The sequence below is a fragment of the Bacteroides xylanisolvens XB1A genome (assembly GCF_000210075.1).
Lineage (GTDB): Bacteria > Bacteroidota > Bacteroidia > Bacteroidales > Bacteroidaceae > Bacteroides > Bacteroides xylanisolvens.
In genome coordinates this window covers 4,224,820-4,282,490 of the sequence record NC_021017.1, presented here as the reverse complement: position 1 = coordinate 4,282,490, position 57,671 = coordinate 4,224,820, and the positions used below count along the sequence as shown (strand labels likewise).

At 49.3% G+C, this 57,671-nt stretch carries 55 protein-coding genes and 2 pseudogenes (1 of these 57 running past the window's edge); 36 read left to right on the top strand and 21 right to left on the bottom strand.

What is annotated here, in order from left to right; all coding sequences use genetic code 11:
• Both BXY_RS16375 and BXY_RS16370 read right to left on the bottom strand, forming a co-directional pair.
• Positions 1-1,552: the 5' end (the start) of a SusC/RagA family TonB-linked outer membrane protein gene (locus tag BXY_RS16375; RefSeq protein WP_015532461.1), read on the bottom strand. It extends 1,577 nt beyond the left edge of the window; only the first 1,552 of its 3,129 coding nucleotides appear in the window; its start codon is at positions 1,550-1,552; its stop codon lies off the left edge, out of view.
• 353 nt (positions 1,553-1,905) lie between these two features.
• Entirely contained in the window at positions 1,906-2,829 is a 924-nt protein-coding gene (locus BXY_RS16370; protein WP_243442496.1) for a hypothetical protein, read from the bottom strand.
• Positions 2,830-3,354: 525 nt separating this feature from the next.
• Here BXY_RS16370 and BXY_RS16365 point away from each other — a divergent pair.
• Together BXY_RS16365 and BXY_RS16360 are read left to right on the top strand one after the other, a co-directional pair.
• Positions 3,355-4,590 (top strand): site-specific integrase, encoded by a 1,236-nt coding sequence (locus BXY_RS16365; protein WP_015532459.1) that lies wholly within the window; start codon positions 3,355-3,357, stop codon positions 4,588-4,590.
• A 12-nt stretch (positions 4,591-4,602) separates the two neighbouring features.
• Positions 4,603-4,965 carry a hypothetical protein gene (locus BXY_RS16360; RefSeq protein WP_005944300.1) on the top strand — a complete coding sequence of 121 codons (363 nt, stop codon included), beginning with the start codon at positions 4,603-4,605 and terminating at the stop codon, positions 4,963-4,965.
• Positions 4,966-5,042: 77 nt separating this feature from the next.
• Here the strand turns inward: BXY_RS16360 and BXY_RS16355 are convergent, their stop codons facing one another.
• Together BXY_RS16355 and BXY_RS16350 are read right to left on the bottom strand one after the other, a co-directional pair.
• Positions 5,043-5,348 (bottom strand): helix-turn-helix domain-containing protein, encoded by a 306-nt coding sequence (locus BXY_RS16355; RefSeq protein WP_025066921.1) that lies wholly within the window; start codon positions 5,346-5,348, stop codon positions 5,043-5,045.
• 34 nt (positions 5,349-5,382) lie between these two features.
• Positions 5,383-5,676 carry a helix-turn-helix domain-containing protein gene (locus BXY_RS16350; RefSeq protein WP_015532457.1) on the bottom strand — a complete coding sequence of 98 codons (294 nt, stop codon included), beginning with the start codon at positions 5,674-5,676 and terminating at the stop codon, positions 5,383-5,385.
• A 208-nt stretch (positions 5,677-5,884) separates the two neighbouring features.
• Between BXY_RS16350 and BXY_RS16345 the strand changes: the two genes are divergently transcribed.
• The 6 genes from BXY_RS16345 to BXY_RS16320 all read left to right on the top strand — a co-directional run bounded on the left by BXY_RS16345 (position 5,885) and on the right by BXY_RS16320 (position 16,803).
• On the top strand, positions 5,885-6,241 hold the full coding sequence (locus BXY_RS16345; protein ID WP_015532456.1) for a helix-turn-helix domain-containing protein: 357 nt from the start codon (positions 5,885-5,887) through the stop codon (positions 6,239-6,241).
• 3 nt (positions 6,242-6,244) lie between these two features.
• Positions 6,245-6,595, top strand: a complete 351-nt coding sequence (locus BXY_RS16340) for a helix-turn-helix domain-containing protein (RefSeq protein WP_009016627.1) — start codon at positions 6,245-6,247, stop codon at positions 6,593-6,595.
• A 19-nt stretch (positions 6,596-6,614) separates the two neighbouring features.
• Entirely contained in the window at positions 6,615-8,204 is a 1,590-nt protein-coding gene (locus BXY_RS16335) for a DUF4099 domain-containing protein (protein ID WP_005944293.1), read from the top strand.
• 59 nt (positions 8,205-8,263) lie between these two features.
• Complete coding sequence (locus BXY_RS16330; protein ID WP_005944290.1) at positions 8,264-10,354, top strand: type IA DNA topoisomerase; 2,091 nt, start codon at positions 8,264-8,266, stop codon at positions 10,352-10,354.
• 163 nt (positions 10,355-10,517) lie between these two features.
• A complete protein-coding gene (locus tag BXY_RS16325; RefSeq protein ID WP_005944286.1) occupies positions 10,518-10,970 on the top strand; it encodes a DUF1896 domain-containing protein in 453 nt (150 codons plus the stop codon).
• Complete coding sequence (locus BXY_RS16320; protein ID WP_015532455.1) at positions 10,960-16,803, top strand: N-6 DNA methylase; 5,844 nt, start codon at positions 10,960-10,962, stop codon at positions 16,801-16,803. The genes BXY_RS16325 and BXY_RS16320 overlap by 11 nt, the downstream gene beginning before the upstream one ends.
• 186 nt (positions 16,804-16,989) lie before the next feature.
• Here the strand turns inward: BXY_RS16320 and BXY_RS23625 are convergent.
• Positions 16,990-17,269: pseudogene (locus BXY_RS23625) on the bottom strand (DUF418 domain-containing protein); the annotation flags it as partial.
• A 118-nt stretch (positions 17,270-17,387) separates the two neighbouring features.
• On the opposite strand from BXY_RS23625, the gene BXY_RS16310 reads away from it, so the two are divergent.
• The 10 genes from BXY_RS16310 (at position 17,388) to BXY_RS16265 (ending at position 30,848) form a co-directional block, all read left to right on the top strand.
• Entirely contained in the window at positions 17,388-17,765 is a 378-nt protein-coding gene (locus BXY_RS16310; protein ID WP_005944282.1) for a nuclear transport factor 2 family protein, read from the top strand.
• Positions 17,766-17,776: 11 nt separating this feature from the next.
• Entirely contained in the window at positions 17,777-18,634 is an 858-nt protein-coding gene (locus BXY_RS16305; RefSeq protein WP_005944281.1) for a GNAT family N-acetyltransferase, read from the top strand.
• Between the two features lie 256 nt (positions 18,635-18,890).
• Complete coding sequence (gene tet, locus BXY_RS16300; RefSeq protein ID WP_015532454.1) at positions 18,891-20,816, top strand: tetracycline resistance ribosomal protection protein; 1,926 nt, start codon at positions 18,891-18,893, stop codon at positions 20,814-20,816.
• Positions 20,816-23,134 carry a hybrid sensor histidine kinase/response regulator gene (locus BXY_RS16295; RefSeq protein WP_005944277.1) on the top strand — a complete coding sequence of 773 codons (2,319 nt, stop codon included), beginning with the start codon at positions 20,816-20,818 and terminating at the stop codon, positions 23,132-23,134. The genes tet and BXY_RS16295 overlap by 1 nt, the downstream gene beginning before the upstream one ends.
• On the top strand, positions 23,127-24,449 hold the full coding sequence (locus BXY_RS16290) for a sigma-54-dependent transcriptional regulator (protein WP_005944275.1): 1,323 nt from the start codon (positions 23,127-23,129) through the stop codon (positions 24,447-24,449). Before BXY_RS16295 ends, BXY_RS16290 begins: the two co-directional genes overlap by 8 nt.
• Before the next feature lie 281 nt (positions 24,450-24,730).
• Positions 24,731-25,144, top strand: a complete 414-nt coding sequence (locus BXY_RS16285; RefSeq protein ID WP_005944197.1) for a dihydrofolate reductase family protein — start codon at positions 24,731-24,733, stop codon at positions 25,142-25,144.
• Between the two features lie 210 nt (positions 25,145-25,354).
• On the top strand, positions 25,355-25,972 hold the full coding sequence (locus BXY_RS16280; protein WP_005944195.1) for an RteC domain-containing protein: 618 nt from the start codon (positions 25,355-25,357) through the stop codon (positions 25,970-25,972).
• Positions 25,973-26,271: 299 nt separating this feature from the next.
• On the top strand, positions 26,272-27,402 hold the full coding sequence (locus BXY_RS16275; protein WP_005944193.1) for an ATP-binding protein: 1,131 nt from the start codon (positions 26,272-26,274) through the stop codon (positions 27,400-27,402).
• Positions 27,403-27,421: 19 nt separating this feature from the next.
• Entirely contained in the window at positions 27,422-29,203 is a 1,782-nt protein-coding gene (locus BXY_RS16270) for an ATP-dependent nuclease (protein ID WP_005944191.1), read from the top strand.
• Between the two features lie 4 nt (positions 29,204-29,207).
• Complete coding sequence (locus tag BXY_RS16265; protein ID WP_015532453.1) at positions 29,208-30,848, top strand: UvrD-helicase domain-containing protein; 1,641 nt, start codon at positions 29,208-29,210, stop codon at positions 30,846-30,848.
• Between the two features lie 93 nt (positions 30,849-30,941).
• On the opposite strand, the gene BXY_RS16260 is transcribed toward BXY_RS16265, so the two are convergent.
• The 4 genes from BXY_RS16260 to mobA all read right to left on the bottom strand — a co-directional run bounded on the left by BXY_RS16260 (position 30,942) and on the right by mobA (position 36,227).
• On the bottom strand, positions 30,942-32,156 hold the full coding sequence (locus BXY_RS16260) for an IS256 family transposase (RefSeq protein WP_015532452.1): 1,215 nt from the start codon (positions 32,154-32,156) through the stop codon (positions 30,942-30,944).
• A gap of 374 nt (positions 32,157-32,530) precedes the next feature.
• A complete protein-coding gene (mobC, locus tag BXY_RS16255; protein ID WP_005944186.1) occupies positions 32,531-34,540 on the bottom strand; it encodes a conjugal transfer protein MobC in 2,010 nt (669 codons plus the stop codon).
• Between the two features lie 32 nt (positions 34,541-34,572).
• Positions 34,573-35,823 carry a conjugal transfer protein MobB gene (gene mobB, locus BXY_RS16250; protein ID WP_005944183.1) on the bottom strand — a complete coding sequence of 417 codons (1,251 nt, stop codon included), beginning with the start codon at positions 35,821-35,823 and terminating at the stop codon, positions 34,573-34,575.
• Positions 35,802-36,227, bottom strand: coding sequence for a conjugal transfer protein MobA (gene mobA, locus BXY_RS16245; protein ID WP_005944180.1), 426 nt, complete (start codon positions 36,225-36,227; stop codon positions 35,802-35,804). The genes mobB and mobA overlap by 22 nt, the downstream gene beginning before the upstream one ends.
• Before the next feature lie 422 nt (positions 36,228-36,649).
• Between mobA and BXY_RS16240 the strand changes: the two genes are divergently transcribed.
• The 18 genes from BXY_RS16240 (at position 36,650) to BXY_RS16155 (ending at position 50,543) form a co-directional block, all read left to right on the top strand.
• Positions 36,650-37,699 carry a ParA family protein gene (locus BXY_RS16240; protein WP_008765477.1) on the top strand — a complete coding sequence of 350 codons (1,050 nt, stop codon included), beginning with the start codon at positions 36,650-36,652 and terminating at the stop codon, positions 37,697-37,699.
• Between the two features lie 2 nt (positions 37,700-37,701).
• Positions 37,702-38,142 (top strand): DUF3408 domain-containing protein, encoded by a 441-nt coding sequence (locus BXY_RS16235; protein ID WP_005944168.1) that lies wholly within the window; start codon positions 37,702-37,704, stop codon positions 38,140-38,142.
• 2 nt (positions 38,143-38,144) lie between these two features.
• Positions 38,145-38,492, top strand: a complete 348-nt coding sequence (locus tag BXY_RS16230; RefSeq protein ID WP_005944164.1) for a DUF3408 domain-containing protein — start codon at positions 38,145-38,147, stop codon at positions 38,490-38,492.
• Between the two features lie 21 nt (positions 38,493-38,513).
• Positions 38,514-39,242: a hypothetical protein gene (locus tag BXY_RS16225; protein ID WP_005944161.1), complete on the top strand. Its 729-nt coding sequence runs from the start codon at positions 38,514-38,516 to the stop codon at positions 39,240-39,242.
• Between the two features lie 202 nt (positions 39,243-39,444).
• Positions 39,445-39,756, top strand: coding sequence for a DUF4134 domain-containing protein (locus BXY_RS16220; RefSeq protein ID WP_005944158.1), 312 nt, complete (start codon positions 39,445-39,447; stop codon positions 39,754-39,756).
• An 11-nt stretch (positions 39,757-39,767) separates the two neighbouring features.
• Entirely contained in the window at positions 39,768-40,100 is a 333-nt protein-coding gene (locus BXY_RS16215) for a DUF4133 domain-containing protein (protein WP_005944155.1), read from the top strand.
• Positions 40,097-42,607, top strand: coding sequence for a TraG family conjugative transposon ATPase (locus BXY_RS16210; RefSeq protein WP_005944152.1), 2,511 nt, complete (start codon positions 40,097-40,099; stop codon positions 42,605-42,607). The genes BXY_RS16215 and BXY_RS16210 overlap by 4 nt, the downstream gene beginning before the upstream one ends.
• Before the next feature lie 29 nt (positions 42,608-42,636).
• Entirely contained in the window at positions 42,637-43,017 is a 381-nt protein-coding gene (locus tag BXY_RS16205; RefSeq protein ID WP_208946829.1) for a DUF3876 domain-containing protein, read from the top strand.
• 23 nt (positions 43,018-43,040) lie between these two features.
• Positions 43,041-43,670: a DUF4141 domain-containing protein gene (locus BXY_RS16200; RefSeq protein WP_005850484.1), complete on the top strand. Its 630-nt coding sequence runs from the start codon at positions 43,041-43,043 to the stop codon at positions 43,668-43,670.
• A gap of 3 nt (positions 43,671-43,673) precedes the next feature.
• A complete protein-coding gene (traJ, locus tag BXY_RS16195; protein WP_005944138.1) occupies positions 43,674-44,678 on the top strand; it encodes a conjugative transposon protein TraJ in 1,005 nt (334 codons plus the stop codon).
• A 31-nt stretch (positions 44,679-44,709) separates the two neighbouring features.
• The gene (gene traK / locus BXY_RS16190) at positions 44,710-45,333 is read left to right on the top strand and encodes a conjugative transposon protein TraK (protein WP_004308925.1); all 624 of its coding nucleotides are present in this window, start codon (positions 44,710-44,712) and stop codon (positions 45,331-45,333) included.
• Positions 45,334-45,339: 6 nt separating this feature from the next.
• Positions 45,340-45,660: a TraL conjugative transposon family protein gene (locus BXY_RS16185; RefSeq protein ID WP_005944136.1), complete on the top strand. Its 321-nt coding sequence runs from the start codon at positions 45,340-45,342 to the stop codon at positions 45,658-45,660.
• Positions 45,629-46,999, top strand: a complete 1,371-nt coding sequence (traM, locus tag BXY_RS16180) for a conjugative transposon protein TraM (RefSeq protein ID WP_005944132.1) — start codon at positions 45,629-45,631, stop codon at positions 46,997-46,999. Before BXY_RS16185 ends, traM begins: the two co-directional genes overlap by 32 nt.
• A gap of 44 nt (positions 47,000-47,043) precedes the next feature.
• Positions 47,044-48,030 (top strand): conjugative transposon protein TraN, encoded by a 987-nt coding sequence (gene traN, locus BXY_RS16175; RefSeq protein WP_005944129.1) that lies wholly within the window; start codon positions 47,044-47,046, stop codon positions 48,028-48,030.
• Between the two features lie 2 nt (positions 48,031-48,032).
• Positions 48,033-48,608 carry a conjugal transfer protein TraO gene (locus BXY_RS16170; RefSeq protein WP_005944127.1) on the top strand — a complete coding sequence of 192 codons (576 nt, stop codon included), beginning with the start codon at positions 48,033-48,035 and terminating at the stop codon, positions 48,606-48,608.
• Between the two features lie 8 nt (positions 48,609-48,616).
• On the top strand, positions 48,617-49,519 hold the full coding sequence (locus BXY_RS16165) for a toprim domain-containing protein (protein WP_025066945.1): 903 nt from the start codon (positions 48,617-48,619) through the stop codon (positions 49,517-49,519).
• Positions 49,516-50,019, top strand: a complete 504-nt coding sequence (locus BXY_RS16160) for a DUF3872 domain-containing protein (RefSeq protein ID WP_005944124.1) — start codon at positions 49,516-49,518, stop codon at positions 50,017-50,019. The genes BXY_RS16165 and BXY_RS16160 overlap by 4 nt, the downstream gene beginning before the upstream one ends.
• Positions 50,016-50,543 (top strand): glycoside hydrolase family protein, encoded by a 528-nt coding sequence (locus tag BXY_RS16155; RefSeq protein WP_015532448.1) that lies wholly within the window; start codon positions 50,016-50,018, stop codon positions 50,541-50,543. Before BXY_RS16160 ends, BXY_RS16155 begins: the two co-directional genes overlap by 4 nt.
• A gap of 63 nt (positions 50,544-50,606) precedes the next feature.
• Here the strand turns inward: BXY_RS16155 and BXY_RS16150 are convergent, their stop codons facing one another.
• The 12 genes and pseudogenes from BXY_RS16150 to BXY_RS16095 form a co-directional block, all read right to left on the bottom strand.
• A complete protein-coding gene (locus tag BXY_RS16150) occupies positions 50,607-50,828 on the bottom strand; it encodes a DUF7688 family protein (RefSeq protein ID WP_005944120.1) in 222 nt (73 codons plus the stop codon).
• A 117-nt stretch (positions 50,829-50,945) separates the two neighbouring features.
• Complete coding sequence (locus BXY_RS16145) at positions 50,946-51,254, bottom strand: hypothetical protein (RefSeq protein WP_005944119.1); 309 nt, start codon at positions 51,252-51,254, stop codon at positions 50,946-50,948.
• A gap of 45 nt (positions 51,255-51,299) precedes the next feature.
• Complete coding sequence (locus tag BXY_RS16140; RefSeq protein WP_005944117.1) at positions 51,300-51,545, bottom strand: DUF6956 domain-containing protein; 246 nt, start codon at positions 51,543-51,545, stop codon at positions 51,300-51,302.
• Entirely contained in the window at positions 51,542-51,775 is a 234-nt protein-coding gene (locus BXY_RS16135) for a DUF3873 domain-containing protein (RefSeq protein WP_005944115.1), read from the bottom strand. Before BXY_RS16135 ends, BXY_RS16140 begins: the two co-directional genes overlap by 4 nt.
• A 20-nt stretch (positions 51,776-51,795) precedes the next feature.
• Positions 51,796-52,053 (bottom strand): hypothetical protein, encoded by a 258-nt coding sequence (locus BXY_RS16130; RefSeq protein WP_005944113.1) that lies wholly within the window; start codon positions 52,051-52,053, stop codon positions 51,796-51,798.
• A gap of 24 nt (positions 52,054-52,077) precedes the next feature.
• Positions 52,078-53,367, bottom strand: coding sequence for a PcfJ domain-containing protein (locus BXY_RS16125; RefSeq protein WP_005944110.1), 1,290 nt, complete (start codon positions 53,365-53,367; stop codon positions 52,078-52,080).
• 2 nt (positions 53,368-53,369) lie between these two features.
• Positions 53,370-53,792 carry a PcfK-like family protein gene (locus BXY_RS16120; protein WP_005944107.1) on the bottom strand — a complete coding sequence of 141 codons (423 nt, stop codon included), beginning with the start codon at positions 53,790-53,792 and terminating at the stop codon, positions 53,370-53,372.
• A gap of 13 nt (positions 53,793-53,805) precedes the next feature.
• The gene (locus BXY_RS16115) at positions 53,806-54,027 is read right to left on the bottom strand and encodes a hypothetical protein (RefSeq protein ID WP_005944104.1); all 222 of its coding nucleotides are present in this window, start codon (positions 54,025-54,027) and stop codon (positions 53,806-53,808) included.
• Positions 54,028-54,038: 11 nt separating this feature from the next.
• Positions 54,039-54,253 (bottom strand): annotated as a pseudogene (locus tag BXY_RS16110) (hypothetical protein).
• A gap of 162 nt (positions 54,254-54,415) precedes the next feature.
• On the bottom strand, positions 54,416-54,868 hold the full coding sequence (locus BXY_RS16105) for a hypothetical protein (protein ID WP_015532445.1): 453 nt from the start codon (positions 54,866-54,868) through the stop codon (positions 54,416-54,418).
• Positions 54,869-55,213: 345 nt separating this feature from the next.
• Complete coding sequence (locus BXY_RS16100; protein WP_015532443.1) at positions 55,214-56,743, bottom strand: hypothetical protein; 1,530 nt, start codon at positions 56,741-56,743, stop codon at positions 55,214-55,216.
• A gap of 230 nt (positions 56,744-56,973) precedes the next feature.
• Complete coding sequence (locus BXY_RS16095) at positions 56,974-57,585, bottom strand: HU family DNA-binding protein (RefSeq protein ID WP_004316725.1); 612 nt, start codon at positions 57,583-57,585, stop codon at positions 56,974-56,976.
• Positions 57,586-57,671: the final 86 nt, after the last annotated feature.

Below are 57,671 nucleotides of genomic sequence, written 5' to 3'. Positions count from 1 at the left end.
TTTGTGCTTGCATGTCAAGCCTGCTCGCTTCGTTATTATTCACTTGTATCATAGAAGGATTATTGTATTCATTCTCTATATATTCATCCGTTTCGATAGCGTATGTATAAGTAGAAAACTTCTTTCTCAATCCTTTATGTTTATTGTGATTATAATCATAGCCTAATTGCCCTTGTATAGATAATCCCTGCACAAACGGTACTTCATATTTTAAAGTGAATGTCGATTGAAAGTTTTTATTATAATAATAATGATAACCTGTCATATCCGCATCCGCCAAAGCAATGGGATTAATTCCCATACTTTGAGTTGCCAAATAGTCCGGATTGTTATTGGCATACGCAGGCACAGTCGGCACATTCACACGGGTCTGCTTGAAGATCTCATAGAAAGAGTTCCATGGCTGGCTGGTCTTATCATATCTACCTGCCAAATTAACTCCTGCGGTCAATCCTCTAGCTATTTTTATATCAGTATTCGAACGAAAAGTAAATTTCTCATATCCCAAATCACCGGATTTCAACAACCCTTCATCAGATGCATAGCTAAAACTACCAAAGTATGAGACAATATCCGAACCTCCTTGCAAGGACAAAGTATATTGCTGTTGAATAGAACTATTCTTAATCACATGATCGTATAAATCAGTACTGGCATATCCAGAAGCACCCGTCTTCCATAATTCCAGTTCTTCTTTTGTAACCAATGGATTACCTTCTCCTAATATTGCAGCATCATTTCTAAGCTCCATATATTGAGCTGCGTTTGCCATCCTAGGAATATTAGTCGGTTTAGACCATCCCCAATTAGCCGACAAGGATATTTTCGCTTTTCCTTTATATCCTTTTTTTGTTGTTACAACAATGGCTCCATTAGCCGAATTCATACCATAAATAGCTGCAGTACCATCTTTCAGGAAAGAAATGCTTTCTATATCATCCGGATTAAGACGCTGAAACTCATTAGCCCCATCTCTGACAATCCCATCAATAATGAAAAGCGGAGTACCCAAACCACGGATATTGATATCGGAACGAAATTGTCCCGGTTCACCGTCATTCTGCCGTATCTTCAATCCCGAGACTTTCCCTTCAAGTGATTGTGCCAGACTGGTAGCTTTCGTTTTAATAATCTCATCATTTTTAATATTAGAAATAGCACCCGTCAAACTCTCTTTTTTCTGAACTCCATAACCTACCACTACCACTTCATCCAACGCCTGTGTATCTTCCAGCAATTTGATAACTAAAGACCGCATATCAGACACTTTTATTTTTTGAGTGCGGTAACCAAGAAAACTAATAGTTAATTCCGTCCCGACAGGAACCTCAATGGAAAAATCTCCATTCATATTAGAGATAGTTCCCTTCCCGACCACAGAAGATTGAATACTGGCTCCAATAATCGGTTCGCTGGCGTTGTCTATAACTTTACCCGTTATCAGGTTACTTTGGGCAAGAACAGAAACTGAGAACAGTAAGTCTCCCATCATCACAAGAAAGAACCTTAAATGCACATTCCAGTGCTTCTCTTTGCAAATGCGTGCTTTCATAAATTATAAATTAAGTTGATATATTGTTCAATCAATCATCTATTATAGATCACTATGAATCATGAACCTACTCAAGAGGTATCAGTACACTTCATAACTCGATAGATTTGCGATTAATTGGTACTGCGAAAGTATATGAGAGGCATTATCACAACATTAATTTCATATTAATAATATGATTTTTCTTATCACATTCCATATAAGTACCTGATAAACAAAGAGAAAAAAATAGAAATATTTTGCCCTCTTATGAAGAAAATAAAAGAACCCGAAAGCAATAAAGCCACTTCCGGGAAATCATTAATGCACTTTTAATGCAAAATTTATTTCATTCAAAAAATAAATTCCACCTATCAGCTCTCACAAATCACATCATCGTATGTAAATTCGGGAGAAGTATTCAATAAACGGTTATAATCAGCACAATACTTATCAAAACATTGTTTAGCAAGTCCTTTTTGTCCAGACAGAAATAACGCCCTGCACTTTATACGAATAGCATCTTCATCCGTACAGTCATGCATCAGTATAATATCCGCTATTTTCAGCAATAGTTTGTTGTCTTTCCCAATCTCTTCACGAACACTGATAGAAAGAAGTAGTTCTATAACGTTATGAGAATACTCCGATTTATATTCATCCACCCATTCCGTACTTACATTAGGCAGCAACACCCCCAAAGATGCCAACTCTACAAAGTTGACAATCATTTCTTTATTAGAAGAATTATAGAATTCAAAAGCATTTAAGATCTGGCATACCTGATGATAATCACATAGGGTATCTTCACCCATATCAATATACCAATAATCATTTTTATTAACAATCTGTACTTCCCCGACCGTCTCAAGAATTAGCCGAAGTTTACGGATATTAACCCTACGGTTGTTGGCTGCACTCGTTTTACTCATATCAAACCAAAAAGTCTCTTCCAATCTTTGTGAAGTTGTTCCCTTTCCACCTTTGATGGAGTTTAGCAATAGGAAAAGAAAAAGTAATTTAAGAGTAGGCGTAAATTCACCCGTTATATTATTCCCTTGTTTATCAAAGACCTGAAAACCACCAAGAAGTAAAATTGCAGATATTTTTCTGTTAGATGGCTTAGCAATCTCTTGTTCTCCATATTCCACTTTGGAAATAGTCATCGAAACTCCAGTTGTTTTACTTTTCTTTTTCTTGTAGACATATACAATAACGAAGAAGAAGAATACCAGACATATTAAAATGCTTCCATAGATAACCCATGTAGAAAAATGACAATCTTTGTTCTTTTCCATATAAATCTCATCTGACGATAAAGGAGGATATACTAAAGAATATACATCTAAAACTGCCTCACCCGGTATCTTCTCCTGAACAACAAAAGCATACAACATCTGGTCTTGATAGAGAAATAAATCACAATAAGACTTAATATCCAGAAAATCATATTCGATAGAATCACTTACTATTTTGGATTGTGGATTTAACTCACAAAGTTACTACAAAAAAGTGAAATGCGGAAAGAAATAGTGATAGAATTGAGTTACAAGGGTTTCAGTCGTGCTTCCGATTATTCGTGAAGCCATCGCAATCACCGCTGAAGCCAAATCAGGACGCCGCTACGTTACTTGTCCGTAACCATGCCCGAAAGGGCGACAAACGGACACGGATAGCGAAACAAGGCGTTAAGGATTAGTGAGTTACTGACAACCCACGCAACAAATCCGGTTACGGAAAAAGATTGCGCCGTTCCTCCCCGTTTTGCGTACCGACAACGGACTCTTCACCAACTAATTTTGAACCTAAAAAAATTAAGGACGATGAAGAGTACATTTTCAGTAATCTACTACCTCAAGCGTCAGGTAGTGAAAAAGGACGGGACAGTACCCGTCATGGGACGCATCACGGTGGACGGCACCCAGATGCAGTTCAGCTGCAAACTGACCGTCGATCCCAAGCTGTGGGACACCAAAGGGGGACGTGTCACGGGCAGAAGCACGGCGGCACTCGAAACGAACCGCATGCTCGACAAGATGCGTGTACGCATCAACAGACATTATCAGGAAATCATGGAGCGTGACAACTTTGTCACGGCAGAGAAGGTCAAGAACGCCTTTCTCGGACTGGAACACCGCTACCACACGCTGATGCAGGTGTTCCGCCAGCACAACGAGGACTACGAGAAACAGGTGGAGGCCGGCATGAAAGCCAAAGGTACACTCTTGAAATACAAGACCGTTTACAAGCACCTGCAAGAGTTCCTCTCCATCCGCTACCGCGTGAAGGACATCGCGCTGAAAGAGCTTACGCCCGCCTTCATCTCCGACTTCGAGATGTTCCTGCGCACGGACAAGCACTGCTGCACCAACACCGTGTGGCTGTATGTCTGCCCTTTGCGGACGATGGTGTTCATCGCTATCAACAACGAGTGGCTCACACGCGACCCGTTCCGGGAGTACGAAATCAAGAAGGAGGAAACTGTGCGCAGTTTCCTGACGAAAGAGGAAATCCGGCTGCTGATGGAGGGCAGGCTGAAAAACGCCAAGCAGGAGCTTTACCGCGACCTCTACCTGTTCTGCGCCTTCACCGGCTTGTCGTTCGCCGACATGCGCAACCTGACGGAAGAGAACATCCACACCTACTTCGACGAACACGAGTGGATAAACATCAACCGCCAGAAGACGGGCGTGGTGTCCAATATCCGCCTGCTCGACATCGCAAAGCGCATCATCGACAAATACCGGGGTCTGTGCGGGAACGGCAGGATTTTCCCCGTTCCCCACTACAACACGTGCCTTGCCGGAATCCGTTCCGTCGCCAAGCGTTGCGGCATCACCAAGCATATCACGTGGCATCAGAGCCGCCACACGGCAGCCACGACGGTGTTCCTCTCCAACGGCGTACCCATCGAAACGGTGAGTTCCATGCTGGGACACAAGAGCATAAAGACGACACAGATATACGCGAAAATCACCAAAGAGAAGCTCAACCAAGACATGGAAAACCTTGCGGCAAGGTTGAACGGCATCGAGGAATTTGCAGGTTGCACCATCTAAAACAGAGAAGCCATGAAACGTGATATAATCATCATAGAGGACAACACGATCAGCGTAAACGGTAACGAGATATGGATGACCGCCACAGAAATCGCCGGACTGTTCCACACGGGCGTCCCGGCAGTGAACGCCGCCATCAGAGCCGTCCGCAAGCCGGACGTGCTGAACGACTACGAAGTGTGCCGCTACATGCGGCTTGAAAACGGGCTGCACGCGGATGTTTACTCTCTTGAAATCATCATCCCCGTCGCCTTCCGGCTGAACACCTACCATGCGCATGTGTTCCGCACGTGGCTGGTAGAGAAAGCACTCTCGAAGGAAAAGCGGCAGGCATACGTGATGTTCATACAGAACGGAAAAGCCGGGTATTGCTGATAACGCATATAAATAAGAAAAAGGAAACGGACAGCCCCGTGAAGGAGTTGTCCGTTTCCTTTTTTCATGCAGCCGCCTTATTCCATCGGCTTGCGATAGTTCGCCTCCAACAATTCACGCAACCCCGATTCAGGGTAAAGCACCTTCCCTCCCAAAAGGATAAAGGGCAACACCCTGTTGTTGCGGTACTCCTGCAAGGTGCGGCGGCTGACACGGAGCAGTTCCGCCACCTCCCTGTCCGTCAGGTAACGCTCCCCGTCCAACGGCGGGCGGTAACTTTCCAGAAAGGCGGAGAGCCATTTCGAGCCTTTGCGCATGTTCTGCACAAGGGTGGCAAGCGGCTCGTCCTCCATCGTAAACACTTCATTGTTCTCGTTCATCATCATTTCGGATTCAGTGGGTTGTGAATAATAAAAATCATTTTCCGCCGGGATAGAGCGTGCCGACAAGCGGAATGAGCCTTTTGACCTCCTCCGGCTTGTAATAGAACCTGCGGTTAATCTGCGAGTAGCCGATAAGCCGCCTGTCGCGCAAGGTCTGCAACGTGCGCGGGCTGATCCTCAACTGCCCGCAGACCTCCTCGCCCGTGAGCCACCTTTCCATCCGCCCGCCGTCGCTCCTGCGCCTAAGGGTGGCTACCTTCTCCGCGAGGGCGTTGAAGGACACCACCATCATCTCGAAGGTCTTTTTCTCGATAGATACTATTTCCATAAGCAAAACATTTCAGAGTTTGCCGCAAAGGTAACGAAGCCGCCATGAACACGCACCGTTTCCCGCTAAAAGGCAGCTTGTTGCGCCGTCTGTCCGGGTTACGGAGCCATTATCCATAAAAATCTTACGTGAGCCACGTAGTGAGCTGTTAAAGCCCCTTTGGTTTATTGCCGAATTTTGCCGCAGAAACCAAAAGAAAAGACTGAATATGAAAGTGATAACGATGGAAAGTTCCGCCTTCACCGCATTGACGGAACAGATAGCCGAGATAGCGGCACACGTGCGTGCCGTTTCCGGCGGGAGGAAGGAAGAATCCCCCGACAGGCTGCTCACCACCCGCGAGGCGGCGCACCTGCTGAACGTGAGTTGCCGCACCCTCCAGCGCATGCGCAGCGAACAGCGCATCGCCTATGTCGTGCTGCGCGGCAAGTGCCGCTACCGGCAGTCGGAAATCGACCGCCTGCTCGAAGACAGCACCATTACGGGTGATGCCGCGACCCCGGAACAGATGAAACGCAACCACACGCTGCGCACGGGCGGCAAACCCAAAGGAAGGAGGACGTAGGACATGGAACTGCTTACCCGCAACAATTTCGAGAACTGGATGCAGAAAGTTATGGAACGGCTCGACCGTCAGGACGAGATGCTGCTCTCCATGCAGCCGTCCGGCAAAGCCCCGAACCCGATGGACGGGATCAGGCTTTTCGACAACCAAGACCTGTGCATGCTGCTCCAGATCAGCAAGCGCACCCTGCAACGCTACCGCAGCATCGGCGCATTGCCCTACAAGACGCTCGGCAAAAAGACCTATTACAGCGAGGCGGACGTGCTGACGTTCCTCTCCGAACATGTAAAGGACTTCCGCAAGGAAGATATAGCCTTCTACAAGGCTCGTATCCATAATTTCTTTCAAAAATAACCATTAAAACATTTTTCAGATGGCAAAGAAAAAAGACGAAAAGGACGTGCTGGTTGTCCGTGACGAGAAGACGGGCGAAATCAGCGTGGTAGCCGGGCTGAACGCCGACGGCTCCCCCAAGCGTATCCCCGCGAAAGCGGAGAACTCGCAGAGCTTCCTGCAATTCGACCGGCACGGCGACGTGCTGGACAACTTCTTCAAGAACTTCTTCCGCCAGTGCAAGGAACCCAGCCGCTTCGGTTTCTACCGTGTCGCGGCGGACCAAGCCGACAAACTGCTGGAGGTTATCAAGGACTTGCTGAAAGACCCCGACGGCAACAAGGAGATGCTTGCGCCCCACAAGGTGGACACCTCCGGCTACGAAAAGAAAGTACAGGAGGAGCAGTCCGCCGAAAAGCAGGAACAACCGGAACAGAAACAAGATGACGAACCTAAAAAACAGGAAGAAATGGAACAGAAAAACGAACAGAATCAGGAAAGCCCGCAACAGACGCAGGGCAACCGGGGCTACCAGCCCATCGACGAGAGCAAGATCAACTGGCAGGAGTTGGAGGAGAAATGGGGCGTGAAGCGCGACGACCTTGAAAAGTCGGGCGATCTTAACAGGATGCTCAACTACGGCAAGTCCGACTTGGTGAGGGTGTCGCCCAATTTCGGCGGAGAGGCTTTCGAACTGGACGCCCGCCTCTCCTTCAAGAAGGACGGCGAGGGCAATGTCAGCCTTGTGCCGCACTTCATCCGCAAGGAGCAGAAGCTCGACGAGTATAAGGAACACAAGTTCTCCGACGATGACCGGAAGAACCTGCGCGAAACGGGCAACCTCGGCAGGGTCGTGGACCTCGTGGACAGGGGAACGGGCGAGATCATCCCCTCGTTCGTCAGCATCGACCGCAAGACGAACGAAATCACGGATGTCCCGGCAAACAAGGTGCGCATACCGGAGCGCATCGGCAAGACGGAAATCACCAAGCAGGAGCAGGACATGCTGCGTGCCGGGCTGCCCGTGCGTGACAAGCTCATCGAGCGCAAGGACGGCAGGAAGTTCGTCACCACCCTGCAAGTGAACGTGGAGCAGCGCGGCGTGGAGTTCGTGCCGGGAACCGGCAGGTCGCCCCGTGCCGTCCAGACGCAGGAAACGAAGAACAACCCCGCACAGGGACAGGCGCAGGGTACGGAGAATGCCGCCAACACGCAGAAGGAGCAACGCCGCAACACGTGGACTAACGCCGACGGCAGCATCCGACCCATCAGCAAATGGAGCGGCGTGGACTTCACCGAGCAGCAGAAAGCCGACTACGTGGCTGGCAAAGCCGTGAAATTAGAGAACGTGACCGACAAGCAAGGCTTCCACGCCACGATGTACATCAAGTTCAATCCGGAGAAGGGACGCCCGTACCGCTACGACACCAACCCCGACAACGCTCAGAAGGTCGCCCCGTCCAACGAGAGCCGCACGCAGGTGGCGGTGAACAGCGAGGGCAAGACCAACGAGGCTACCAAGAACCTGAAAGAACCGTTGCGGAAGGGACAGACCGCCCCGAAGGACACCGCACAGCAACAGCAGCAGGAGAAGCCGCAGAAAAGAAACAATAAGGGCATGAAGATGTAATCCGGTGTCCGCCACTAAATCCGAAGTACCATTTGTAAAATTCAAAACGACAGAAGAATATGAAGACAATCATTGCAGAAAAGCCGTCTGTGGCACGTGAGATCGCCCGTATCGTGGGCGCGACAAAGAGAGAGGAAGGATATTTCGAGGGAGGCGGCTACGCCGTGACATGGGCGTTCGGACACCTCGTGCAGCTTGCCATGCCCGACGGCTACGGCATACGCGGCTTCGTCCGTGACAACCTGCCCGTCATCCCCGACACCTTCACGCTCGTCCCCCGCCAGACCAAGACGGAGAAGGGTTACAAGCCTGACAGCGGTGTGGCGGCGCAGATAAAGGTTATCGCCACCCTGTTCAACAGGAGCGAACAAATCATCGTGGCGACCGATGCAGGGCGTGAGGGTGAGCTTATCTTCCGATACCTCTACCATTATATCGGATGCACCACCCCGTTTGTGCGCCTTTGGATAAGCTCGCTTACCGACAAGGCTATCCGCGAGGGGCTGCGCAACCTCGAAGCGGGCGGCAAATACGACAATCTCTATCTTGCCGCCAAAGCGCGGAGCGAATCAGACTGGCTCGTGGGCATCAACGGCACGCAGGCACTCTCCATCGCCGCCGGACACGGCACATATTCCATCGGACGGGTGCAGACACCTACATTGGCAATGGTGTGCGCACGCTATTGGGAGAACCGCCGCTTCACACCCGAAGCCTTTTGGCAGCTCCATATCGCAACGGACGGCTGCGACGAAGGAACAGTGAAGTTTTCCTCTTCCGAAAAGTGGAAAGAGAAAGAGCCTGCGACGGAACTGTATGATAAGGTGAAGTCGGCAGGCACAGCCACCGTCACGAAAGCCGAACGCAAGGAGAAGACGGAGGAAACACCGCTCCTGTACGACCTGACGACGCTCCAGAAGGAAGCCAACGCCAAGCACGGCTTCACGGCGGAACAGACGCTTGAAATCGCGCAGAAGCTCTATGAGAAGAAGCTCATCACCTATCCGCGAACCGGAAGCCGCTACATACCCGAAGACATGTTCGCTGAAATCCCCAAGCTGCTCGCCTTCATCGGGGCTTTGCCCGAATGGAAAGGCAAGGTGCAGCCGAAAGCGCAGCCGACACGCCGCAGTGTGGACGGCGGCAAGGTGACGGACCACCACGCCCTGCTCGTCACTGGCGAGAAGCCGCTGTTCCTCTCCAAAGAGGACAGCACCATTTATCAGATGGTTGCCGGGCGCATGATTGAGGCTTTCTCCGAGAAATGCGTCAAGGACACCGCCACCGTCACGGCGGAATGTGCCGGAGTGGAGTTCACGGTGAAAGGCAGCATCATCAGGCAAGCCGGATGGCGTGCCGTCTATGGCGGGGAGGACAAGGAAGAAACCGCCATCCCCGATTGGCGGGAAGGCGACACGCTGACGCTGAAAGGCTGCTCCATCACGGAGGGCAAGACCAAACCCAAACCGCTGCATACCGAAGCGACACTGTTGTCGGCAATGGAAACGGCGGGCAAGGACATAGAGGACGACGCATTGCGTCAGGCGTTGAAGGACTGCGGCATCGGCACGCCCGCCACCCGTGCGGCGATTATCGAAACGCTCTTCAAACGCGGCTACATGGAACGCTGCAAGAAATCGCTTGTGCCGACAGAAAAAGGGCTTGCCCTCTACTCGGTCGTGAAGACGATGCGCATCGCCGACGTAGCCATGACGGGCGAATGGGAGAAGAATCTGGCACGCATCGAGCGCGGGGAACTGCCCGCTGACACCTTCCGCAGGGAGATAGAGGCGTACACACGTGAAATCACCTCCGAACTGCTCTCGTGCGACAAACTGTTCTCCCGCAGGGATTCCGGCTGCAAGTGTCCCAAGTGCGGGACGGGCAGCATGCAGTTCTACGGCAAGGTGGTACGCTGCGACAACGCGGAGTGCGGGCTGCCCGTGTTCCGCCTGAAGGCGAACCGCACCCTTTCCGACGACGAGATCAAAGAGCTGCTCACCGACGGGCATACGAAGCTGCTCAAAGGCTTCAAAAGCAAACAGGGCAAGAGCTTTGATGCCATAGTCGCCTTTGACGGGGACTATAACACGACTTTCGTGTTCCCCGAAAGGAAAACGAGCAGGAAATTTTCAGGACGGAAGAAATAGTATTACCTTTGCCACTGGTTCAGAGTAATGAATTGTTCTTCGATACCGGATTACACTCATACTTTGGATTTAGTGGTGGCACTCGGAGGGATACCGAGTGCCTTTTCTTTCTCCTTTCCAGACGATTATCCACGTCATTACCAATCCACTAAATTCCAAAGTAATGAACAACAAGAAGAAAAACGAGGGTCAGACCGACTTTTCCTATTACGGTCTGTACCTGCTGGACTACCTCCGCACGAACAGGTTTGAACAGGCTTCCGATGATGCCTTCATCCGGGAGCGTGCCGACCGTGCCGCCGAAACGTATGAGCGTGTGCGGCTCGAAGGCTATCCGCCCGAAGGGGCGCAGGAGTTGGCGATGGACACGCTCCTGCGGGGGCTTCGCTATTCCAAGTACGCCATCCTCCGCGAAGTCGTGGAAAACGAGTTTGCCAACGAAGTGCCGGAAAAGAAACGCGAAGCCTTCATCCGAAAGCTGCTGCCGCCTGTCGGTAATGTATTCTCCGCCTATGACCTTTCGGACGACAACTTCGCCCTGTCGCCCGAATACGACCTGCTCTACACGGAGCTGACGGGAGCCGCCGTCCTTTATATCGACGAGTATGGCGTTTAACCGCAAACAACGGCTGCGGGACAACATCGAGGCGATACGGACGGCATTCATCCTTGACAGGGAACGGAGGACGGCAACCGCCGAGGAACAAGCCATACTTCGGAAGTATTGCGGTTTCGGCGGATTGAAGTGCATACTGAACCCGGCAAAGGAACTGACGGATGCCGTGCATTGGGCGAAATCGGACCTCGAACTGTTTGCCCCTACGGTGGAGCTGCACAGGCTGGTGCGTGAAAACAGCAAGGACGATACGGAGTACAAGCGGTACGTGGATGCCATGAAGCAGTCCGTGCTGACCGCTTTCTACACCCCGCCGGAGATAACCGGCACTATCGCGGATGTACTGCATGAACACGGCATACGTCCCGATCGCGTATTGGAGCCGTCGGCGGGCGTGGGCGCATTCGTGGATGCCGTGCTGGAAAACAAGCCGGACGCGGATATCATGGCTTTCGAGAAAGACCTGATGACGGGCAAAATATTGGGATACCTGCATCCAGACCAAAAGGTAAGGGTGCAGGGATTCGAGAAGATAGAGAAGCCATTCACGGACTATTTCGACCTTGCTATCTCGAACATCCCGTTCGGCGACGTGGCTGTGTTCGACCCGGAGTTCACGGGCAGCCAAGACCCGGCAAGGCGTTCCGCACCGAAGGCAATACACAACTACTTCTTCCTGAAAAGCCTTGACGCGGTGCGTGAGGGCGGCATCGTGGCGTTCATCACCTCTCAAGGGGTACTGGACGCACCGTCCAACGCGCCCATACGCGAGTATATGATGCGTAATGCCAATCTGGTGGGAGTCGCACGCCTGCCGAACAACCTCTTCACGGACAACGCGGGTACGGAAGTGGGTAGCGACCTGATTATCCTGCAAAAGAACAGCGGCAAGAAACGGGAGCTGTACGATTATGAAGAGTTGTTCGTGCAGACGGAAAAGACACCGATAGGTAGTTTCCAGAACGGGTATGTCGGCAGCATCGGCATGATTCCCCACTCGGATCTGATAAGCGGCACAGACCCTTACGGGAAACCAGCCTATAAAGTCATGCACCGGGACGGCATCGAGCAAATGGCGGAGGATTTGCGGGAACATATGGATATTGAGCTGTATAAGTTGGACAAAAAGCTGTATGAAATGCACAGCCTGCATCCGGCACAGGGGAAAAGCACGGTGACAGAAACCATTTCCACACCGGTTGTCACTCCTGAGATACAGCCACGTCATGAAATGGCAGTGAAGCCCGAAGCGGCAACACCGCAGCCGGAGGAAGAAAAGTCGGAGATAGAGCCGCGCCGCCCCGATTATTCGGAGGGCGTGCAGCTCTCCCTGCTCGACCTCTGGGGCATGACGGAGGAAGTACGCAAGCAGGAAGCACCCGCCAAGAAGAAAAAGACGGCGAAAAAGGAAAGCCCGGCAAGGCGCATGCCTCCCAAACCGCAGGCGCAGGTTACGCCGAAGGTTACGACCGCACCGCCACAGCCGTCTGCCGCACCGCCGACGGAAAGCAGGGACAGCCATGAAACAAAGCCGGTGAGTGTCGCAGCCAAAGCCGATCCGGATGATATTTACGCTACTTTGGATTGGGACACCAATCCGCCCATCAACGGCTTCTATGAAATGATGATGGACCTCACGCCGGAGCGACGCAAGGAACTTCGCAGGCTGGCGGCACAGCATCAGGAGAAACGGCAGCATGTCCCGGACGTGAAAGCCGCGCCGGAGCAGGAAACACGGCAACCCGAAACACAGCCGGAAGTTGCCGCCATTCCTGTCGCTCCCGCAACGGAAGCGGCTGCAACCTCCCTTTTTCCCGAAATGGAAGCGGAAAAACCGAAAGAGGAAGCTCCCGACCTGTCGCCGCGTCCCTACCACCGCACGCCGGAAATGCACTTGCGTGAAGGCTCGTTAGTGGCTGACAGTGGGCGTCGTAACATCGGTTATCTGAAAGACATCACGCCTTACGGCGCGACATTCCAGCCGCTTGGACTGACAGGCTATCAGAAAGAGAAGGCGTTGCTGTATGTGTCGCTCCGTGACGCATACGAGCGTCTGTACCGTTATGAATCGAACAGGCGCGAGGAAAACCCGCAGTGGCGTGAGCATCTGAACACCTGCTATGACGAGTTTGTCATGCGCTACGGCAACCTCAACGCCAAGCAGAACGTGAAACTGGTGGTGATGGATGCAGGAGGACGCGACATCCTTTCGCTGGAACGTGCGGAGGACGGCAGGTTCGTCAAGGCGGACATTTTCGAGCGTCCCGTTTCCTTCTCGGTAGAGAGCCATGCCAACGTAAGCTCTCCCGAAGAGGCACTCTCCGCATCGCTCAACAAGTTCGGCACGGTCAATCTCGACTATATGCGGGAGATAACCGACAGTACGGAGGAGGGATTGCTTGACGCCCTCAAAGGACGCATCTTCTACAACCCGCTCGTAACCGGTTACGAGATAAAGGACAGGTTCATCGCCGGGAACGTGATAGAGAAGGCGGAACGCATCGAGGCATGGATGGGCGACAACCCCGAAAACGGGCGTATGCCGGAAGTGAAGCAGGCGTTGGAGGCTCTGAAAGAAGCCGAGCCGCCGCGCATCGCTTTTGAAGACCTCGACTTCAATTTCGGGGAACGCTGGATTCCGACGGGCGTATATGCCGCCTACATGAGCCGTCTTTTTGACACGGACGTGAAAATCGCCTACTCCGCAAGCATGGACGAATTTTCGGTGGCGTGCGGCTACCGCACCATGAAAATCACGGACGAGTTTTTAGTGAAGGGCTATTACCGGAACTATGACGGCATGCACCTGTTGAAACACGCCCTGCATAACACCTGCCCGGATATGATGAAGTCCATAGGAAAGGATGAACACGGAAACGACATCAAGGTACGCGACAGCGAGGGCATACAGCTCGCCAACGCCAAGATTGACGAAATCCGTAACGGGTTCTCGGAATGGCTGGAAGAGCAGTCGCCGCAGTTCAAGGAACGGCTGACGACGATGTACAACCGCAAGTTCAACTGTTTCGTGCGCCCGAAATATGACGGCTCACACCAGACCTTTCCGGACCTCAACCTCAAAGGGCTGGCAAGCAGGGGTATCAAGAGCGTCTATCCGTCGCAGATGGATTGCGTCTGGATGCTCAAACAGAACGGCGGTGGCATCTGCGACCACGAAGTCGGTACAGGCAAGACGCTGATAATGTGCATTGCAGCGCATGAGATGAAGCGTCTGAACTTGGCGCACAAACCGATGATTATCGGGCTGAAAGCCAATGTCGCGGAGATTGCCGCCACCTATCAGGCGGCATACCCGAACGCGCGGATTCTCTATGCCTCGGAGAAGGACTTTTCGACCGCCAACCGCGTGCGTTTCTTCAACAACATCAAGAACAACGACTATGATTGCGTCATCATGTCGCACGACCAGTTCGGCAAGATTCCGCAGTCGCCGGAGTTGCAGCAGCGCATCCTGCAAGCGGAGCTTGACACGGTGGAGGAAAACCTCGAAGTCTTGCGGCAGCAGGGCAAGAACGTATCGAGGGCGATGCTGAAAGGTCTGGAAAAGCGCAAGCACAACCTTGAAGCGAAGCTGGAGAAGGTGGAACACGCCATCAAGTCGCGCACGGACGACGTGGTGGACTTCAAGCAGATGGGCATCGACCATATTTTTATTGACGAATCGCATCAATTTAAGAACTTGACTTTCAACACGCGGCATGACCGTGTGGCTGGTTTGGGCAACTCGGAAGGAAGCCAGAAAGCCCTGAATATGCTTTTTGCCATCCGCACCATACAAGAGCGCACGGGTAAGGACTTGGGGGCGACGTTCCTATCCGGCACGACCATCAGCAACTCGCTGACGGAACTGTACCTGCTCTTCAAGTACCTGCGCCCGAAGGAACTGGAACGGCAGGATATCCGGTGCTTTGACGCATGGGCGGCTATCTTCGCCAAGAAGACGACCGATTTCGAGTTCAACGTGACGAACAACGTGGTGCAGAAGGAGCGTTTCCGCTACTTCATCAAAGTGCCGGAGCTTGCCGCCTTCTACAACGAGATAACCGACTACCGCACGGCAGAGGATGTGGGTGTGGATCGTCCGCACAAGAACGAGATACTGCACCATATACCGCCCACGCCGGAGCAGGAGGACTTCATTCAAAAACTGATGCAGTTCGCCAAGACGGGCGACGCCACGCTGCTCGGTAGACCGCCCCTGTCGGAAACGGAAGAGAAGGCAAAGATGCTGATCGCCACCGATTACGCACGGAAGATGGCTCTCGATATGCGCATGATAGACCCGAACTACGAAGACCACCCCGACAACAAGGCTTCCCACTGTGCCAAGACGATTGCGGAGTATTACCATAAATACGACGCGCAGAAAGGCACGCAGTTCGTGTTCTCGGATCTGGGGACGTACCAGCCGGGCGACGGGTGGAACGTGTACAGTGAGATAAAGCGGAAGCTGACGGAGGACTACGGCATACCGGCAAGCGAGGTGCGCTTCATTCAGGAGTGCAAGACCGACAAGGCGCGCAAGGCGGTGATAGACGCCATGAACGCCGGAACGGTGCGCGTGCTGTTCGGTTCCACCTCCATGCTCGGAACGGGCGTGAATGCGCAAAAAAGGTGTGTCGCCATCCATCATTTGGATACGCCTTGGCGACCGTCCGACCTGCAACAGCGTGACGGACGGGGAGTCAGGGCAGGCAACGAGATTGCCAAGCATTTTGCCGGGAACAATGTGGATGTCATCATCTACGCGGTGGAAAAGTCGCTGGACAGCTACAAGTTCAACCTGCTGCACTGCAAGCAGACGTTCATCTCGCAGCTTAAAAGCGGGGCGATGGGCGCGCGTACCATCGACGAGGGGGCGATGGACGAGAAATCGGGCATGAATTTCTCGGAGTACATGGCGTTGCTCTCCGGCAATACCGACCTTTTGGACAAGGCGAAACTGGAGAAGCGTATCGCATCGCTTGAAGGGGAACGCAAGTCGTTCAACAAGGGCAAGCGCGATTCGGAGTTCAAGCTGGAAGCCAAGACGGGGGAACTGCGTAACAACACGGCTGTCATCGAAGCCATGACGGAAGATTGGAACCGCTTTCTTTCCGTTGTGCAGACGGACAAGGAGGGCAACCGCCTGAATGCGGTCAAGGTGGACGGCGTGGATTCTACCGATGAAAAGGTTATCGGAAAGCGTTTGCAGGAGATAGCCAAGAACGCCACTACGGGCGGGCTGTACAAGCCTGTCGGGGAACTTTACGGCTTTCCGATAAAGGTGGTAAGCGAGAGGATACTCAAAGAGGGGCTGGAGTTTACCGATAACCGCTTCGTGGTGGAGGGAAACTACAAGTACACCTACAACAACGGGCATCTGGCGATGGCTGATTCGGTAGCCGCCGCACGTAATTTCCTGAACGCATTGGAGCGGATTCCGTCCATAATCGACCAGTACAAGGGAAAGAACGAGGTGCTGGAAAAGGAAGTTCCGCAGTTGCAGGAGATAGCGGGCAAGGTATGGAAAAAGGAGGACGAACTGAAACAGCTTAAGTCCGAACTTGCCGCACTTGACCGAAAGATACAGCTGGAACTTGCGCCGCCTACGCAGGAAGCCGACGAAAAAGAAAAGGATGGACAGGAGGTCAAGCCTGTTTCGGAAGGTGTACGGAGCATATCGCCACAACAAACTGATGATGCACCGCAGATACGCAGCCCGGTGAATGAGCGAAATCCAACGGGCAACATCATTGGCGACCATGTCATCATCGGACGACCGGGTTTTCAGTTAAAGAATAAAAACCGATCGAAAGGGATAAAAATTTAAAATTAGGAATTTTATATAAAATATTAATAGGGGCTATCCAAAAGGTCTAAAAGTAAATCATATCCCCTCTGCAAGTATCTGTAGGAGAGTGATTGCAAGACTTTCTTTCTTTTTGGGCAGCCTCTATTAAATTTATTTGCTCTTTCTTGATTTATGTTTATAAACATTATACCAAAAACATTCCAACTAACCTTGTTTATGTTTTGTCAGCCACCATTTGCACAACCATATTTGACTCCCAAAGAGAATGAATTCGATAAGATAACTTGCTGCATACCCACAATAAGGGGCTAAATAGAATACGAATGGGAAATAGATAACAGCACCGACAACAGATTGCGTTATGTAGTTGGTTAAACTCATTTTACCATAAAGCTGTAATGTGGAAACCGCTTTATTTGACACATTCCTTATGACACAATAATATGAACGAGAATATTTCTACAGAATCATCAGTAAAACAGAAAAAAATACTAATTTTGTTTTTGATGATCCTTCCAAAAGGAATTAGAAAAAATGTCTAATTCTAACTTATAGAGGAAAAAGCAACAATTAAATATTAAAGAATAAAAGATACGAAAAATATGACGCCAAAAGAGATACTACAAAAATGGATTGACTGCTTCAACGCCGCCGATGCAGTCGCTTTGGCAAACTTATACGCTCAGGATGCCATAAACCATCAAGTCGCAAACACCCCAGTTATAGGAAAAACAGCTATCCATGAAATGTTTGTAAATGAATTTGCAACCTCAAAAATGGTTTGTATTGTTGAGCATATATTCGAGGATGGAGAATGGGCTATCATGGAATGGAAAGATCCGCTCGGGTTGCGAGGATGCGGATTCTTTCATGTGCAAAACGATAAAATAGTTTTCCAAAGAGGTTATTGGGATAAGCTCAGCTTTCTCAAACAGCACGGTTTACCCGTAGAGAATAGTGATGAAAATCCAAACACATAACACCGTCCGATATGGGAATCATCATTCATTCTTTAGAGTCCGTTTCTTTCAAAGATTTGTATGCGGCATTCTCATCTGCATTCAAAGATTATGATTTCTCTTTGAATGCGGATGAATTGCGACGCATGCTCGACCGACGAGGATACAATCCACAACTATCTTTCGGAGTATTTTTCGAAGGACGGCTGATTTCTTTTGTGCTTAACGGAACAGGCATGTACAACAACATCTTGACTGCCTATGACACAGGGACGGGAACCGTACCTTCATTCCGGGGATTACACCTAACCCAAAAAATATTCACTTTCAGCCTCGAATTGATATGTCAACAAGGAGTTCGGCAATATGTACTGGAAGTTTTGCAACACAATCACAAAGCAATAAAAATATATCGCAAATTAGGCTTTGAAACACAGAGAAATTTCAACTACTACTCTGCCAAACTGAGCGATATTGTTCCTGTATTGCAAGTAAACCATACCGCATGTCGCATACTCCCATCGGATTTAAAAAACTGCCTTAACCAAACGGCCTGGTTCGATTTTCATCCTTCATGGCAAAATGACAGGGCTTCACTGGAACGCGGAATCGACAATTTGGACATATTGGGAGCTTATGAAAGAGAAGAACTTGTCGGATTTGTTATCTTTGAACCGGCATCTGGCGATATTTCATCCCTCGCAGTTGCAAAAGATTACCGGCGTAAAGGAATAGGCAAGTCTTTGCTTAAAAGTGCTGTCAGTCATTTTCAAAGCGATGTACTCAAATTTACTAATGTTGATTGCGATTGTGAATCAGTCACTGGTTTCTTGTCATCATTAGGACTTACCCCAAAAGGACAACAGTTTGAAATGGTCAGAAAAATTTAACCTACATTTATATGAATAGCCCTCATCATCAAATAACAAATTAATAATACCAAATAAAAATACGTATAGATTAAAAAAGTTCTTTGTGCTTTTGTCAGGGAACTTTTTTTTCGTAAATTTGCGTTCAATTATGCGGCAGTAATAATATACATATTAATACGAGTTAAGAATCCTGTAGTTTTCTACATGCTACGAGGAGGTATTAAAAGGTGCGTTTCGGCAATGCATCTATTGTAGTATATTATTGCTTAATCAAATGAACATTATAAATTTAGGAATTCTTGCTCACATTGATGCAGGAAAAACTTCCGTAACCGAAAATCTGCTATTTGCCTGCGGAGCAACGGAAAAGCGCGGCAGTGTTGATAAAGGTGACACCATAACAGACTCTATGGATATAGAAAAACGTAGAGGAATTACTATTCGGGCTTCTACGACATCTATTGTTTGGAATGGTGTGAAATGCAATATCATTGACACTCCGGGACACATGGATTTTATTGCAGAGGTGGAGCGGACATTCAAAATGCTTGATGGTGCAGTCCTCATATTATCGGCAAAGGAAGGCATACAAGCACAAACAAAGTTGCTGTTCAAGACTTTGCAAAAACTGCAAATCCCGACAATTATATTTATCAATAAGATTGATCGTGCCGGCGTAAATCTTGAGCGTTTATATCTGGACATAAAAACAAATCTGTCGCAAGACGTCTTGTTTATGCAAACGGTTGTCGATGGAGTCGTTTACCCGATTTGCACCCCAACAGATATAAGGGCAGAACACAAAGAATTTGTATGCAACCATGACGACGATATATTAGAACTATATTTGGCGGATAAAGAAATCTTACCGGCAGATTATTGGAATGCGATAATCGCTCTTGTGGCAAAAGCCAAAGCCTATCCGGTCTTGCATGGATCAGCAATGTGCAATATTGGCATCAATGAGTTGTTAGACGCCATCATTTCTTTTATATTTCCTCCGGCATCAGTCCCCAATAGACTTTCAGCTTATCTTTATAAAATAGAACATGACCCCAAAGGGCATAAAAGAAGTTTTCTAAAAATTATTGACGGAAGGCTGAGACTTCGAACCGTTATAAAAGTCAATGATTCTGAAAAATTCATCAAGATTAAAAATCTAAAAACCATTTATCAGGGCAAAGAGATAAATGTTGATGAAGTGGTTGCTAATGATATCGCAATTATAGAAGATATAGAAGAATTAAGAATCGGAGATTATTTAGGTGTTAAACCTTGTCTGATTCAAGGATTATCTCATCAGCATCCCGCCCTCAAATCTTCTGTCCGACCAGACAAGCCCGAAGAGAGAAGCAAGTTGATATCCGCTCTAAATGTATTGTTTATTGAAGACCCGTCTCTGTCCTTTTCCATAAATTCATATAGTGATGAATTGGAAATCTCGTTATATGGTTTAACCCAAAAAGAAATCATACAAACATTGCTGGAAGAACGATTCTCCGTAAAGCCCCATTTTGATGAAATCAAGACTATCTACAAAGAACGACCTAAAAAGAAGGTGAATAAGATTATCCATATCGAAGTCCCTCCCAACCCTTACTGGGCCTCCATAGGACTGACTCTTGAACCTTTACCGATAGGGTCAGGGTTGCAAATCGAAAGTGAAATCTCCTTTGGTTATCTGAACCATTCTTTTCAAAATGCCGTTTTTGAAGGAATCCGTATGTCTTGCCAATCGGGATTGCATGGATGGGAAGTGACGGATTTGAAAGTAACCTTTACTTATGCCCTTTATTATAGTCCGATAAGTACCCCTGCCGATTTTAGACAATTTTCTCCTTATGTCTTCAGGTTGGCTTTGCAACAATCAGGAGTGGATATTCTCGAACCGATGCTCTATTTTGAGTTACAGATACCACAAGTAGCAAGTTCCAAAGCTATTACAGATCTGCAAAAAATGATGTCTGAGATTAAAGGTATCAGTTGTAATAATGAGTGGTGTCTTATTGAAGGGAAAGTTCCATTAAATACAAGTAAAGACTATGCCTCAGAAGTAAGTTCATACACTAAAGGCTTAGGCACTTTTATGGTTAAGCCGTGTGGGTATCAAATAACAAAAGGCGGTTATTCTGATAATACCCGTATGGAAGAAAAGGATAAACTTTTATTCATGTTTGAAAAATCAGTATCATCAAAATAATGGAACGATCCAGGAATTTCTATAAGACAATACGGTTGGGGTATATACTTATCTCCGTTCTTATCGGATGTATAGCATATAATAGCTTCTATGAATGGCAGGAGATAGAAGCATTAGAACTTGACAATAAAAAAATAGACGAGTTCCGAAAAGAGATAAACAATATCAATATTCAAATGATAAAATTCTCTCTATTTGGTGAAACAATACTGGAATGGAACGATAAAGATATCGAACATTACCATGCACAGCGTATGGCAATGGACAGTATGCTCTGCCGTTTCAAAGCTACCTATCCGGCAGAGCGTATAGACAGCGTACGCCATCTTCTCGAAGATAAGGAACGGCAGATGTGCCAAATCGTGCAGATACTTGAACAGCAACAAGCCATCAACGATAAGATACCCCGTCAAGTACCCGTAATCGCGCAGAAAAGTGTGCAAGAACAACCCAAGAAACCTAAACGAAAAGGATTCTTGGGCATCTTCGGCAAAAAGGAAGAAGCGAAACCAACTGTGACTACCACGATGCACCGTTCCTTTAACCGGAATATGAGAACCGAACAACAGGCGCAAAGCCGTCGCTTATCGGTTCATGCCGATAGCCTTGCCGCACGAAATGCGGAACTTAACAGGCAACTGCAAGGACTGGTTGTTCAAATAGACGGGAAAGTACAAACTGACCTACAAAAGCGGGAAGCCGAGATAACAGCCATGCGGGAACGGTCGTTCATTCAGATTGGGGGCTTGACAGGGTTCGTTATACTGCTACTGGTCATATCATATATCATCATACACCGAAATGCCAACCGCATCAAGCGATATAAACAGGAAACCGCAGATTTAATTGAGCGACTGCAACAAATGGCAAAGCGAAACGAGGCACTGATAGCCTCTCGCAAGAAAGCCGTTCATACCATTACCCATGAATTACGTACACCACTGACGGCAATAACGGGTTATGCCGGACTGATGCGGAAAGACTGCAATACGGATAAAACCGGGACGTATATCCGAAACATTCAGGAATCTTCTGACCGCATGCGTGAAATGCTGAACACCCTGCTGAATTTTTTCCGGCTGGACAACGGCAAGGAACAGCCTAATTTCTCCGCATGTAGGATTTCCGCAATCACACATACGCTCGAAACGGAGTTTATGCCAATCGCCATAAACAAAGGACTGACTCTGACAATACATTGCCACAAGGATGCCTTTGTATGTACAGATAAGGAACGCATCTTGCAAATCGGGAACAACCTGCTGTCCAACGCTATCAAGTTCACGGAGAACGGCAGTGTTTCTTTGCGGGCAGATTATGATAACGGTCTGCTGAAACTTATCGTCGAAGATACGGGTACAGGTATGACCGAAGAGGAACAGCAACGGGTATTCGGGGCGTTTGAACGTCTGTCAAACGCTGCCGCAAAGGATGGCTTCGGATTAGGTCTTTCCATTGTTCAGCGTATTGTGACAATGCTCGGCGGCACAATCCGTCTGGAGAGCGATAAAGGCAAAGGTAGCCGTTTCACGGTGGAAATCCCCATGCAGACAGCCGAGGAACTACCGGAACGGATAAATCAAACACAGGTTCATCATAACCATACATTCCACGATGTGGTTGCCATCGACAATGACGAAGTGCTGCTCCTGATGCTGAAAGAAATGTATGCACAGGAAGGGATACACTGCGATACCTGCACCAATGCTGCGGAGCTGATGGAACTGATACGAAAAAAGGAATACAGCCTTCTTCTGACGGATCTGAATATGCCGGATATAAACGGTTTCGAGTTGCTGGAACTGTTGCGCACTTCCAACGTTGGCAATTCAAGGGATATCCCGGTAATCGTGACAACCGCTTCGGGCAGTTGCGGCAAAGAGGAACTTATAGAACATGGATTCACAGAATGCCTGTTCAAGCCGTTCTCCATATCTGAACTGATGGAGATTTCAAATAAATGCGCCATGAATGCGGCACAAAATGAAAAGCCGGGTTTCACCTCCCTGCTATCCTACGGCAATGAAGCCGTCATGCTGGAGAAATTGATAACGGAAACAGAAAAGGAAATGCAGTCGCTCAGGTATGCGGAACAACGGAAAGACCTTCCGGAACTGGACGCCCTAACACACCACCTGCGCAGCTCTTGGGAGATACTCCGTGCCGACAGACCGTTGAGGGAACTTTATAAACTGATTCATCACAATGGCACACCTGACGACAAAGCAATAGGCAATGCCGTAAGAGCTGTGCTGGATAAGGGTTCGGAGATAATCCGGCTGGCAAAAGAAGAAAGGAAGAAATACAACAATGGATAAGATAAAAATCATCGTGGTGGAGGACAACATCGTGTATTGCGAGTTTGTCTGTAACCTGCTGGCACGTGAGGGATTCCGTACCGTGCAGGCTTTCCACCTCTCGACAGCGAGGAAACTTCTGCAACAAGCCGCTGACGGGGACATCGTGGTTTCAGACCTGCGCCTACCTGACGGCAATGGTATCGACCTGTTGCGTTGGATGCGCAAAGAGGGTATGACGCAGCCGTTCATCATCATGACCGACTATGCCGAAGTGCATACGGCGGTTGAAAGTATGAAACTCGGCTCGCTGGACTACATACCCAAACAACTCGTGGAGGACAAACTCGTGCCTCTTCTCCGTACCATACTGAAAGAGCGGAATATCGGGCGGAGCCGTATGCCCGTGTTTGCCCGTGACGGTTCCGCCTTCCGGAAAATCATGCACCGGATAAGGCTGGTAGCACCAACCGACATGAGCGTACTGATATTCGGAGAGAACGGCACGGGCAAGGAGCATATCGCCCACCATCTGCATGATAAAAGCAAACGTTCCGGCAAGCCGTTCGTGGCTGTGGACTGCGGATCGTTAAACAAAGAGCTTGCTCCATCGGCATTTTTCGGACACGTCAAAGGCGCATTCACCGGTGCGGACAGTGCCAAGAAAGGATATTTCCATGAAGCCGAAGGCGGCACGCTGTTTTTGGACGAAGTGGGCAACCTCGCACCGGAAACCCAACAGATGCTTCTGCGTGCCATACAGGAGCGGCGATACCGCCCCGTTGGTGACAGGACGGATAGAAGTTTCAATGTCCGTATTATCGCTGCCACCAACGAGAATCTGGAAAAGGCGGTCAATGAAAAGCGTTTCCGGCAGGACTTGCTGTACCGTCTGCACGACTTCGATATAACCGTTCCGCCGCTGCGTGATTGTCAGGAAGACATCATGCCGCTGGCAGAGTTTTTCCGCGAGATTGCCAATAATGAATTGGAGTGCAAGGTTAGCGGATTCAGCTCCGAAGCACGGAAAGCGTTGCTGACCCATTCATGGCCGGGCAACGTGCGCGAGCTTCGGCAGAAAATCATGGGCGCGGTGTTGCAGGCACAGACGGGACTTGTCACGAAAGAGCATCTGGAACTTGGGATAACCGAAACAACCTCTATTACCGGCTTCTCCCTACGCAACGATGAGGAAGATAAAGAGCGGATTCTGCGTGCTTTGAAGCAGGCTGACGGGAACCGGAAGGTCGCTGCCGAATTGCTTGGAATAGGCAGGACAACACTCTATAATAAACTGGAAGAATATGGATTGAAGTATAAATTTGAGCAACCATAGCCCGCAATTCGCTGAAAATGGCTATCTTTGCATGACATATTAGAAGGTAACGGCGACTGGCAGAGCCTTTTGCCGCCTATATATAACATAAGACCGCAAGGCGTTTCGAGCGAAAATCTGGTAAATTGACACTACGGAGACGATTGCGTGATGCTTATGCTATGCCTACGCATAGCGTGCATTCACGTACTCTCCGTAAAAGGCTTTACCAGAGCCGTCGCTCGAAAGTAGTGTGATTTGCACGCTACTTTTTTGTCCTTGCCCAACGAAAGGAAACGATAATGGGTAAAGTACAGATTCTTGCCGTCCTCACGATGGACGGTTGTCAAAGCTCCGAGTTATGTTGCAAAGCGTATAAGGAACTGCGCCTTGAAGATTGCGGCATCAATAAGATAAGGGAAAACGCCCTTTATCATATCACACCGGATTATTCCATATCTATGCTTGACGAATGGCGGAAATCCACAACAGACATCTGCTATCTGGCAGAAGTCACTCCTGAAAAGGCGGACTACATCAACGGGCTGCTGCGTATGCGTGTGGTGGATGAAATCATACTTTACACGATTCCTTTCATTGCCGGAACGGGAAAGCGTTTCTTCCAGTCCGCCTTGCCACAGGGACAATGGACGCTGACCTCACAGAAGGTGTACCGCAACGGAGTGGTCCGCCATATCTATAAAGCGTGCGTTTGATGTCCGGAAAGTGGACGAATGTTCAGTAAATGAACACTTTAAGCTGAATACAATTCCTGTCGGATAAATAAATTGAGAAATTATCACACTGAAATCCAGCACCTTGCAGAGAGCGTGCCGGATTTTTTCTTTTATGTACACGCTTTTTGCCAATCATATTCATGTGCGCATACCGAAAAACAGAGTGTAAAATTTCAAAATTGACAGGACATGAATTATTTCTTATTGGCGGAAACCGAGTTCTTCCGCCGTATAAACGAAGCCGGGGACTGCAATATGGAAACGGCATACACGGCTTTCGCCACGCAAGTGATCGAACTATGCAGCGGCAATGTGGACACCAACCGCACCATCATTGCGCTGGCTTACATTGAAATCGAGTTGCAGCACCATCCCGTGCGCAATCTTCCCGAAGAAAAGAGGGAGGTTGCAGCCTACATCAGCAAGGCACTCTCTTTCGTGAGGAAGATGCAGAAGTTCCTTGCCGCTCCCCAAGTGCCACCACTAATCCCCATCCGTACATCCTCCGACAACACAACCGAAAATCCCGCCTCACCCCTGCAATGGACGGGCAACGCCATCGACCTCGTGGAACTTATCTACGGCATCAACGAGATGGGCTGCATCAACAACGGCAACATGCCGCTCAAACAGCTGGCCCCGCTTCTCTACAAGATTTTCGGGGTTGAATCAAAGGACTGCTACCGCTTCTATATAGACATCAAACGCCGGAAGAACGAAAGCCGCACCTATTTCCTTAACAGAATGCAGGAGAAACTGAACGAGAGAATGCTCCGCGACGAAGAAATGGAGCGCATGAGAAGATAAAAAATATCCATTATAAATAAAAAGACAGGATGCATGTATTCCTGTCTTTTTAGTTTATATTTGATTACATACTAATTAGTTCTATATGAAACCTTTCAATCCGATAAAGATAAACTGCAAAACATTATGTCTGGGAAATAATAGAACAATTAGTGCTATTAGCATTTATAATTACTACGAACGATGAAACAACTACTTTAAGATTGATCTATAAAAATCGCCACTTTGCAGTTTGTTTTTTGTGTAAAATTCGCCAATTAAAAAATTATGATTATCTTTGCACTATAATTCATAAAGGTATGGAAACAGTAAATAGAATACTTCAAGAGAAGATTACTGCACGAATCGCGCCCAATAAAGCAGTATTAATTTTTGGTGCCCGCCGTGTTGGTAAAACGGTAATGATGCGTAAAATTGTGGACAACTATTCAGGTAGGACTATGATGCTCAACGGTGAAGACTACGACACATTAGCACTTTTGGAGAATCGCTCAATTGCCAATTATCGACATTTGCTGGATGGTATTGATTTGCTGGCTATTGATGAGGCACAGAACATACCACAAATCGGTAGTATTCTGAAGTTGATAGTTGATGAAATACCGGGAATAAGCGTCTTGGCAAGTGGTTCTTCATCATTCGATTTACTGAATAAGACTGGTGAACCGTTGGTAGGTCGCAGTACGCAATTTTTACTTACTCCTTTTTCGCAACGGGAAATAGCACAAATAGAAACCCCTTTTGAAACTCGTCAGAATCTTGAAGCCCGTTTAATTTACGGTTCATATCCTGAAGTAGTAATGATGGAGAACTATGAACGTAAAACAGACTATTTACGCGATATTGTAGGTGCATACCTGCTTAAAGATATCTTAGCAATTGACGGCTTAAAAAATTCGAGCAAGATGCGCGATCTGCTTCGATTGATAGCTTTTCAGTTGGGCAGTGAAGTTTCTTACGATGAGTTAGGTAAACAGCTCAGCATGAGCAAAACAACAGTTGAAAAATATCTTGACCTCTTGGAGAAAGTATTCGTTATATATCGTCTTGGGGCTTACTCGCGCAATCTTCGCAAGGAGGTGACGAAAGCTGGGAAGTGGTATTTCTATGATAATGGCATTCGAAATGCTATTATAGGTGCTTTTTCACCATTGGCTATTCGGCAGGATGTTGGTGCATTGTGGGAGAACTATATCATCGGAGAGCGTCGTAAGGCGAATTTCAACGAAGGGCTGCATAAGGAGTTCTATTTTTGGCGTACTTACGATAAACAAGAGATTGATCTTATCGAAGAGAATCCTAATAATCTGACCGCATTGGAATTTAAATGGGGGAACAAGATGCCGACTGTTCCAAAAGTATTTCAAGAAGCATATCCACACGTAGAGTTTCATGTGGTGAACAGGGAAAATTATTTAGAATTTGTGTAATGTAAAAATTTATAAGAGTATGTATTTAAGCCGGTTGCATATTAGTAAGTTTAGAGTATTCGATGATATCACCTTGTATTTCAAGAATGGTATAAATATACTGATTGGAGAAAATAATTCGGGAAAAACCGCAATTATAGATGCCTTACGTATATGTCTCGGATGCGGTAAACCAGATAACTTTATTTATGTGCAAGACGGAGATTTACATGTTAATCCGGAAAATCCTTCAGAAATCAACACAGTCATACAATTTGACTTGATATTTGAATTTGGAGATGCGTCAATTGAAAGGGAATGTTTCTATGATTTCATATCACAAGATAAAGACAATCCTGACAAGCAAACGATACAGTTGCATTTGAAATTCATCCAAGAAAATAATGGGAAGAAAAAATATTTCAAACGAATAATATGGGGTGGAGACAACGAAGGGCAGCAAGTACCTTATGAATCTTTACAAGAAATCTTTTATACCTATTTAAGTCCACTAAGAGATGCCGTAAGTTGTCTGCGACCTTATTCATATGACAATAAAACATCGCAGTTATTCAACCAACTTACAAAATATGACAAAGGCAACGAAAGCATACCTCTGAATGAAGAAAAGAAAAAATCACTTGCAAAAAATCTATACCAAATCTTCGAGAATGATGCTTATGATTGGAAACATATTTTAACTACAGGAAAGAGCAAAGTTAATGAGCATCTTGAAGGTACAGGAATAACTCTAAAACATCCTGATATAGAAATGCGCTATGTAGGCCGAGAGTTCTCGGATGTTGTACGTGGTATCGAATTAAAATGTCCGGTTTATAAAACAGTCGAAGCCGGACAAGAACAGAAATACTTTACCCTATCTCAAAATGGTTTAGGTGAAAACAATCTTATTTTCACATCCGTTGTCTTAGGAGATCTTATCAACAGATGCGAAGACCATGCTTTGGAAATCTACAACGCTTTACTTGTGGAAGAGCCCGAAGCACACTTGCATCCACAGTATCAGAATACTTTCTTCGAGTATCTAAATGAATTACAAAGCAAAGGACTTCAAGTATTTGTAACATCGCACTCACCGACAATTACGGCTAAATCGGATGTCAATAATATTTCCATTTTGCAACGTAAACAAAGTATTATACAGTCATTTTCATTTGATGAATTATCGGAAGATGATTATCCGAAAGAAAGTAAACGACATTTGCGAAAATTCTTGGACACGACAAAAGCTCAATTATTTTTTGCTAACGGAGTGTTGTTGGTAGAAGGTGTCGCAGAAGCGATTATTATACCCATTCTCGCAAAGAAATTCTTGACCGAAAAAATCGACTTGTGTAAAAGTGGCATTGAATTAGTCAATATCGGAGGTGTCGCATTCAATCATTTTGGGTTATTATTTAACAATGATGATGAGAGAAAGCGACTATTGTCGAAATGTGCGATCATTACAGACAGCGATCCCAAAGACAATGGAGATATATCTGACAGAGCGCAAAAAGCAAAGGATTTAGAGAAACATAACCTGAAAGTATGTTTGGCTACACACACTCTTGAGCATGATTTATTCGAACAATCTGAGCGTAACAAAGCTATAATGCGAGATGTATATCGAAAAATACATGCTCAAACAGATGATTTAAGTGGTGATTTTAATGTCTCTACTTTAATGAAAAAACTCAAATCTAATAAAGATAAAGCGGAATTTGCATTACAACTTTGTGATAGATTAGAAACCGAAGTAGCGTTCGATGTACCTGATTATATAAAGGATGCTATTTTGTTCATAGCCCCTTCAGAATAAAAGTATGGATATTCAATTATCAGCACAACAACAAGCTGTTGTAGGTTGCAACGAGCCGAGAATTGTCGTGAAAGCCTGTCCGGGAAGTGGAAAGACTTTCTCTGTGGCTGCGCGTATGGCAAAACTTTTACGAGAGAATAATTTATCGAGACACCGAGGAATTGCAGCCATATCTTTTACCAACACTGCATGTGAGGTTATACAAAAAGAACTTAAAGAGACATTCGGTTGTCGAAATATAGGTTATCCTTCATTTATAGGGACGATTGATAGTTTTATAAATACTTACATATTTCTGCCTTATGCCCATTTAGTTATGGGATGTGATTGTCGTCCTGAAATAGTAGGAACCGCATTTAATAAATGGTTTGATTATGATCCGACCCAAACAAGATATATTAGGGGTAAGCACGGTGAACGAATAATTACATCTCGTGATACCAACTACTATTTCGATCTCATATCATTTGGGCTTAATGACCAATTATTGCGATTAGCCCCATATCAGTCATATCATTTCGGAAAAGCGGATTGGGATAATCCCAATAAGAAAGATGGTTCACCTAAAAAGATTATATCTGAATTGAAAGAGATGAAATGGAAACATTTCAATGCAGGCAAGTTCAATCAGGCAGATGCGATATATTTTACATTCAGAATATTAGATAAATATCCTTCAATAACACAAAATCTTGTCCGTAGATTTCCTATATTGATAATTGATGAAGCTCAAGACACAACAGAGTTGCAAATGGCTATAATTGATAAATTATCTCAATATGGAGCGGAATCTATTATGTTGATTGGGGATCCTGACCAAGCAATTTTTGAATGGAATACTGCCAGTCCACATTTATTTATGGAAAAATACAATAATCCAGATTGGCATTCATTGGATTTGTCGGAAAATAGACGTAGCTCCGAAAAAATATGTCAATTAGCTAATCGTTTCTCAGGAAATGAAATGTGTTCAATAGCAAGTGACAAGGATTACACAGACGAGCCATGTATTAAAGGGCATCTCGACACGCCGGAATCTGTCAATCAAATTACGAATCATTTCATCGAAAAATGCAATGAGATGGGATTGGATGAATCTGAATATGCAGTTGTATTTCGAGGACAAAAGTTTGGCGAAACAAACTTTGGATTAGTAAACAATGATAGCTCATCAAGACAGAATAGTCCGTGGATAAACGGACACTACGGCGTTAGAGATATTGTATATGGAAAATATTTGATTGATCATGGAAAATATACTGACGGACTATCTCTTATAGAAAAAGGTTGCTATAAAATAACAAAGCGAGTACGGTATGTTCCCGCAAGTACAATACGAAAAGAAATAGGGGAAGTAGGGTTTAGAAGACATAGAGCAGAAATGGTTGAGTTTATTCAAAAATTACCTTCAACGAATAATACACTGTCTAATTGGATTACGGAACTTCAACAAACGGGCATAAATCTAACTGTTGATTTGGGCAAGGCGAATGTCCGTATTGAATCGCTTTTTAGAACAGTAAATCATCTCTTTCGGCAAGAGCGACCTTACCTGAAAACAATTCATTCGGTAAAAGGCATGACATTGGAGGCTATTTTAGTATTTCTATCTAAAAAAGCTGTCAGCACGGGTAGTGTAAAATAAACTGTGTCACGCATTGATTCCTTTTAGAAAACTCATCGGTCGGGGAACGGCCAGCGCCAAGGGGCGGGACCACCCGTCCCGACGAGCGTAAAATTACAATAATTTAAATCGTTCTCCAAACTTTATGGCCAGTTGCTGTGAGATTGTAGCCCAATTGGCAAGTGGCATAGTCCACTTCTTCCGTATATTACGGTATGCAAGATAAACCAGTTTCTCAAGGGCTGTATCCGATGGGAACACGCCTTTGTTTTTTGTCACCTTACGGATCTGACGGTGATACCCTTCAACGGTATTTGTTGTATATATGAGCTTACGGATAGCCGGAGTATACTGGAAATATTCTGACAGCTTATCCCAATTCTCTTGCCAGGACCTGATAACGATAGGATACTGCTCGCCCCATTTCTCTTCCAGCTTAAGAAGCTCATTTTCTGCCGATTCTTTATTTACAGCCTGATAAACGCATCTCAAATCTTTCAGGAATTCCTTTTGATTTTTAGAACCTACATATTTGATGGAATTACGAATCTGATGTACGACACAAAGCTGTACGGCAGTATTGGGATAAACACTTTGGATGGCTTCAGGAAAACCTTTCAAGCCGTCTATACAAGCTATAAGAATGTCTTCGACTCCACGGTTCTGAAGGTCTGTCAGAACACTGAGCCAGAAGTTTGCTCCCTCATTTCTTGATATATACATTCCGAGGAGCTCCTTATGTCCTTCTCTGTCAATACCCAGCACATTATAGATTGCACGTGTAACAGCACAACCACGTTCATCCGTTACCTTATAATGGATAGCATCCATCCAGACTATAGGATAGACAGAATCAAGCATGCGTGATTTCCATGCCTTTATTTCCGGAAGTACACGGTCTGTAATGGAACTGATTGTATCTGCCGATACACGATTGCCAAGATTCTCTTCCATCCAATCACTAATCTCACGTGTGCTGTTACCAAGAGCATACAGGCCGATTATACGGTCAGCAACACCTTCTGCCAGAATGGTCTCACGCTTCTTAATAAATTGTGGATCAAAACTTGAATTACGGTCACGGGGAGTGGATACGGTGACCTCACCCAATGGCGTTTGGACCTGCTTTTGCATTTTTCCATTACGGCGGTTGCCCATCTGACGTTCTTCTTCCGTAAGATGTGCATCCATCTCACCCTCCAGAGCTGCATTCAGGATACTTTCCAATAAAGGGGCAAAAGCACCGTCTTTACCTAACAAGGGCTTACCTGCTTTCAGCTGTTCAATAGCCTTGTTCTTGATACTCTCGAAATCAAACTCTTCTTTCATAAAAAAAACTGTGTTAGCAAAGTTAATATTTTATTCTTTGATGACACAGTTTAATTTACATCCTCGTCAGCACGAACTATGCAACGATTTTGAATAATCCTGCAAAGTATTCTGTTGACAATAATGAAGAACTCCGCATTGTGTATGTTGCATGTACACGACCTAAAAAAATGTTATGGATAGCCGTTCCATCAGACGATATCGATTGTTGGAGAAATAAATTGTTCTAAGCAAAAACAGATGATGCGATATTGTTTGCCATCATCTGTTTTTTGCTTTATATTTAACTACTTGGTAATAATATGCTTATAACGGGGCAGAACAAGGTATCAAACTTGTCCCGCCCGTTTCCGTTACCGACTGCCTCCTGTCGGCTATTTCTGCTGCAACAGATGTTTCAGATTTTCGTCATTAGCGATGCGTTCCAACTCTTCCTGAACAATCTGTTTCACCTCCTCCTTGATGCGCCTGTAATTCGCCTGCACTGTTTCCTTCATGCAGTCTTTGCCATCCTCGTCCGTGAAGTCGGTAATGATGGGTATCGGCTTGTAGGCTTTCTCCTCGCGTTTCACCTTCTCGGCATCCACGACAATCTCACAGTGGAAAATCTTCTGCTCGATACGCTCGTTGAAGTTGTCGGACACCGAACCGACAAACATGCCCTGCGTCAATCCGGAAATCTTGCTCGGCGGGATAAGCGCGTCCATCTGCGTGTTGATGGATGTAGAAACGTCCTGCCGGTTGATAGAGATAGACTGCCGTTTTTGCAACACCTTTCCGAACCGCTCCGAAAGCGTCTTGGCGGTTTCGCCCACCACCTGACCGGAGAAGATATTTCCGACAGTATTCATCACGACTTTGGCTTCTTTATCGCCATAGTCACGCACCAACTGGCTGAAATCCTGAAATCCCAGACATACGGCAACCTTGTTGCTTCGTGCGGTGGCGATAAGGTTGTCCAGCCCCTTGAAATATATCGTCGGAAGCTCGTCGATGATAACTGACGACTTCAACATCCCTTTCTTGTTGATGAGCTTCACGATACGGGAATTATACAGACCGAGAGCCGCCCCGTAAATGTTCTGACGGTCCGGATTGTTGCCCACACAGAGGATTTTCGGCTCTTCGGGATTGTTGATGTCCAGCGTGAACTCGCTGTCCGACATCACCCAATAGAGCTGCGGGGAAATCATGCGTGACAGTGGAATTTTCGCCGATGCGATCTGCCCCATCAACTGCTCGGCAGCCCCTCCGAGCCATGCGTCCATGAACGGTGAGAGATAGTTCTCCAGTTCGGGATAAGAGGTCAGAATCGGGAAAATATCCTCATAGCGGCGGTTCAGGAACTCGATGGCATGGGGGAACGTGCAATACTTGCCGTTCTGAAAAATTTTAAGATACCAGATGATAGCCGCGAAAAGGATGATGGGCGATTCCACAAAGAAGTCGCCCTGCTTCTGCACCCAACTTTTATTTAAGTTGAGCATGATGGTGTACGCGCTCTCGTAAGCGTCCGTGATGTCCTCCATGAAGTCCGGGTGAATGGGATTGCAACGGTGCGAGCGTCGCGGGTCGTCGAAGTTTATCACATAAAACTTCGGCTTCACCTTGTACCCCTCCGGGTGGTTGAGCAGATGATTATAGGCAATCGTGGACAAGTCACTGAATTTGAAATCATAGACATACATCGAGAAGCCCTTCTCAATCTGCTGCTTGATGAAATTGTTTACTACCGCGTATGACTTTCCGCTGCCCGGCGTACCCAACACGATGGACGCACGAAACGGATTCACGACATTGATCCAGCCGTTGTTCCAACGTTTCCTGTAATAAAAGCGTGTGGGCAGATTGACCGAATACTCGCTTTCGATAAGCCGTGTTTCCTGCATGAAGCTCTCGTTCTCGTTGTTGAACACGTCATCCATGAGGTTATGCTTCAACAGGCGGCTCATCCACAGACCGCCCATCAGCAGGCATACATAGCCCGTGCCTACGGTCAGCACGTAAAGCCCCGTCACCGCTTCAACCGGCAGCGGCAATGCCAGTATCCACCAATTGAGGAAGAACAGCACGAACCCTGCGGCAAGTGCCGTCCAGATTCTTCCCCAAGTGATTTTCTCTCCCTTCACACCCTTTGTCCCCAGACAGGACAGGGCAAGCAGGAGAACGGCAAACAGTTTCGTGTAGAGGATGGAACGGAACAGCCCCGCCGTGCGGTCGAAGTTCATCAGGATTCTGTCCACCACGCCGATGTCCACGCCCCATAGCCGTATGGCTTCATAGCAGAACCAGTACACGTTCATGACCACTAAAATAATACTCACGGCACGCAGAAAATCCATGATTTTCGCCAATGCCCTCAAATCGTCTTCTTGTTGTGACATAGATTGAAAATTTTTGATTGTTGATACCTCGATTACATTCCCAAGCCCTTGCGCCTTTTCTTTTTCTTCTTGCGCTGCATCGCCCGGATAAAGGCTTCCTCCTCGGCATCCACTGCCGGACCTTCGGGAGTGAGCAGACCGACACCGCCCACCGTGTCCTCGTGGTCGGATGCGGTCTGTCTGCGCATATCCTCTCCTGTTTCCACCGGAACGGACAGCGGAATCGGCGGCTGTCCGGCATAAGGCAGCGTGAAGTGTTCCTGCAAGGCGTTGGCGGAAAGCTCCTTGCCCATGCGCGAGCCATTCAGCACGCAGCCCGTGCGGTGGTCGATGAACGTGGCTCCGTAGATGCGTCCTTCCTCCGTATAGCGCAGCACGGTGTCGATACCCTTCTCCCTGAGCCGCGAAACGAACTTCTCCTTGTCATACGTGCCTTCAAGCACGGAAAGGACGGCGCGTTTTGTCATGTCGGCGAGTTTCCGGTCCTTAATCTCCTGCTTGGAACGGGCAAACTTCTTCTGCACGGCTTCATAGCCGGCGGACTTCCCGAAAAGCGAGGACTTGAACGGGTTGCCCGTCTTATTCCCGGCATCATCGGTGACGGAATAGACCAGCCCGTGATACTCGCGTCCGCGCACGTTTCCCCGCGCTTCCTCCACCGTCATATTATATAAGGAAAGGAGGGCGCGGTATTCACCCATCGTCTGGAAACGGTACTGTCCGTTCAGAGCCTTGACGGTATTCCCGATCTGCCTCTTCACGTCGCCCGCCGAAGCGTCCACCTTGCGCAGCGGGTTCTCTATCCGTTGATTCTTACGTTCCGCCGGGTGCAGCCCGTACTTTTGTTCCAGTTCCCGCCGGATGCGGTCGCTGCGACGGAAAAGGAAATCCTGATTGAGCCGCCTGCCTTTCTCATCCACATTGATTGTCACGATATGCAGATGGTGGCGGTCTATGTCCTCGTGCTTGACAACAAGGTACGGCTGGTTGCCGTAGCCGAGTTTCTCCAGATACTCGCGTGCGATGTCCTGCAATTCCGTGTCGGTCAGCACGTCGTCGGGATGCGGGTTGAGAGAGATATGGAGTACCGGTTTCTCCACCCTCGTATGCTCCGGCATACAGGCAAGAAAGCCCTCCATCGCCTTGCGTATGTCCACCGTCCCCGTGCCGTCATTGTAGATGCGGTTGGTGGTGAGCAGACGCCCTTTCGCCTCGTTGATCTTTTCCCCGTTGTAGGCAAGCGCGCCGTACAACGACTTTCCTACACTGATTTTTGCGACCATTTCGCCTCCATTTCCCTTGAAAGTTCCACAATCTGACGGCTCAGTTTCACGAGTTCGACGGTCTGTTGCTCCAGCTTGTAGAGCAACGCCATCGCCTTTTTCTCGGAAAAATGCAGCCTGAGTTCCTTCACGACTTGGTTGTAGTTCGTGCCTACCGCGCGGAACTGCGCATGGAAATCGGACAGTCTGGTGTAGTAATCCACCAGCGTCCTGTCCACTTTCAGCACCCTGAACGGCTGCCCGAAGAAGTGCGCCTTGATGAAAACCGACTTGGCGTAAACGCCCGACTTCTCGAACATGGCGAGGAAACGGTTGTGTTCCTCCTCGTTGAAACGGACGGTGTAGCGGAACACCGCCGGATCAAGTTTGGGATTTCTCCCGGTCTTGTTTCTTTTCTCTTTCATATAAACTTTGGATTTAGCGGATGGACGGCATAAGCCGCCGCTTCTTGGCACAGACACCGCAGGTTTGAAAGGCTTCCCGACTTCGGAGAGGAAGCCCGCCCCCTGCAAGGGCAAGTGCTTTTCGTGGCTGCTCAAAACGTTTTGAGCGGCTGAAAAGACATCTTGCTATGTTCAGACGAACATAAAAATCCGTCGGGGACGGATTGGGGGAATACCTTTCAAACTCCGGGCTGCGCCACCTGCGGCGAACCCTGCCGTTCGGGTGCAAAGTTACGCCCTTAAAGCGGTATCGGACAGAGGCTTGCCCCGGACAATCAGTGCCAACCGGCGCAACATGCCGCCACTTGCCGGGGAAGTGGTGCGGATTCAAAAATATCCTTGTTTATTTGCAGCATGATTCAAGAAACGAACGATTTGAAGATATGAAAAATGAGGCTTTCAAATACCCGGCAAACCGCTTCGGCGGCTATTTGCCAGACCGGATACCCGAACCTTCGGATGCCCGGCTTTCCAATGACGCGGTGATTCACGGATTCAATGACTTCATGACGCAATGTCGTCATTCACCAGTTATCCGAATCCCTGCCTCACCGTTGAAGCGGATACGTGACGAACCGGACAGGCGGAGATTCGCGGACGCGGATATACATGTCACCGATTCCGTATCGGAGCAGGAAAACAATTCATCAACCATTAAAACCAACAGAACCATGAGTAATGAAACATTCGTTGCATTCGCAACACAGAAAGGGGGCATCGGCAAATCCACCGTCACGGCACTTGCCGCCAACTACCTCCACAACGTGAAAGGACACAATGTCGCCGTCATAGACTGCGACGCCCCGCAGCACAGCATACACGGGTTGCGTGAGCGTGAAACGGGACTTATCGGCGGGAGCCTCTATTTCAAGGCACTCGCGTGTGACCACTTCCGCAAGATAAGGAAGAACGCCTACCCGGTCATCGCAAGCGACGCCCTTAACGCCCTCGATGATGCCGAAAGGATGCTTGCCGAAGAAAAGGTGAAACCCGACGTCGTGTTCTTCGACATGCCGGGAACCCTGAAAAGCAACGGCGTGGTCAAGACCCTCTCGCAGATGGACTACATCTTCGCGCCCATGAGTGCCGACCGTTTTGTCGTGGAAAGCACCCTGCAATTCGCCGTGATGTTCCGCGACAACCTCATGACGACGGGACAGGCGAAAACAAAAGGGCTGTACCTCTTCTGGACGATGGTGGACGGCAGGGAGAAGAACGGGCTTTACGACCTGTATGGGGATGTGATAGCCGAGATGGGGCTGCCGGTGCTGTCCACCCGCCTGCCCGACAGCAAGAAGTTCCGGCGCGACCTCTCGGAAGAGCGCAAGAGCGTGTTCCGCTCTACCATCTTCCCGATGGATGCGTCCCTGCTGAAAGGGAGCGGCATCCGTGAGTTCTCGGAAGAGATAAGCCGTATCATCAGACCTCAATAATCATGGGCAGCAGGAAAGTGAACACCGAAGGCATTGACGAGGAACTGTTGATAGCCTCCATCGGCAGACGCAGGCAGGACGGGACCCTGTACCACGCGCAGGAGCCGCCCGCACCTGCTCCCGAAGAAGAAAGCGTCCCTGAAACGGAACCGCCGCCCGTGCAATACACGGCAAAGGAAAAACCGCAGAGGGACACCGTCCGCCGCAAACGGCAGGAGGACGACTATTCCGGGCTGTTCCTCCGCCGCAACGAGATAAAGACGCGCCAGTGCGTCTATATCAGCCGCGACGTCCACAGCAAGATTCTCAAAATCGTGAACGACATCGCCGGGCGTGAAATCTCGGTAGGCGGCTACGTGGACACCGTGCTGCGCCAACATCTGGAACAGCACAAGGAGAAAATAAACGAACTGTACAAGAAACAACGTGAAGACTTGATTTGAATATGGAAAAGAACCAGAAAAACAGAAGTCCGCAGCATGACGGCGGCGGTATGCTTGCCCAAGTGCAGGCGAGTGTGGAAATCCTGTCCCCCGTGCCGTTATGCGGCAAATGCGGTGAGAAGGACTATGAACGGCTGTTCATCCGTGAAGCCGAAGTGAAGGCACGCGAGGGAAAGATGGCGTATGTGCGCCCGGAGTACCACGACCGCATCATGCGCATCACCCGTGTGATCGGGCATGACCGGCTGTCGCTGTCCGCCTACATCGACCATGTGCTTACGCACCACTTCAACCAGTGCGAGGAGGCGATAAAAAGCCTTTACGCCCGGAATTACGACGCAGTATTTTAACCCTCAAAAAAGAGAACGTGCATGAGTGAAACAATAAGCATGACTGATATTCTGCTGACCGTATCGGTCGGCTGCAACCTGTGGTTCCTGTTCCTGCTCCTTTATGACAGGATCATGGAAACCAGACTTGTCCGCTTCCTCAGAAGCATAGCCGGAGTGTGGCGGTCGTTGGGCGGCACGGCGGCAAAGCCCGAAGCGGTAAGGGAAATACCGCCCGCAGACACCCCGGACATCATCGGCAAGAGCCGTTTCAGGATGGCATCGACCCGGACAACCGCTGCCATACCGACGCAAGAAGCCGCCACTTCGGAAAAAGGCATTGAGCTGACGGAGGAAGAGGCTACTTTTGACGACGGAAACACGGAAACCGTGTCCCGTCCCGCCCAAATCCCGGAGGATAAACTCGACGAAACCTTCACGAGCCTCACGCCTTCGGAACTGGAGTTCGGGGAGGACGAGCCGGAGGAAGAAACGCCCGACGCGCCGAGGGCATCCGGAAGCAGCTTCGACGAGATAGACGATGCGGTCAGAACCGCCAAGAACCCGGAAGCGACAACGACGGAACGGGAGCGGGCGGCAAAGGTCTTCACCGACATGGAAGGGACGGAGCTGTACGAGAAGCTGATGACCGGCTCGTCTGAAATGAGCATCCGCATCAAGGGGCTTATCGAAATCCGGCTGAAGAAACCGAAAAAGGATTTTGTCGTCCCGGACAATATTGAGGACTTCGACATCCGCAACTATGTATAACGACTAAAAAAGAATGAAAATGAAAACGTAAGACGGCATCACCCACGCGCACGGCGGTACAAGGTACAGCCGGTCCGCAACGGACACACCCAAGTCCGTAGAAACAAACGGGCAACCCACTAAACCAAAGAAAAGTAACCGAGTATCAACCGCCCGACAAAGGACCATCCACCCTTTTGACGGCACAAAACAAGAACAGTTTATGAACAAGAACAACAGACAGAAACTTATCCTCTCAGCGGCACTTCTGGTTGCCGTAACCGCCTCCGCCTTCGCGCAGGGGAACGGCATCGCGGGCATCAACGAAGCCACCTCTATGGTGAGTTCGTACTTCGACCCCGGCACGAAACTCATCTACGCCATCGGCGCGGTAGTCGGGCTTATCGGGGGCGTGAAAGTGTACGGGAAATTCTCGTCCGGCGATCCCGATACCTCCAAAACAGCGGCAAGCTGGTTCGGAGCGTGCATCTTCCTGATTGTCGCCGCCACCATCCTGCGCTCATTCTTCCTTTAATAAACCAATGTATGGCTGAATACCCGATAAACAAGGGTATCGGCCGTCCGGTAGAATTCAAGGGCTTGAAGGCTCAGTACCTCTTCATCTTCTGCGGAGGTCTGCTGGCTCTCTTCGTCCTGTTCGTCATCCTCTACATGGTCGGCATCGACCAGTGGGTATGTATCGGCTTCGGCGTGGCATCGTCTTCCGTCCTCGTGTGGCAGACCTTCGCACTGAACGCCCGGTACGGCGAACACGGACTGATGAAATTAGGGGCAACAAGGAGCCATCCCCGATACCTTATCAACCGGCGGCGGATCACCCGATTATTCAAACGGAAACGAAAGGAAGAAACGACATGAGGAATACATCCAAAATGACAACACTGGAAAACAAGTTCCCGCTATTAGCGGTGGAGCAAGGCTGCATCATCTCCAAAGACGCCGACATCACGGTGGCTTTCGAGGTGGAGCTGCCGGAGCTTTACACCGTGACGGGCGCGGAGTACGAGGCGATACACGGCTGCTGGTGCAAGGCGATCAAGGTGCTGCCGGACTTCTCCGTTGTCCACAAGCAGGACTGGTTCATCAAGGAGAAGTACAGACCGGAGTTGCAAAAGGAGGACATGAGTTTCCTCTCACGGAGCTTCGAGCGTCACTTCAACGAGCGACCGTACCTGAAGCACACGTGCTACCTCTACCTAACCAAGACGACGAAGGAGCGTAACCGGATGCAGAGCAATTTCAGCACGCTGTGCCGGGGGCATATCATCCCGAAGGAGCTGGACAAGGAAACCGCCGCGAAGTTCATGGAGGCTGCGGAACAGTTCGAGCGCATCATCAACGACAGCGGCTTTGTCAGGCTGCGCCGCCTCTCCACCGACGAGATTGTGGGGACGGAAGGCAAAACCGGACTGATAGAGCGTTATTTCTCGCTCATGCCCGAAGGCGATGCCACGTTGCAGGACATAGACCTCTCGGCACGGGAGATGCGCATCGGCGACAACCGCCTGTGCCTGCACACCCTGTCCGACGCGGAAGACCTGCCCGGCACGGTGGCTACCGACACCCGGTATGAGAAACTCTCCACCGACCGCTCGGACTGCCGCCTCTCCTTTGCATCCCCGGTGGGGCTGCTGCTCTCCTGCAACCACATCTACAACCAGTACGTGATTATCGACAACAGCGAGGAGAACCTTCAAAAATTCGAGAAGTCCGCGAGGAATATGCAGTCGTTATCCCGATACAGCCGGAGCAACAGCATCAACCGCGAGTGGATAGACCGATACTTGAACGAGGCGCACTCCTACGGTCTGACCTCGGTGCGGGCGCACTTCAACGTCATGGTGTGGAGCGACGACGCGGAAGAGCTGAAGCACATAAAGAACGACGTGGGCAGCCAGCTGGCAAGCATGGAGTGCGTGCCGCGCCACAACACCATCGACTGCCCGACACTCTATTGGGCGGCGATGCCCGGCAATGCTGCGGACTTTCCGGCGGAAGAGAGTTTCCACACCTTCATTGAACAGGCGGTGTGCCTCTTCACGGAGGAAACCAACTACCGCAGCTCGCTCTCGCCCTTCGGCATCAAGATGGTGGACAGGCTCACGGGAAAACCGCTGCACCTCGACATCAGTGACCTGCCGATGAAGCGGGGCATCACCACGAACAGGAACAAGTTCGTATTAGGTCCTTCGGGTAGCGGCAAGTCGTTCTTCATGAACCATTTGGTGCGCCAATATTACGAGCAGGGCGCGCATGTGGTATTGGTGGACACGGGAAACTCCTATCAGGGATTGTGCGAGATGATACGGCGCAAGACGGGCGGCACGGACGGCGTGTATTTCACCTACACGGAGGAGAAGCCCATCAGCTTCAACCCGTTCTACACCGACGACTACGTGTTTGACGTGGAGAAGAAGGACAGCATCAAGACGCTGCTGCTGACGCTCTGGAAGTCGGAGGACGACAAGGTGACGAAAACCGAAAGCGGGGAATTGGGCAGTGCCGTGAGTGCCTACATCGAGCGCATCAGGGCAGACCGGAGCATCGTGCCGTCGTTCAACACTTTCTACGAGTACATGCGCGACGACTACCGCAGGGAACTGGCGGAGCGTGACATCAAGGTGGAGAAGGAGGACTTCAACATCGACAACATGCTCACCACCATGCGGCAGTATTACCGGGGCGGACGCTACGACTTCCTGCTCAACTCGGCGGAGAACATCGACCTGCTGGGCAAACGGTTCATCGTCTTCGAGATTGATTCCATCAAGGACAACCGCGAACTGTTCCCGGTAGTGACCATCATCATCATGGAAGCCTTCATCAACAAGATGCGGCGTCTGAAAGGTGTGAGAAAGCAGCTTATCGTGGAAGAGGCTTGGAAGGCTCTCTCTTCGGCAAATATGGCTGACTACCTGCGCTATATGTACAAGACGGTGCGCAAGTATTTCGGTGAGGCAATCGTGGTGACGCAGGAGGTGGACGACATCATTTCCTCACCCGTTGTCAAGGAGAGCATCATCAACAACTCGGACTGTAAAATCCTGCTCGACCAGCGCAAGTACATGAACAAGTTCGACCAGATTCAGGCGTTGCTCGGACTGACGGAGAAGGAGAAGTCGCAGATACTCTCCATCAACATGGCGAACAACCCCTCACGGCTCTACAAGGAGGTGTGGATAGGCTTGGGCGGCACGCAGTCGGCGGTCTATGCCACCGAGGTGAGCGCGGAGGAATATCTGGCGTACACCACCGAGGAAACGGAAAAGGTGGAGGTGTACCGTCTGGCGGAGCAATTGGGCGGCGACATCGAAGCCGCCATCCGGCAGCTTGCCGAAAGGCGGAGAAACAAGAACAATCAATAAACCAATCATCAACAAAAAAAGAAAAGCGTATGAGCATATCAAAAATTAAAATGCTGCAAGTCAGCAAGTGTTTAATCGGACTGGCGGTCATGGTGCTGCAATCCTGCGACGTGGCGGAGAACCGCCGCGACTTGCTGTGCGGGAAATGGGAAAGCGTGGAGGGCAAGCCCGACGTGCTTATCTACAAGGAGGGCGAAGCCTACAAGGTGACGGTATTCAAACGGAGCGGCATCCGCCGCAGGCTGAAAGCGGAAACCTATCTCTTGCAGGAGGAGAACGGCAACCTGTTCATGAACACCGGCTTCCGCATCGACGTGGCGTATAACGAAGCCACCGACGTGCTGACCTTCTCACCCAACGGGGACTACGTGCGTGTGAAGCCGCAGCCGGAAACTCCGGCAGAAAAATAAGAACCGCTAAAATCCAAAGAAACATGAGAACAAGAATAACATTCGTCATCTGCCTGTGCCTGCTTTTCGCGGGCAGGGCTTCCGCCCAATGGGTCGTGAGCGATCCGGGCAATCTGGCGCAAGGCATCATCAACGCCTCGAAGAACATCATCCACACCTCGAAGACCGCCACGAACATGGTGAACAACTTTCAGGAAACGGTGAAAATATACGAGCAGGGCAAGAAGTATTACGACGCCCTCAAATCGGTGAACAATCTGGTCAAGGACGCCCGCAAGGTGCAGCAGACCATCCTGATGGTGGGCGACATCACGGACATCTACGTGACCAGCTTCCAGAAGATGCTGCGCGACGACAACTTCACGGTGGAGGAACTCGGAGCCATCGCCTTCGGGTACACGAAGCTGCTGGAGGAATCCAACGACGTGCTGACGGAGCTGAAGAACGTGGTGAACATCACCACGCTCTCCATGACGGACAAGGAGCGCATGGACGTGGTGGAACGCTGCCACTCCAAGATGAAACGTTACCGCAACCTCGTGAGCTACTACACCAACAAGAACATCAGCGTGAGCTACCTGCGTGCGAAGAAGAAAAACGACCTTGACCGCATCATGGGGCTGTACGGCAGTATGAACGAAAGATACTGGTAGCCTATGGAGTTCGACAACCTTCACCAGATTCTCCGCTCGCTCTACGAGCAGATGATGCCGCTGTGCGCCGACATGGCGGGCGTGGCGAAAGGCATCGCCGGGCTGGGCGCGCTCTTCTATGTCGCCTACCGGGTATGGCAGTCGCTGGCGAGAGCCGAACCGATAGACGTCTTCCCGATGCTCCGTCCCTTTGCCGTCGGTCTGTGCATCATGTTCTTCCCTACGGTGGTGCTTGGCACGATAAACAGCGTCCTCTCGCCCGTCGTGCAGGGTACGGCGAAACTGCTCGAAACGCAGACTTTGGACATGAACAAGTACCGTGAGCAGAAGGACAGGCTGGAATACGAGGCGATGGTGCGCAATCCCGAAACCGCCTACCTCGTGTCCAACGAGGAGTTTGACAAGCAACTGGAGGAATTGGGCTGGTCGCCCTCCGACATGGTGACGATGGCGGGGATGTATATCGACCGGGGGATGTACAAGATGAAGAAGGGCATCCGCGACTTCTTCCGCGAGATACTGGAACTGATGTTCCAAGCCGCCGCCCTCGTGATAGACACCATCCGCACGTTCTTCCTCGTGGTGCTGGCGATACTCGGTCCGATAGCCTTCGCCATATCGGTGTGGGACGGCTTCCAAAGCACGCTCACGCAGTGGATATGCCGCTACATTCAGGTCTATCTGTGGCTGCCCGTGTCGGACATATTCAGCACCATACTCGCCAAGATTCAGGTGTTGATGCTCCAGAGCGACATCGAGCGCATGCAGACCGACCCCAACTTCTCGCTGGATTCCAGCGACGGGGTGTATATCGTGTTCATGATAATCGGCATCATCGGCTACTTCACCATTCCGACGGTGGCGGGCTGGATCATTCAAGCCGGGGGCATGGGCGGCTACGGGCGCAACGTGAACCAGATGGCGGGACGCGCCGGAAGCATGGCGGGCAGCGTGGCGGGTGCTACCGCAGGCAACATGGTCGGACGTGCCGGGAAACTGCTGAAATAATCAATGTGCAATTATAAACGGAAAAAGTAAAATGGAATTCAAGTCACTCAAAAACATCGAATCATCGTTCAGGCAGATACGCCTGTTCGGTATCGTCTTCCTCTCGCTGTGCGCCGTGATAACGGTATGGAGCGTGTGGAGTTCCTACCGCTTCGCGGAGCGGCAGCGTGAAAAGATCTATGTGCTGGATAACGGCAAGTCGCTGATGCTGGCACTCTCGCAGGACCTCTCGCAGAACCGTCCGGCGGAAGCGAGGGAGCATGTGCGCCGCTTCCACGAGCTGTTTTTCACGCTCTCGCCCGAAAAGAGCGCGATAGAACACAACGTGAAGCGTGCGTTGCTGCTGGCGGACAAGAGCGTGTACAACTACTATTCGGACTTCGCCGAGAAAGGGTACTACAACCGCATCATCGCCGGTAACATCAACCAAGTGCTGAAAGTGGACAGTGTGGTGTGCGACTTCAACGGCTATCCCTACCGTGCCGTGACCTACGCCACGCAGAAGATCATCCGGCAGAGCAACGTCACAGAGCGCAGCCTCGTGACCACTTGTCGCCTCTTGAACTCGTCTCGTTCGGACGACAACCCCAACGGGTTCACCATCGAGGGATTCACCATCATCGAGAACAAGGATTTACAAACCATCAAAAGGTAAACGGATATGAAGAAAATCAAGAAATCATTTTGGGGCGCATATTGGAAACTCCATGACAAAAAGAAAATGCTGGTGGCAAGGCTCAGGGGCTATCTGGACGGTTTGCCGCCGAAGACACGCAGGCGCATCGTGCTGGCAATGCTCGCCGCATTCGCCACGCTTGCCCTCTACACTTTCGGTAAAGCCGTCTATGACATCGGCAGGAATGACGGTAGCCGGATGGTGACAGACCATGCCGGACAGGTGGAACTGTCCGTACAGCAAAAAACGGAAAATCACTTAATACCTTATTTATATGGAACAGACAAAGAACGAAACGAAGATTGAGAACAAGACGGAGAGCAAGCCCGAAAACAAGACGGCTCCCGGCAACGACAAGCCGAAGAAGGAGCGCAAGCCGCTGACCGAAGCCCAACGGCTGAAACGTCAGAAAATGATAGTGCTTCCCGCTATGGTGCTGGTATTCATCGGGGCGATGTGGCTGATATTCGCCCCGTCCTCCGGCAAGGAGCAGGAACCGGGAACAAGCGGCTACAACATCGAGATGCCCGACGCGGACAAGGAGAACCGCCGGATTATCGGTGACAAGGCGAAAGCCTACGAGCAGGGGGCAATGGAGGAACGGCAGGAGAACCGCAGCCGCGCCATGCAGCAGTTGGGCGACCTGTTCGACCGCGAAACGGCGGCAGCGGATGGGGACAGCGACTTCGACCTTGCCAATCCCGGCGGAACGGAAGAGGCGGTGAAGCCCGCGCCGAAAACCATCCAGTCCTCGGCAGCTGCCTACCGTGACCTCAATGCCACACTCGGCAACTTCTACGAGCAGCCGAAGAACGACAATGCGGAGATGGACGAACTGCTGGAACGCATCGCCACGCTCGAATCCGAACTGGAAAGCGGAAAAGAGAGAAGCTCCACGATGGACGAGCAGGTGGCACTCATGGAAAAATCCTACGAGCTGGCGGCGAAGTACATGGGCGGTCAGAACGGCACGCAGGCGGCGGGACAGACCACAGAGCCGTCCCCCGTGCAGAAAGCCGGAAAGAATACGGCAAAACCCGTCAGGCAGGTGACGCATCAGGTGGTGTCCTCGCTCGGACAGCCCGTGAGCAATGCCGAATTTGTCGCTTCCTTCTCGCAGGAACGCAACCGCAGTTTCAACACGGCGGTGGGCATTACAACCGTATCGGACAGGAACACCATACCGGCATGTGTCTATGGGGCGCAGAGCGTGACGGACGGGCAGGCGGTCAGGTTGCGCTTGCTGGAGCCGATGGCGGTAGCAGACCGGATCATTCCCCGTAATGCGGTGGTGGTCGGCGCAGCCAAGATTCAGGGCGAACGGCTCGCTATCGAAATCACCTCGCTGGAACACGACGGTACGGTTATCCCGGTGGAGTTGGAGGTCTATGACACGGACGGACAGCCCGGCATATTCATCCCCAACTCGATGGAGATGAACGCTGTCCGGGAGGTTGCCGCCAACATGGGCGGCTCGCTGGGGAGCAGCATCAACATCTCCACCAATGCCGGGGCGCAGCTCGCCTCCGACTTGGGCAAGGGGCTGATACAAGGCACGAGCCAGTATATAGCCAAGAAGATGCGCACCGTCAAAGTGCATCTGAAAGCCGGGTACAGGGTCATGCTCTATCAAGGAGTGAATTAAGGAAATAATCAAATTTTTATTTACCACTAAAAATCCAAAGTAAAATGAAAAAAGTAATCATGATGTTTGCCCTCGCTATGGGCATCGCAACTGCCAACGCGCAGGAAAACGTAACCGTTGGGCAAAGCAACGGAAGTGACCAACCGACCTTGACAAAGGAGGTCTATCCGCAGAAGGAGGCGGACGGCGACCTGTATCACGGTCTGACGAGAAAGCTGGGCTTTGACCGCATGGTTCCCCCGCACGGCTTGGAAGTGACCTACGACAAGACCGTGCATGTCATCTTCCCGGCGGAGGTGCGCTATGTCGATTTAGGCTCGCCCGACCTGATCGCGGGCAAAGCCGACGGAGCGGAGAACGTCATCCGTGTGAAGGCAACCGTGAGGAACTTCCCGAACGAAACCAACATGTCTGTCATCACGGAGGACGGGAGTTTCTACACCTTCAACGTGAAGTACGCCGCCGAGCCGCTGCTGCTCAATGTGGAGATGTGCGACTTCATCCATGACGGCGAGGCGGTGAACCGCCCGAACAACGCGCAGGAAATCTACCTGAAAGAGCTGGGCAGCGAAAGCCCGATGCTGGTGCGCCTTATCATGAAGTCCATCCACAAGCAGAACAAACGTGAGGTGAAGCATATCGGCTGCAAGCGTTTCGGCATCCAGTACCTTCTGAAAGGCATATACACGCACAACGGGCTTCTGTATTTCCACACGGAAATCAGGAACCAGAGCAACGTGCCTTTCGATGTGGACTACATCACATGGAAAATCGTGGACAAGAAGGTGGCGAAGCGTACCGCCGTGCAGGAGCGTGTCATCCTGCCGCTCCGCGCACAGAACTACGCCACGTTCGTGCCGGGCAAAAAAAGCGAGCGCACGGTCTTCACGATGGCGAAGTTCACCATCCCCGACGGCAAGTGCCTCGTGGTGGAGCTGAACGAGAAGAACGGAGGTCGCCACCAGTCTTTCGTGATCGAAAATGAGGATTTGGTACGTGCAAACACGATTAACGAACTCCAAGTGCGCTGACCATGAGAAAGCACATCGCAATAATCATCGCGTCGCTTGCACTCTTCACGGGGCAGGCGCACGCCCAGCGATGCCTGCCGAAGATGCAGGGTATCGAGGTCAGGGCGAATCTGGCAGACGGCTTCAAACCCGGCGGTAACGACGGCGGGTACAGTTTCGGGGCGGCTCTCTCCACCTACACGAAGAAGGGTAATAAATGGGTGTTCGGAGGTGAGTATATTCTGAAGAACAACCCCTACAAGGACACTTCCATACCTGTGGCGCAGTTCACGGCGGAAGGCGGCTACTATTTCAAGATACTTTCCGATGCCCGTAAAATCGTGTTCGTCTATGCGGGGGCTTCGGCTCTCGCCGGGTATGAATCGGTGAATTGGGGCGAAAAGGTGCTGCATGACGGCTCGACACTGCATGACCGGGACGCCTTCGTCTATGGCGGTGCGCTGACGCTGGACGTGGAGTTTTACGTGGCTGACCGTATCGCCCTGCTCGCCAACCTCCGGGAGCGTTGCCTGTGGGGTGGCGACACGAAGAAATTTCATACGCAGTGGGGCATGGGTATAAAGTTCATCATCAACTGATGCGCCGCATGGAACGGACGGATATAGACACTATGAGGCAAATATCCCTCGCGGACTTTCTCGCACGGTTGGGACATGAGCCTGTCCGAAGGAGCGGAAACGAGCTGTGGTATCATGCGCCATACCGCAATGAGCGCACGCCCTCTTTCCGCGTGAACGTGGCGAAACGGCTCTGGTACGACTTCGGCTTGGGCAAGGGCGGTGACATCTTCACGCTTGCCGGGGAGTTTGCCCGAAGCGGTGACTTCATGGCGCAGGCGGGATTCATAGCGGAAACTGTGCGTATGCCATTTGTCTCAGCGAAAAAGCCGTTGTACCTGCCGGAACCGTCCGAACCTGCCTTTGAGGGAGTGGAAGCCGTCCCGCTGCTCCGCTCACCACTGACGGACTATCTGGCGGAACGGGGCATCCCTTATGCCGTTGCATCCCGCCACTGCTGCCGCCTGAACTATGGCGTGCGTGGAAAGCGGTATTTCACAGTTGGCTTCCCGAACGTGGCTGGTGGCTACGAAATCCGGAGCCGCTATTTTAAGGGTTGCATACCACCCAAAGATGTGTCACTGATAAAACCGGAAGATACCGCCTCTGACGTATGCAGCGTGTTCGAGGGTTTCATGGACTTTCTGTCCGCTGACACACTCGGCATAGGCGGCAATGGCGACAGCCTTGTGCTGAACTCCGTCGCCAACGTAGGCAAGGCGGTGAAACACTTGGACGGGTACGGGCGCATCGACTGCTTCCTCGACCGTGACGAATCCGGGCGGAGGACGCTGGAAGTCCTCAAAGGACACTACGGCGGACGTGTCTGTGACCGTTCCGCACTCTATGACGGTTGCAAGGACTTGAACGAGTATCTGCAACGGACAGCAAAAAAAGAAATGAACAATAACTTAAAAATCAAAGGACAATGAACATACTGAACAACAAGAACAAGAGAACATCCATCTTCAAGGCGTTGGCACTCTGCCTGTTCGCCGCCGTGTCGCTCACGCTCGCATCGTGTGACGATGACATGGACATCCAGCAATCCTATCCGTTCACGGTGGAAACGATGCCCGTACCCAACAAGGTGACAAAGGGGCAGACGGTGGAAATCCGCTGTGAGCTGAAAAAGACAGGCGAATTTGCCAACACGCTCTACACCATCCGGTATTTCCAGTTCGAGGGGGAAGGCACGCTGAAGATGGACAATGGCATCACTTTCCTGCCCAATGACCGCTACCTGCTCGAAAACGAGAAGTTCCGGCTGTACTATACGGCTGAGGGCGACGAGGCGCACAACTTCATCGTGGTGGTGGAGGACAATTTCAAAAATTCCTACGAATTGGAATTTAACTTCAACAACCGGAACGTGAAGGACGACATTCAGACCGTCATCCCCATCGGCAATTACAAACCTCTGCCAAGATGATGCGTGTATTCATGGCTATCCTCTGTTCGCTACTGGCGGTCTGTTCCGTGTCCGCACGGGACAGCCGTCAGAAGGGGACGGACGGGCAGGCGGCAATCTACCGCCTGCCGCCTTTCGAGCGGGCGGTTCGGTGTACGAAGTATTTCGAGGGCTGGCATTCGGAGAAACACCACCCATACGTGGGCTGGGGGCATCAGGTGCAGCCGGGGGAAAGGTATTCGGCACGCACCATGACGAAGCGGCAGGCGGACGCGCTCCTGCGGAAAGACTTGCGGAAGTTCTGCGCCATGTTCCGCAAGTTCGGGCGTGACAGTCTGCTCCTTGCCACGCTCGCCTACAATGTCGGTCCATACCGGCTTTTGGGGAGCGGAAAGATACCCAAAAGCACGCTGATCCGAAAATTGGAGGCGGGCGACAGGAACATTTACCGGGAATATATCGCTTTCTGCAACTACAAGGGTAAACGGCACGCCATGCTGCTCAAACGGAGAAAGGCGGAGTTTGCACTGCTGTACATTCCGTAACATGGCAAATGCCTGACAAATGAAAATCCGATGAAGCCGCAACTTCATCGGATTTTCCGCTTTTCATACATTCGGGATTTTTCCCTTGCCGATTACTTCACCGTCCCTGCAATGCTCTATGATGCCGGGCGAAAATCCCATCTCCCCGATTGCGATGTGCCGGATATACTCTGCATATTTCTGACCTTGAAAATTCTTCCCCGTGAGGTTTTTGAAAATCATCTTTATGCTTATTCCGTCATCGCTGTGCAAGATGATTTTTCCGTTTTGTCTGATTTCTTCCATGATTGAAACTTGTTTTTGTGAATACTATCGTAGATTGGGACAGCGGTTTCTTTGCTACTTTCTTTGTCCGCCATCATGCTCACCGAAAGAAAGTAGGGCGGCTTTTGCCGCCGCCACTTAAAAACGGGTGTAGAGTCCCGTTACCATCGTGAACATTTCTTCCAGCATATCGCAGTATATGCCCTCGTGCGTTTCGATGTCCTTCGTCTTGCACTCGAATGTCTTTTTACTGAACGTTTTGCGGTAGAAACGCATATTGTAAAGGTCTAAGCCGGCATCGTAGATGATGTCAAGACGGTTTGCGCTCGTCTTGTTCCTCGCAAGGCTCATGCGTAAGCCGTTGCCCATGTCTGTAAAATCCTTGCTTCCCGTCATGGCGACAAAGCGTCTGCCGCCTATCTGCTGTAAAATCGTCTTTGCTATCATGCTTTTCTTGGTTTTAGGTTGGCGGTGCGGACACCGCCAACTTGTTTAACATTCTGTTATCTCGGCAATGGGGGTGTTTCGTTTCAGCCATTCCATCAGGCACTCCATATTGTACTCGCTTGTGATGACTGCCGTATGGCTGTTGATGGCGGTAAACCTGCTGCTCTCGTAGTCGTCTATCCACCCTTTTAGGGTATCAACTCCCCACGCTTCGGCATCGTCAAAGATGCCGTCCAATACTTTGATAGGCTGGCTGAACTTCACTATCAGCGTTTGATAGGCTGCTTTCATCGGTTGTCCTCCTTTTCTTCCTTTTCCGTGAGCCACTTGTCCCGTGCGGCTCGGCACTCGTCCAATGTGGGTTTGACACAAGAGAACAACTCTCCGTCTGTGGGGTGGCGGTAGTCGTACTGCACAAGTGTCCGCTTGCGTCTGCCGATACCTAATTGGAAACGCTCGTATTTCTCCGTACCTGCTTCCGTGCAGGTGCTTATTCCGTTGATGGTCATTCGTGTTGCCATAATCGTTGATTTTAGGGTGGTTAAAAATGTACTGACAGAATTCTGTTCTTCATCACCATTTCGGGGTCACTCGTATAGCGTTGGTGCAGGTAGAAATGGTGGGAGCCGAAGCCGTAAAGGAAAAACCTGTCAAGTTCGTGCTTCTCGGCAAAGTCCTTTACACTCCGTCTTAACTGCTCCTCACTCGTTGCAAGAGTGAGGAGGTTTACAAATTCAAGGAACATCGTGGGGATTTTATCGTCCCACAGACAAATCATGCTTTCAATTCTTACTTCCATACTATTGGGTATTATAGGTTGATACTATGCCGCTTCCATCCGCTGGCGGATAAGGTTCACGTTGCTGTTCACAAGGTTTACAATGCGGTCGTGGTACTCGGTATTGGAATTGTGCAAGCCACGACTTTGCACCACCTCCAATGTCTTCAAGGAAACCTCCACCGTTTCTATGCGCTTGCCGTCAATGGTGGCGGATAGGATAAGGGAGTTCTTTTCAAGGAAATAGGAGTTGGAAAACACGCAATGGTGCAGTTCCGTCCCTTCCGCTGCAAACTCCGCCACGCTCTCCAACACACGCACCTGCAAAGTGCCGTCCGTAAAGGCAATGCCGAAGAATATGCCTTTGAGTTTGCGGTATGCCTTCTCGTGTTTCTTCGCTTGGCGGATGCGTTCCTCCAACTTCTTGCGCTCTATCTCCTTGTTGCGCTTGTGCATAAGTCTGTCGTGTTCGGCTTTGAGGTCGGAGGGACAGACGTACTTCGGGCTGTTCGTGTCCTTGCCGAAATGACGCAGGAGGTCTATGGTGTCACGCCACATGGAGCCGTCCGAAATGGTGTAACCGTTACGGATACATATCTTTATGGATGCCCAATACCTCTCTATGTCAAAGGAACTGCGGATGTAGTGGCGCAACATGGGATATTGCCCTGCCTTCAACAGCGTTTCGGCTCGGCTGTCGGAAAGGATAGCCGTGAAAAGGTCGTAAGGCAGTATGTTGTGGTATTCGCCATTGAAGCCGTTGCGTTTCAGTTCGGGTATGAAACGCTGTCGGGGATAGGTGCAGACGGGGTTTATATCGTATGCACGGAGTTTGTTGTTCTTGCGTACCTCCATGTCGCTGTATTCCGCCCATAGGTCGTAGTAAAGTATGGACATTCCTCGCAGTCGGGCGACAGTGACGGTTGTGCCTTTGGGCGAAATCCACCTTTGCACCACTTCATAAATGGAATACTCGGCTGCCTGCCCTGCCTTGTATCGGGATTTGACGAAGAAGAAGCGTATCACTTGGTACTGCTTGCAGGTGGTGATGATGCAGAAATACTCGTTCTCGCTGAACACGCTCTTTCGGGTGCGCAACGCTTCCAGCTTCATGCCGCAATGGGGGCAGGTGCATCCGCAAACGGTGTCCGCAAGGTCGTGTTCACTCCTCCACGAATGTCCACACTCGGTGCAGATGTTCGTGCCGTCCGCCCTCTTGATGGCGTAATGCTTGAAGCAATGACGGAAAGCGTATGCCCTCTGTGTGGCGGTCAATTTGGGCAGTCGCTCGCTTAATCGTGCGACTTCCTGCTGTATGGGTGTTCTCGGTTTCATAATCAGAAATTGAATAGGTTGGGTTGTTGTACTTCTTGTGCGGTCGCTTTGGTGGCGGTTCTCGGCTTGCTGCGGTTCTGCAACTTGCGGAGTTCTTCTTCTTGGTATCTGCGGACTGCGTTCTGCCGTGCTTCCGCCTTTTCCTCCGCCGTGAGTTCCACAACATGGTTCACCGCCACGTGGCACTGAATGGGCTTGCCTACCTCTATCTCGTTCTCGTCATAGTAGTGGACGGCTTGCCCGAATATCTCCCCGTCCGTGAAGCCGTTGCAACCGCTCCGCTGCACGTAGTTGAGAATGTAGGTGACGCAATCGTCTATGTTCTTAGCAGGGTTGCGGTAGTTCTTCGCAAAGAGCGCATCTTCCGCTGCACGCTGCTCCAGATACATCTGTATCGTTCTCTTGAAATGTTCTGTTCCTTTCATATCGCTGTCGTTTTTAGATTGTCTGTTTCAGTATCTCTCTCCAATAGGTCGGCTCTACCTCGCTCAGAAGGAAGTCTGTAAAATCCCTCCGTGCGTCCTTGTTCAGTTCTCGGTAGAGTTCACGGAACACGGATATGTTGCCGTTGATGTACGTTTCCACCATGTACACGAAGATGTTGTCCACCTCGTAGTATCTGCATTGCTGCGCTACCGTTTTGCTGCTTCTCTTTGCCATGTCGGTAGGGGTTAAAGGGTGAATAACCAAAGGATGAAACCGAAGAAGGCGATAGTGGAAAGGATAGCCACGATTACGCCTATCGCCACTCGGAACACTCCGTTTACAATCTCTCTAATGATGCCCAAAGGATGCCGAACACCCCGAAGGCGGTGCGCACCATTAAGCCGCATATCGCAAACCCTATGTACTGCGCCATTTGTCTGAAATTTGCCGTTGCCGTCATATCTTCGCTGTTTTTGATTTTTTATTTTTTTAATGCGGATTCAAGAGCTGAGGGAGTTGAGTTTCAAACTATCTTATCTGCCTCTCGTTTATCCGACATTTTTTTTATGCGTCTTTCTGTCGCATCGGTCGTTTTCGTTTCGGGTGCTTGAAAAGGTAGGGATTAGGGAATGCAAGGTTTTTCGGGAAAAATACTACCCGCAGGGCTGGAGATTTTTTCCGAAAACAGGAGGCTTGACCTTGCATTCCCGTCCAATCCCGGAATTACCTTTGCGCCCAGAACGGAAATGACTGCCTGATGCGGCTCACTGAAAGACGCGAAAATGGAGGTAAACGGAAGTGGAGGCAGATTAGACAGGAAAACTTCAAAAGAGAAATCCGTGAAAAAGGGAAAACGCCAAAAAGGAAAAGGGACATAGCCGGAAGCGTGGAACCGGGTAAACCACCGGCAAGGAAGTATGATTTTATATGTCTGTCCGAGCGTGTCCGGTCTGACGGATAAAATCATTCTTCCCGGTTTGCCTGCCGTGCATGACGGCTTGTTCCATTTATGGATCGGGCGGTCAGACACGGCTTTCCGCTTACGGCTCAAAGGAACAGCGGAAAAAGAAATCATCTGCGAACCCGTAAAAGCACCTCTTTGGCATAAGCACAAAAGAAATGGGCCTTGCATCATCAGTCTAAACTGTTGTTTAGGCGTGAGGCAAAGCCCTTTTCGCCGCTTATGCGGCAGTCGGCATACGTCCGTTCAAAATCCTTTTGGGCGATGGTGTACCGACGGATAAAACCGCTTTTACGGAAAAACTTGTATGAGAAGAAAAAAATTAGGGAGATTCATTTCAAAATCTCCCGTTTTATTGTTACTTTTGCATACGAAGAGTTCTTTGAAGGTTACGCAATGCGCAGAAGGATGATGCAGTAGATAACTAACTAAATCGTAACCTATTACTATCATGAGCAATTAACCTACGCTCATTTCCAATAAATTACACTCTTTTCGTAACTTAGAGGTACAAATATCAAAACTGCACAAGTTGAGATTGGTATGGAAACGATCATTATTATAAACCAAAGCATACAACTTATCAGCGACAGTATCTATTATCATTGAATTACTAAACGTAAAATGCTCGCCTTCATTAAAAAAAGACCACACTTTAGAACATGATTTATCCCGGATATTCAACCGATAAAGATCATAGTAATTCTGTGGAGACTCTTCCTGCTTTCCTGAACGGCTTCCATACCCGCCCATTATAAGAATGTGGTCTTTATCTTCAATGCCCATAGCACTTAAATACCGAGGAGTGATACAGGAATCCAAAGAAATAATTTGCCATTGATCTCCGTCATTCAAACCTTTTTCCACAAAATCTGCATTATAAGTATGGCGTCCATATCCTCCAAAAAGGATCAAATGATTGGTTTCCGGATCTATCATACGATTATGATGCTGTCTGGAGTCCACTTCCCACGTAGAAGGAATCGACCATTCATGCGTGGCAAAATTATATTTGCTTAAAAGAGGATGTTCAGTAGAATAGGAAATCAACTCGTCAGTAGCAGCAGAATAAATAACCTGTCTGGATACTCCAAAATAAGGTTCTCCTTTTTCAACTGATAGAGTATCTACCTGTTTATTATCGACATGGTAGACCAATACCTTCTCTTTTAGTACCATAAATATCCTACCACCTATACTATCATAAGCTAATTGAAGATTTTGACATTGAAACTTCTTACTATCAAATTTCAGGGATTTCTCTTTCTGCCAGTTATAATGTCTATCTATTTCCCAAATGCCATTTTGAACAATTGCACGTTGAGCCTCTACTTCATCCATTGTTTCTCCTTTTCTGTTATGCAAGGCCAGCTTCCAGCATCGTATTATTCTACCATCCTGATTATACAATTCAATGTTACGCAAACTAACGGGAGGAACATCGGTCGTATAATACTTTGGATGCCTATTGCTTCCAAATAAGAAACTTAGACTGTTAAAGTCTTTAAAAGAATGACGCATCATTTGAGTAGCCTCATTCACCGAAATCTTAATCCCCTGTTCTGTGAAATCAAGCCTTATCTTAATCCACTCATCCTTTACTATTTGAGTACTGTCTATAAAATCCACATTCTCAACAATCGAACTACCTTTGTTCAATATAAAATTGAATTTGGATCGTAGTTGATAAGATATAAAATCCAAGCAAGAAGAAGTATCGTCGGAGATTATTCTAAACACATATCCATAAGTATGCAATTCCTCTCTCAACTTAATGTCAAAACTAAGCGAGAACTTATTACCCAGATGCAGACTTCTATCCGGAGTCAGATCAAGACTTGTTCTTTGATCCTGATTAACAGTATGTGCTTTGAAGGTAAGTCCATAACGATAATTGGACAATATAGTAGTATTTGCATAGCCCCATTGCAATGTTACAAACAAGCAGAAAATGAGAAGGCTGATCAACAAATATCGTTTTTGTTTCATTGTTCCGTGATTTTTTCTTTTTACTTATATACAATAAGGTTAACTTAATAACAGAGGTCTTTTCATGACAAACAAGAAATTCCCATCTATCTGCAACTATGACAGGAGACGTTCAAGTAATGCAAAGACACATATTAAATATTTATCTACATCCAATATACCCATATCCAGCCCCCCTATCATGATTTTCCGGCCCTACTTACGCCTCTCCACCCAGTATCAGGGATGGTTTATTTTCCATAATACCCGGATCTGGGCACATAAATCGGTTGAAAACGAGTTCCTATATTCTCTATTTTACCTTGTTCTTTCAAACGTTGTATATGACGCGATGCCATAATTTGAGTAAACTGGCAAATGGATTGTAAATTACGCCGAATCAAGACTTGGTGAGTAGTGAAAAACTCCGTCAAACGCCGATCAATTTCTTCCTCTGAAAGGACAGCCGAATGGCACTTCCATTTCGAACGTTGTATATGCATGTCATATAATTCACCTTTGAGTTCTTTATCCGCCTGAAAACGAATAGCTTTGAAAGAAACTTTATCAGAACGTGTCTTAACATCATATACCGGTTCTGTAGTCTGCAACGTCACCTGAAAATATCCTATCCCTTTCAAATGTACACGTTCACCATTTTTAAGATGAGAGCTCATGAAATGACTTAATGACATCAGAACGCCTTCAACCTCTGCCTCACCGAACGTTGTAGCTCTATGAATTTCAGCTGCCAAATATTCAGTACTCACAGAATTGAAGTTAACAACTCGGGGATGATATTGCTCTTCCTCTCCTTCTTCTCCCGTTCCAGGATTCTTATAAAACTCAAATTGTACTGCCATCTTTACGGTTATATATTAGTTTCTCCTTCATAAGGACACCGACATCCTCACCATTTCTCACCAACATCCTTGTAGTTTATTACCAA

Bases quoted from the DNA above. Each gene is read 5' to 3' on its own strand.
- BXY_RS16290 (WP_005944275.1), top strand. From the start codon at position 23,127: ATGGATAAGATAAAAATCATCGTGGTGGAGGACAACATCGTGTATTGC.
- traN (WP_005944129.1), top strand. From the start codon at position 47,044: ATGAAAAAAGTAATCATGATGTTTGCCCTCGCTATGGGCATCGCAACT.
- BXY_RS16320 (WP_015532455.1), top strand. From the start codon at position 10,960: ATGGCGTTTAACCGCAAACAACGGCTGCGGGACAACATCGAGGCGATA.
- BXY_RS16280 (WP_005944195.1), top strand. From the start codon at position 25,355: ATGAATTATTTCTTATTGGCGGAAACCGAGTTCTTCCGCCGTATAAAC.
- BXY_RS16345 (WP_015532456.1), top strand. From the start codon at position 5,885: ATGAAAGTGATAACGATGGAAAGTTCCGCCTTCACCGCATTGACGGAA.
- BXY_RS16095 (WP_004316725.1), bottom strand. From the start codon at position 57,585: ATGGCAGTACAATTTGAGTTTTATAAGAATCCTGGAACGGGAGAAGAA.
- BXY_RS16130 (WP_005944113.1), bottom strand. From the start codon at position 52,053: ATGGAAGTAAGAATTGAAAGCATGATTTGTCTGTGGGACGATAAAATC.
- mobC (WP_005944186.1), bottom strand. From the start codon at position 34,540: ATGTCACAACAAGAAGACGATTTGAGGGCATTGGCGAAAATCATGGAT.
- BXY_RS16350 (WP_015532457.1), bottom strand. From the start codon at position 5,676: ATGGAAATAGTATCTATCGAGAAAAAGACCTTCGAGATGATGGTGGTG.
- BXY_RS16370 (WP_243442496.1), bottom strand. From the start codon at position 2,829: ATGGAAAAGAACAAAGATTGTCATTTTTCTACATGGGTTATCTATGGA.
- BXY_RS16150 (WP_005944120.1), bottom strand. From the start codon at position 50,828: ATGGAAGAAATCAGACAAAACGGAAAAATCATCTTGCACAGCGATGAC.
- BXY_RS16125 (WP_005944110.1), bottom strand. From the start codon at position 53,367: ATGAAACCGAGAACACCCATACAGCAGGAAGTCGCACGATTAAGCGAG.
- BXY_RS16210 (WP_005944152.1), top strand. From the start codon at position 40,097: ATGAGGAATACATCCAAAATGACAACACTGGAAAACAAGTTCCCGCTA.
- BXY_RS16270 (WP_005944191.1), top strand. From the start codon at position 27,422: ATGTATTTAAGCCGGTTGCATATTAGTAAGTTTAGAGTATTCGATGAT.
- BXY_RS16305 (WP_005944281.1), top strand. From the start codon at position 17,777: ATGGGAATCATCATTCATTCTTTAGAGTCCGTTTCTTTCAAAGATTTG.
- BXY_RS16265 (WP_015532453.1), top strand. From the start codon at position 29,208: ATGGATATTCAATTATCAGCACAACAACAAGCTGTTGTAGGTTGCAAC.
- BXY_RS16185 (WP_005944136.1), top strand. From the start codon at position 45,340: ATGAAGAAAATCAAGAAATCATTTTGGGGCGCATATTGGAAACTCCAT.
- BXY_RS16100 (WP_015532443.1), bottom strand. From the start codon at position 56,743: ATGAAACAAAAACGATATTTGTTGATCAGCCTTCTCATTTTCTGCTTG.
- BXY_RS16205 (WP_208946829.1), top strand. From the start codon at position 42,637: ATGAGCATATCAAAAATTAAAATGCTGCAAGTCAGCAAGTGTTTAATC.
- mobB (WP_005944183.1), bottom strand. From the start codon at position 35,823: ATGGTCGCAAAAATCAGTGTAGGAAAGTCGTTGTACGGCGCGCTTGCC.
- BXY_RS16140 (WP_005944117.1), bottom strand. From the start codon at position 51,545: ATGAAAGCAGCCTATCAAACGCTGATAGTGAAGTTCAGCCAGCCTATC.
- BXY_RS16230 (WP_005944164.1), top strand. From the start codon at position 38,145: ATGGAAAAGAACCAGAAAAACAGAAGTCCGCAGCATGACGGCGGCGGT.
- BXY_RS16310 (WP_005944282.1), top strand. From the start codon at position 17,388: ATGACGCCAAAAGAGATACTACAAAAATGGATTGACTGCTTCAACGCC.
- BXY_RS16105 (WP_015532445.1), bottom strand. From the start codon at position 54,868: ATGATTTCTTTTTCCGCTGTTCCTTTGAGCCGTAAGCGGAAAGCCGTG.
- BXY_RS16325 (WP_005944286.1), top strand. From the start codon at position 10,518: ATGAACAACAAGAAGAAAAACGAGGGTCAGACCGACTTTTCCTATTAC.
- traJ (WP_005944138.1), top strand. From the start codon at position 43,674: ATGGAGTTCGACAACCTTCACCAGATTCTCCGCTCGCTCTACGAGCAG.
- BXY_RS16340 (WP_009016627.1), top strand. From the start codon at position 6,245: ATGGAACTGCTTACCCGCAACAATTTCGAGAACTGGATGCAGAAAGTT.
- BXY_RS16115 (WP_005944104.1), bottom strand. From the start codon at position 54,027: ATGGCAAAGAGAAGCAGCAAAACGGTAGCGCAGCAATGCAGATACTAC.
- BXY_RS16165 (WP_025066945.1), top strand. From the start codon at position 48,617: ATGGAACGGACGGATATAGACACTATGAGGCAAATATCCCTCGCGGAC.
- BXY_RS16295 (WP_005944277.1), top strand. From the start codon at position 20,816: ATGGAACGATCCAGGAATTTCTATAAGACAATACGGTTGGGGTATATA.
- BXY_RS16170 (WP_005944127.1), top strand. From the start codon at position 48,033: ATGAGAAAGCACATCGCAATAATCATCGCGTCGCTTGCACTCTTCACG.
- BXY_RS16160 (WP_005944124.1), top strand. From the start codon at position 49,516: ATGAACATACTGAACAACAAGAACAAGAGAACATCCATCTTCAAGGCG.
- BXY_RS16330 (WP_005944290.1), top strand. From the start codon at position 8,264: ATGAAGACAATCATTGCAGAAAAGCCGTCTGTGGCACGTGAGATCGCC.
- traK (WP_004308925.1), top strand. From the start codon at position 44,710: ATGGAATTCAAGTCACTCAAAAACATCGAATCATCGTTCAGGCAGATA.
- BXY_RS16275 (WP_005944193.1), top strand. From the start codon at position 26,272: ATGGAAACAGTAAATAGAATACTTCAAGAGAAGATTACTGCACGAATC.
- BXY_RS16240 (WP_008765477.1), top strand. From the start codon at position 36,650: ATGAAAAATGAGGCTTTCAAATACCCGGCAAACCGCTTCGGCGGCTAT.
- BXY_RS16285 (WP_005944197.1), top strand. From the start codon at position 24,731: ATGGGTAAAGTACAGATTCTTGCCGTCCTCACGATGGACGGTTGTCAA.
- BXY_RS16120 (WP_005944107.1), bottom strand. From the start codon at position 53,792: ATGAAAGGAACAGAACATTTCAAGAGAACGATACAGATGTATCTGGAG.
- BXY_RS16365 (WP_015532459.1), top strand. From the start codon at position 3,355: ATGAAGAGTACATTTTCAGTAATCTACTACCTCAAGCGTCAGGTAGTG.
- BXY_RS16335 (WP_005944293.1), top strand. From the start codon at position 6,615: ATGGCAAAGAAAAAAGACGAAAAGGACGTGCTGGTTGTCCGTGACGAG.
- BXY_RS16215 (WP_005944155.1), top strand. From the start codon at position 39,768: ATGGCTGAATACCCGATAAACAAGGGTATCGGCCGTCCGGTAGAATTC.
- tet (WP_015532454.1), top strand. From the start codon at position 18,891: ATGAACATTATAAATTTAGGAATTCTTGCTCACATTGATGCAGGAAAA.
- BXY_RS16355 (WP_025066921.1), bottom strand. From the start codon at position 5,348: ATGATGAACGAGAACAATGAAGTGTTTACGATGGAGGACGAGCCGCTT.
- BXY_RS16235 (WP_005944168.1), top strand. From the start codon at position 37,702: ATGGGCAGCAGGAAAGTGAACACCGAAGGCATTGACGAGGAACTGTTG.
- BXY_RS16145 (WP_005944119.1), bottom strand. From the start codon at position 51,254: ATGATAGCAAAGACGATTTTACAGCAGATAGGCGGCAGACGCTTTGTC.
- traM (WP_005944132.1), top strand. From the start codon at position 45,629: ATGGAACAGACAAAGAACGAAACGAAGATTGAGAACAAGACGGAGAGC.
- BXY_RS16220 (WP_005944158.1), top strand. From the start codon at position 39,445: ATGAACAAGAACAACAGACAGAAACTTATCCTCTCAGCGGCACTTCTG.
- BXY_RS16225 (WP_005944161.1), top strand. From the start codon at position 38,514: ATGAGTGAAACAATAAGCATGACTGATATTCTGCTGACCGTATCGGTC.
- BXY_RS16155 (WP_015532448.1), top strand. From the start codon at position 50,016: ATGATGCGTGTATTCATGGCTATCCTCTGTTCGCTACTGGCGGTCTGT.
- BXY_RS16200 (WP_005850484.1), top strand. From the start codon at position 43,041: ATGAGAACAAGAATAACATTCGTCATCTGCCTGTGCCTGCTTTTCGCG.
- BXY_RS16360 (WP_005944300.1), top strand. From the start codon at position 4,603: ATGAAACGTGATATAATCATCATAGAGGACAACACGATCAGCGTAAAC.
- BXY_RS16260 (WP_015532452.1), bottom strand. From the start codon at position 32,156: ATGAAAGAAGAGTTTGATTTCGAGAGTATCAAGAACAAGGCTATTGAA.
- mobA (WP_005944180.1), bottom strand. From the start codon at position 36,227: ATGAAAGAGAAAAGAAACAAGACCGGGAGAAATCCCAAACTTGATCCG.
- BXY_RS16135 (WP_005944115.1), bottom strand. From the start codon at position 51,775: ATGGCAACACGAATGACCATCAACGGAATAAGCACCTGCACGGAAGCA.